At 49.9% G+C, this 57,384-nt stretch carries 56 protein-coding genes, 1 rRNA gene and 1 other RNA gene (1 of these 58 only partly in view); 21 read left to right on the forward strand and 37 right to left on the reverse strand.

Annotated elements, in window-relative coordinates; genetic code table 11:
- A 16S ribosomal RNA gene (locus AC0YNS_RS15425) occupies positions 1 to 844 on the reverse strand; the annotation flags it as partial.
- A gap of 521 nt (positions 845 to 1,365) precedes the next feature.
- On the opposite strand from AC0YNS_RS15425, the gene AC0YNS_RS15430 reads away from it, so the two are divergent.
- Together AC0YNS_RS15430 and AC0YNS_RS15435 are read left to right on the forward strand one after the other, a co-directional pair.
- A complete protein-coding gene (locus AC0YNS_RS15430) occupies positions 1,366 to 1,716 on the forward strand; it encodes a hypothetical protein (RefSeq protein WP_090981659.1) in 351 nt (116 codons plus the stop codon).
- A gap of 375 nt (positions 1,717 to 2,091) precedes the next feature.
- Complete coding sequence (locus tag AC0YNS_RS15435; RefSeq protein WP_475781896.1) at positions 2,092 to 2,649, forward strand: GNAT family N-acetyltransferase; 558 nt, start codon at positions 2,092 to 2,094, stop codon at positions 2,647 to 2,649.
- 17 nt (positions 2,650 to 2,666) lie between these two features.
- On the opposite strand, the gene AC0YNS_RS15440 is transcribed toward AC0YNS_RS15435, so the two are convergent.
- The 6 genes from AC0YNS_RS15440 to AC0YNS_RS15465 are packed head-to-tail and all read right to left on the reverse strand — an operon-like array spanning position 2,667 to position 7,476.
- On the reverse strand, positions 2,667 to 3,533 hold the full coding sequence (locus tag AC0YNS_RS15440; RefSeq protein ID WP_475781897.1) for an urease accessory protein UreD: 867 nt from the start codon (positions 3,531 to 3,533) through the stop codon (positions 2,667 to 2,669).
- The gene (ureG, locus tag AC0YNS_RS15445; RefSeq protein WP_475781898.1) at positions 3,502 to 4,245 is read right to left on the reverse strand and encodes an urease accessory protein UreG; all 744 of its coding nucleotides are present in this window, start codon (positions 4,243 to 4,245) and stop codon (positions 3,502 to 3,504) included. The genes AC0YNS_RS15440 and ureG overlap by 32 nt, the downstream gene beginning before the upstream one ends.
- A gap of 50 nt (positions 4,246 to 4,295) precedes the next feature.
- On the reverse strand, positions 4,296 to 5,015 hold the full coding sequence (locus AC0YNS_RS15450) for an urease accessory protein UreF (RefSeq protein WP_475781899.1): 720 nt from the start codon (positions 5,013 to 5,015) through the stop codon (positions 4,296 to 4,298).
- A 52-nt stretch (positions 5,016 to 5,067) separates the two neighbouring features.
- On the reverse strand, positions 5,068 to 6,786 hold the full coding sequence (gene ureC, locus AC0YNS_RS15455; protein ID WP_475781900.1) for an urease subunit alpha: 1,719 nt from the start codon (positions 6,784 to 6,786) through the stop codon (positions 5,068 to 5,070).
- Complete coding sequence (gene ureB, locus AC0YNS_RS15460) at positions 6,779 to 7,150, reverse strand: urease subunit beta (protein WP_475781901.1); 372 nt, start codon at positions 7,148 to 7,150, stop codon at positions 6,779 to 6,781. The genes ureC and ureB overlap by 8 nt, the downstream gene beginning before the upstream one ends.
- A gap of 23 nt (positions 7,151 to 7,173) precedes the next feature.
- Positions 7,174 to 7,476 carry an urease subunit gamma gene (locus tag AC0YNS_RS15465; protein WP_475781902.1) on the reverse strand — a complete coding sequence of 101 codons (303 nt, stop codon included), beginning with the start codon at positions 7,474 to 7,476 and terminating at the stop codon, positions 7,174 to 7,176.
- Between the two features lie 281 nt (positions 7,477 to 7,757).
- On the opposite strand from AC0YNS_RS15465, the gene ilvD reads away from it, so the two are divergent.
- On the forward strand, positions 7,758 to 9,446 hold the full coding sequence (ilvD, locus tag AC0YNS_RS15470) for a dihydroxy-acid dehydratase (RefSeq protein ID WP_475781903.1): 1,689 nt from the start codon (positions 7,758 to 7,760) through the stop codon (positions 9,444 to 9,446).
- Positions 9,447 to 9,548: 102 nt separating this feature from the next.
- A complete protein-coding gene (locus AC0YNS_RS15475; RefSeq protein WP_475781904.1) occupies positions 9,549 to 10,163 on the forward strand; it encodes a PH domain-containing protein in 615 nt (204 codons plus the stop codon).
- Between the two features lie 87 nt (positions 10,164 to 10,250).
- On the opposite strand, the gene AC0YNS_RS15480 is transcribed toward AC0YNS_RS15475, so the two are convergent.
- Positions 10,251 to 11,687: a polysaccharide deacetylase family protein gene (locus AC0YNS_RS15480; RefSeq protein ID WP_475781905.1), complete on the reverse strand. Its 1,437-nt coding sequence runs from the start codon at positions 11,685 to 11,687 to the stop codon at positions 10,251 to 10,253.
- A gap of 251 nt (positions 11,688 to 11,938) precedes the next feature.
- Between AC0YNS_RS15480 and AC0YNS_RS15485 the strand changes: the two genes are divergently transcribed.
- On the forward strand, positions 11,939 to 13,069 hold the full coding sequence (locus tag AC0YNS_RS15485) for an AI-2E family transporter (protein ID WP_475781906.1): 1,131 nt from the start codon (positions 11,939 to 11,941) through the stop codon (positions 13,067 to 13,069).
- A gap of 12 nt (positions 13,070 to 13,081) precedes the next feature.
- Here the strand turns inward: AC0YNS_RS15485 and AC0YNS_RS15490 are convergent, their stop codons facing one another.
- The 3 genes from AC0YNS_RS15490 to AC0YNS_RS15500 form a co-directional block, all read right to left on the reverse strand.
- On the reverse strand, positions 13,082 to 14,902 hold the full coding sequence (locus AC0YNS_RS15490; protein WP_475781907.1) for a peptidoglycan D,D-transpeptidase FtsI family protein: 1,821 nt from the start codon (positions 14,900 to 14,902) through the stop codon (positions 13,082 to 13,084).
- 112 nt (positions 14,903 to 15,014) lie between these two features.
- Positions 15,015 to 15,920, reverse strand: coding sequence for a glutamate biosynthesis transcriptional regulator GltC (gene gltC / locus AC0YNS_RS15495; RefSeq protein ID WP_475781908.1), 906 nt, complete (start codon positions 15,918 to 15,920; stop codon positions 15,015 to 15,017).
- Between the two features lie 33 nt (positions 15,921 to 15,953).
- A complete protein-coding gene (locus AC0YNS_RS15500) occupies positions 15,954 to 16,574 on the reverse strand; it encodes a rhomboid family intramembrane serine protease (RefSeq protein WP_475781909.1) in 621 nt (206 codons plus the stop codon).
- 96 nt (positions 16,575 to 16,670) lie between these two features.
- Here AC0YNS_RS15500 and tpx point away from each other — a divergent pair, with 96 nt between their 5' ends.
- Complete coding sequence (gene tpx / locus AC0YNS_RS15505; RefSeq protein WP_210664216.1) at positions 16,671 to 17,189, forward strand: thiol peroxidase; 519 nt, start codon at positions 16,671 to 16,673, stop codon at positions 17,187 to 17,189.
- A 65-nt stretch (positions 17,190 to 17,254) separates the two neighbouring features.
- Here the strand turns inward: tpx and AC0YNS_RS15510 are convergent, their stop codons facing one another.
- From AC0YNS_RS15510 to AC0YNS_RS15520, 3 genes are all read right to left on the reverse strand, one after another.
- Positions 17,255 to 17,650 carry a DUF1499 domain-containing protein gene (locus tag AC0YNS_RS15510; protein ID WP_475781910.1) on the reverse strand — a complete coding sequence of 132 codons (396 nt, stop codon included), beginning with the start codon at positions 17,648 to 17,650 and terminating at the stop codon, positions 17,255 to 17,257.
- Positions 17,651 to 17,746: 96 nt separating this feature from the next.
- A non-coding RNA gene (gene ssrS, locus AC0YNS_RS15515) (6S RNA) lies at positions 17,747 to 17,928 on the reverse strand.
- Between the two features lie 48 nt (positions 17,929 to 17,976).
- Positions 17,977 to 18,771, reverse strand: coding sequence for a YesL family protein (locus tag AC0YNS_RS15520; protein WP_475781911.1), 795 nt, complete (start codon positions 18,769 to 18,771; stop codon positions 17,977 to 17,979).
- A 179-nt stretch (positions 18,772 to 18,950) separates the two neighbouring features.
- Between AC0YNS_RS15520 and AC0YNS_RS15525 the strand changes: the two genes are divergently transcribed.
- Positions 18,951 to 19,043: a YjcZ family sporulation protein gene (locus AC0YNS_RS15525; RefSeq protein ID WP_090981693.1), complete on the forward strand. Its 93-nt coding sequence runs from the start codon at positions 18,951 to 18,953 to the stop codon at positions 19,041 to 19,043.
- A gap of 77 nt (positions 19,044 to 19,120) precedes the next feature.
- Here the strand turns inward: AC0YNS_RS15525 and cshA are convergent, their stop codons facing one another.
- The gene (gene cshA / locus AC0YNS_RS15530) at positions 19,121 to 20,740 is read right to left on the reverse strand and encodes a degradosome RNA helicase CshA (RefSeq protein WP_475781912.1); all 1,620 of its coding nucleotides are present in this window, start codon (positions 20,738 to 20,740) and stop codon (positions 19,121 to 19,123) included.
- 184 nt (positions 20,741 to 20,924) lie between these two features.
- On the opposite strand from cshA, the gene AC0YNS_RS15535 reads away from it, so the two are divergent.
- The 3 genes from AC0YNS_RS15535 (at position 20,925) to AC0YNS_RS15545 (ending at position 23,546) form a co-directional block, all read left to right on the forward strand.
- Positions 20,925 to 21,749: a YitT family protein gene (locus AC0YNS_RS15535; RefSeq protein ID WP_475781913.1), complete on the forward strand. Its 825-nt coding sequence runs from the start codon at positions 20,925 to 20,927 to the stop codon at positions 21,747 to 21,749.
- A gap of 145 nt (positions 21,750 to 21,894) precedes the next feature.
- Positions 21,895 to 22,089, forward strand: a complete 195-nt coding sequence (locus AC0YNS_RS15540; RefSeq protein ID WP_090981698.1) for a hypothetical protein — start codon at positions 21,895 to 21,897, stop codon at positions 22,087 to 22,089.
- 212 nt (positions 22,090 to 22,301) lie between these two features.
- Complete coding sequence (locus AC0YNS_RS15545) at positions 22,302 to 23,546, forward strand: putative glycoside hydrolase (RefSeq protein ID WP_475781914.1); 1,245 nt, start codon at positions 22,302 to 22,304, stop codon at positions 23,544 to 23,546.
- Positions 23,547 to 23,628: 82 nt separating this feature from the next.
- Here AC0YNS_RS15545 and AC0YNS_RS15550 read toward each other — a convergent pair whose 3' ends face one another.
- The 5 genes from AC0YNS_RS15550 to AC0YNS_RS15570 form a co-directional block, all read right to left on the reverse strand.
- The gene (locus tag AC0YNS_RS15550; protein WP_475781915.1) at positions 23,629 to 24,159 is read right to left on the reverse strand and encodes an NADPH-dependent FMN reductase; all 531 of its coding nucleotides are present in this window, start codon (positions 24,157 to 24,159) and stop codon (positions 23,629 to 23,631) included.
- Between the two features lie 71 nt (positions 24,160 to 24,230).
- Positions 24,231 to 24,434 carry a DUF3906 family protein gene (locus AC0YNS_RS15555; RefSeq protein WP_091220668.1) on the reverse strand — a complete coding sequence of 68 codons (204 nt, stop codon included), beginning with the start codon at positions 24,432 to 24,434 and terminating at the stop codon, positions 24,231 to 24,233.
- Between the two features lie 93 nt (positions 24,435 to 24,527).
- Entirely contained in the window at positions 24,528 to 25,496 is a 969-nt protein-coding gene (pfkA, locus tag AC0YNS_RS15560; RefSeq protein WP_475781916.1) for a 6-phosphofructokinase, read from the reverse strand.
- A 51-nt stretch (positions 25,497 to 25,547) separates the two neighbouring features.
- Entirely contained in the window at positions 25,548 to 26,630 is a 1,083-nt protein-coding gene (locus AC0YNS_RS15565) for a tetraprenyl-beta-curcumene synthase family protein (protein ID WP_475781917.1), read from the reverse strand.
- Between the two features lie 32 nt (positions 26,631 to 26,662).
- Positions 26,663 to 26,977: a hypothetical protein gene (locus tag AC0YNS_RS15570; RefSeq protein WP_475781918.1), complete on the reverse strand. Its 315-nt coding sequence runs from the start codon at positions 26,975 to 26,977 to the stop codon at positions 26,663 to 26,665.
- Between the two features lie 113 nt (positions 26,978 to 27,090).
- On the opposite strand from AC0YNS_RS15570, the gene AC0YNS_RS15575 reads away from it, so the two are divergent.
- On the forward strand, positions 27,091 to 28,419 hold the full coding sequence (locus tag AC0YNS_RS15575; RefSeq protein WP_475781919.1) for a multi antimicrobial extrusion protein MatE: 1,329 nt from the start codon (positions 27,091 to 27,093) through the stop codon (positions 28,417 to 28,419).
- Positions 28,420 to 28,426: 7 nt separating this feature from the next.
- Entirely contained in the window at positions 28,427 to 29,572 is a 1,146-nt protein-coding gene (locus AC0YNS_RS15580) for an MFS transporter (protein ID WP_475781920.1), read from the forward strand.
- A gap of 58 nt (positions 29,573 to 29,630) precedes the next feature.
- Here the strand turns inward: AC0YNS_RS15580 and AC0YNS_RS15585 are convergent, their stop codons facing one another.
- From AC0YNS_RS15585 to AC0YNS_RS15595, 3 genes are all read right to left on the reverse strand, one after another.
- Entirely contained in the window at positions 29,631 to 30,356 is a 726-nt protein-coding gene (locus AC0YNS_RS15585; RefSeq protein ID WP_090981716.1) for a YebC/PmpR family DNA-binding transcriptional regulator, read from the reverse strand.
- Between the two features lie 171 nt (positions 30,357 to 30,527).
- Positions 30,528 to 30,725, reverse strand: coding sequence for a cold shock domain-containing protein (locus tag AC0YNS_RS15590; RefSeq protein ID WP_090981718.1), 198 nt, complete (start codon positions 30,723 to 30,725; stop codon positions 30,528 to 30,530).
- Positions 30,726 to 30,852: 127 nt separating this feature from the next.
- A complete protein-coding gene (locus AC0YNS_RS15595; RefSeq protein WP_475781921.1) occupies positions 30,853 to 31,791 on the reverse strand; it encodes a methylenetetrahydrofolate reductase in 939 nt (312 codons plus the stop codon).
- Positions 31,792 to 31,990: 199 nt separating this feature from the next.
- Between AC0YNS_RS15595 and AC0YNS_RS15600 the strand changes: the two genes are divergently transcribed.
- From AC0YNS_RS15600 to pepF, 3 genes are all read left to right on the forward strand, one after another.
- Positions 31,991 to 32,224 carry a hypothetical protein gene (locus AC0YNS_RS15600; protein WP_475781922.1) on the forward strand — a complete coding sequence of 78 codons (234 nt, stop codon included), beginning with the start codon at positions 31,991 to 31,993 and terminating at the stop codon, positions 32,222 to 32,224.
- 96 nt (positions 32,225 to 32,320) lie between these two features.
- Positions 32,321 to 32,500 (forward strand): hypothetical protein, encoded by a 180-nt coding sequence (locus tag AC0YNS_RS15605; RefSeq protein ID WP_090981722.1) that lies wholly within the window; start codon positions 32,321 to 32,323, stop codon positions 32,498 to 32,500.
- A 187-nt stretch (positions 32,501 to 32,687) separates the two neighbouring features.
- Positions 32,688 to 34,478 carry an oligoendopeptidase F gene (pepF, locus tag AC0YNS_RS15610; RefSeq protein ID WP_475781923.1) on the forward strand — a complete coding sequence of 597 codons (1,791 nt, stop codon included), beginning with the start codon at positions 32,688 to 32,690 and terminating at the stop codon, positions 34,476 to 34,478.
- Positions 34,479 to 34,541: 63 nt separating this feature from the next.
- Here pepF and ssuE read toward each other — a convergent pair whose 3' ends face one another.
- The 6 genes from ssuE to AC0YNS_RS15640 form a co-directional block, all read right to left on the reverse strand.
- Positions 34,542 to 35,102 carry an NADPH-dependent FMN reductase gene (ssuE, locus tag AC0YNS_RS15615; protein WP_475781924.1) on the reverse strand — a complete coding sequence of 187 codons (561 nt, stop codon included), beginning with the start codon at positions 35,100 to 35,102 and terminating at the stop codon, positions 34,542 to 34,544.
- A gap of 172 nt (positions 35,103 to 35,274) precedes the next feature.
- Positions 35,275 to 36,159 (reverse strand): ABC transporter ATP-binding protein, encoded by an 885-nt coding sequence (locus AC0YNS_RS15620; protein ID WP_475781925.1) that lies wholly within the window; start codon positions 36,157 to 36,159, stop codon positions 35,275 to 35,277.
- Positions 36,160 to 36,162: 3 nt separating this feature from the next.
- Complete coding sequence (locus tag AC0YNS_RS15625) at positions 36,163 to 39,039, reverse strand: ABC transporter permease (protein ID WP_475781926.1); 2,877 nt, start codon at positions 39,037 to 39,039, stop codon at positions 36,163 to 36,165.
- Positions 39,040 to 39,071: 32 nt separating this feature from the next.
- On the reverse strand, positions 39,072 to 40,118 hold the full coding sequence (locus tag AC0YNS_RS15630) for an efflux RND transporter periplasmic adaptor subunit (RefSeq protein ID WP_475781927.1): 1,047 nt from the start codon (positions 40,116 to 40,118) through the stop codon (positions 39,072 to 39,074).
- The gene (locus tag AC0YNS_RS15635) at positions 40,096 to 40,818 is read right to left on the reverse strand and encodes an ABC transporter ATP-binding protein (RefSeq protein WP_475781928.1); all 723 of its coding nucleotides are present in this window, start codon (positions 40,816 to 40,818) and stop codon (positions 40,096 to 40,098) included. Before AC0YNS_RS15635 ends, AC0YNS_RS15630 begins: the two co-directional genes overlap by 23 nt.
- A 221-nt stretch (positions 40,819 to 41,039) precedes the next feature.
- Entirely contained in the window at positions 41,040 to 41,888 is an 849-nt protein-coding gene (locus AC0YNS_RS15640; RefSeq protein WP_475782452.1) for a DUF92 domain-containing protein, read from the reverse strand.
- 124 nt (positions 41,889 to 42,012) lie between these two features.
- Here AC0YNS_RS15640 and AC0YNS_RS15645 point away from each other — a divergent pair, with 124 nt between their 5' ends.
- Positions 42,013 to 43,170 (forward strand): HD domain-containing phosphohydrolase, encoded by a 1,158-nt coding sequence (locus tag AC0YNS_RS15645; protein ID WP_475781929.1) that lies wholly within the window; start codon positions 42,013 to 42,015, stop codon positions 43,168 to 43,170.
- Positions 43,171 to 43,559: 389 nt separating this feature from the next.
- On the opposite strand, the gene AC0YNS_RS15650 is transcribed toward AC0YNS_RS15645, so the two are convergent.
- The 4 genes from AC0YNS_RS15650 to AC0YNS_RS15665 form a co-directional block, all read right to left on the reverse strand.
- Entirely contained in the window at positions 43,560 to 44,294 is a 735-nt protein-coding gene (locus tag AC0YNS_RS15650) for a glycerophosphodiester phosphodiesterase (RefSeq protein ID WP_475781930.1), read from the reverse strand.
- A gap of 5 nt (positions 44,295 to 44,299) precedes the next feature.
- Complete coding sequence (locus AC0YNS_RS15655; protein WP_475781931.1) at positions 44,300 to 45,640, reverse strand: CapA family protein; 1,341 nt, start codon at positions 45,638 to 45,640, stop codon at positions 44,300 to 44,302.
- 181 nt (positions 45,641 to 45,821) lie between these two features.
- Positions 45,822 to 46,811 carry an MBL fold metallo-hydrolase gene (locus tag AC0YNS_RS15660; RefSeq protein WP_475781932.1) on the reverse strand — a complete coding sequence of 330 codons (990 nt, stop codon included), beginning with the start codon at positions 46,809 to 46,811 and terminating at the stop codon, positions 45,822 to 45,824.
- 17 nt (positions 46,812 to 46,828) lie between these two features.
- Entirely contained in the window at positions 46,829 to 47,581 is a 753-nt protein-coding gene (locus tag AC0YNS_RS15665; protein WP_475781933.1) for a class I SAM-dependent methyltransferase, read from the reverse strand.
- A gap of 178 nt (positions 47,582 to 47,759) precedes the next feature.
- Here AC0YNS_RS15665 and AC0YNS_RS15670 point away from each other — a divergent pair, with 178 nt between their 5' ends.
- The 3 genes from AC0YNS_RS15670 to AC0YNS_RS15680 are packed head-to-tail and all read left to right on the forward strand — an operon-like array spanning position 47,760 to position 51,291.
- Positions 47,760 to 49,088, forward strand: coding sequence for a spore germination protein (locus AC0YNS_RS15670; RefSeq protein ID WP_475781934.1), 1,329 nt, complete (start codon positions 47,760 to 47,762; stop codon positions 49,086 to 49,088).
- A complete protein-coding gene (locus AC0YNS_RS15675; protein ID WP_475781935.1) occupies positions 49,085 to 50,194 on the forward strand; it encodes a GerAB/ArcD/ProY family transporter in 1,110 nt (369 codons plus the stop codon). The genes AC0YNS_RS15670 and AC0YNS_RS15675 overlap by 4 nt, the downstream gene beginning before the upstream one ends.
- On the forward strand, positions 50,191 to 51,291 hold the full coding sequence (locus AC0YNS_RS15680) for a Ger(x)C family spore germination protein (RefSeq protein ID WP_475781936.1): 1,101 nt from the start codon (positions 50,191 to 50,193) through the stop codon (positions 51,289 to 51,291). The genes AC0YNS_RS15675 and AC0YNS_RS15680 overlap by 4 nt, the downstream gene beginning before the upstream one ends.
- 4 nt (positions 51,292 to 51,295) lie before the next feature.
- Here the strand turns inward: AC0YNS_RS15680 and fni are convergent, their stop codons facing one another.
- A complete protein-coding gene (gene fni / locus AC0YNS_RS15685) occupies positions 51,296 to 52,357 on the reverse strand; it encodes a type 2 isopentenyl-diphosphate Delta-isomerase (RefSeq protein ID WP_475781937.1) in 1,062 nt (353 codons plus the stop codon).
- Positions 52,358 to 52,552: 195 nt separating this feature from the next.
- On the opposite strand from fni, the gene nagB reads away from it, so the two are divergent.
- Positions 52,553 to 53,275, forward strand: coding sequence for a glucosamine-6-phosphate deaminase (gene nagB, locus AC0YNS_RS15690; RefSeq protein WP_475781938.1), 723 nt, complete (start codon positions 52,553 to 52,555; stop codon positions 53,273 to 53,275).
- A 3-nt stretch (positions 53,276 to 53,278) separates the two neighbouring features.
- Positions 53,279 to 54,460, forward strand: a complete 1,182-nt coding sequence (gene nagA / locus AC0YNS_RS15695; RefSeq protein ID WP_475781939.1) for an N-acetylglucosamine-6-phosphate deacetylase — start codon at positions 53,279 to 53,281, stop codon at positions 54,458 to 54,460.
- A 90-nt stretch (positions 54,461 to 54,550) separates the two neighbouring features.
- On the opposite strand, the gene AC0YNS_RS15700 is transcribed toward nagA, so the two are convergent.
- The 3 genes from AC0YNS_RS15700 to AC0YNS_RS15710 all read right to left on the reverse strand — a co-directional run.
- On the reverse strand, positions 54,551 to 55,486 hold the full coding sequence (locus tag AC0YNS_RS15700; RefSeq protein ID WP_475781940.1) for an NHL repeat-containing protein: 936 nt from the start codon (positions 55,484 to 55,486) through the stop codon (positions 54,551 to 54,553).
- 165 nt (positions 55,487 to 55,651) lie between these two features.
- Entirely contained in the window at positions 55,652 to 56,455 is an 804-nt protein-coding gene (locus AC0YNS_RS15705) for a DeoR/GlpR family DNA-binding transcription regulator (protein WP_475781941.1), read from the reverse strand.
- A protein-coding gene (locus AC0YNS_RS15710) for a sugar kinase (RefSeq protein WP_475781942.1) crosses the window boundary here: on the reverse strand, positions 56,456 to 57,384 show its 3' portion. It continues 28 nt past the right edge of the window; 929 of the gene's 957 nt are visible here — the last part of the coding sequence; its start codon lies beyond the right edge, outside the window; its stop codon occupies positions 56,456 to 56,458. It abuts the gene before it with no gap.

Genomic DNA, 57,384 nt, shown 5'->3' on the forward strand with positions numbered 1-57,384 from the left:
GAAACCCCTAACACCTAGCATTCATCGTTTACGGCGTGGACTACCAGGGTATCTAATCCTGTTTGCTCCCCACGCTTTCGCGCCTCAGCGTCAGTTACAGCCCAGAAAGTCGCCTTCGCCACTGGTGTTCCTCCACATCTCTACGCATTTCACCGCTACACGTGGAATTCCACTTTCCTCTTCTGTACTCAAGCCTTGCAGTTTCCGGTGCGAATCGGAGTTGAGCTCCGAGATTAAACACTAGACTTACAAAGCCGCCTGCGCGCGCTTTACGCCCAATAATTCCGGACAACGCTTGCCCCCTACGTATTACCGCGGCTGCTGGCACGTAGTTAGCCGGGGCTTTCTTCTCAGGTACCGTCATTCTAAGCGCAGTTACTCGCCTAGCTGTTCTTCCCTGGCAACAGAGCTTTACGATCCGAAAACCTTCATCACTCACGCGGCGTTGCTCCGTCAGACTTTCGTCCATTGCGGAAGATTCCCTACTGCTGCCTCCCGTAGGAGTCTGGGCCGTGTCTCAGTCCCAGTGTGGCCGATCACCCTCTCAGGTCGGCTATGCATCGTCGCCTTGGTGAGCCGTTACCTCACCAACTAGCTAATGCACCGCAGGCCCATCTGTAAGTGACAGCTTGCACCGTCTTTCCCAATTCAGCCATGCAGCTGAATTGCATATCCGGTATTAGCATTCGTTTCCGAATGTTATCCCGGTCTTACAGGCAGGTTGCCTACGTGTTACTCACCCGTCCGCCGCTAAGCTATCCCCGAAGGAATAACTCCGCTCGACTTGCATGTATTAGGCACGCCGCCAGCGTTCGTCCTGAGCCAGGATCAAACTCTCCATAAAAGTGGTAAGCCCGAAGGCTTGGCCATTTTTAAGAATTCGCTTGTTAGCTCATTCAAAAAACTAGCTTTGCGAAACGTTAGTTTCGCGATTTATGACCATTTGACTGGTCGCTCATTGTTCAGTTTTCAAAGAACAAATACTTCGTGTTACTCTTGTTTATTTCCTTCCGGCTCATGACCGGAATTATATCTTACCATGAATCGAAACATGATTGCAAGCTTTATTTTTCAACTTGTTTTTGTCCCGATTGCCGCTTCCAAGTTAATGTCTCGGAGGCAGAAATAGAATATATCATGGATACCGTATCTATAGCAACAGGTATTATTATACAAATGGAACCACATGGATCACCTTCCTGACTTAGTGTGATTTTTTCGTTGCCTATATAATGAAGAAATTAGTTCAGAACAACATATTCGCAAAAAAAAAATGAAAAATATGGTTCATCCTGTTCACAAGCCCAATTGTTTGTGTTAAAATGAAAGCGCTAACAAATTCATCTTATTGAGGGGGATCATTACATGATGAAGGTAGTAGCAGACGATGCTCGCAACGTATATGAAAACTTTGAGGTAGAGAAGGACATTTACTATTTCAAGGTCGGTAGGCTCGGTCTGGCCAGCTTTCACGGTAGAAACTACAACATAAAGAAGAGAATCACTACCGAGCAGTTGAACAGTTACATCACATCAGGTCGTTTCATTAAAGTAAGCGCCAATTGCTACGTTAACGCTGAGAAGGTACTTTCCCTAACAGACGGTACGATCAGCTTTGACCACAGCACTTCTGAAGCTAAACAAATCCATGTTTCGATGTGGCGCGCACAAAGCGTCAAGAATGTGCTGACATCGCGGAATCCAATGGCCATGTAACAGTTCAAAGACCATGATTGGAATGAGACCGTCATTCGAATCATGGTCTTTTTGATTATTCTTCCACCGGGCTCATAATCGGGAACATTCCTACACACAATAGGCTACATCTTCCCCGAAAGGAGTGTGCCCAATGGCAAAGCAGCAAGGACAAGGACGCAAGAATACAACAACGAAGTCCTCTGATAAGAAAAGCAACAGCAATGCAGAGGATTAACAATAAGCTTAAATAGCTATAACAGTATCGCACATTTAAGCCCTTGCTCCTCTCTCCTAACGGCGGTAGGCAAGGGCTTTTCTCTACGTTACAAAACACGGATGACCTCACCTTCGCCCACTGTTATAATAAGGAAAATGGCTGAGAGGTGAAAGGATATGAGCCTGATTTTACAAACACCCAGATTGCGACTGCGACCATTTGATCAAAAGGACGCCTCCACTGTACAACGGTTAGCCGGACAATACGAGGTAGCTCGGACAACACTGTCCCTTCCACATCCCTACCCCGATGGAGCAGCGGATACTTGGATCGCGTTTCGCAAGGACGCAGCCAAACACGGGCACGGTTATACGTTTGCTATTATAGAAGAGAAACAACAGCAGTTAATGGGCTGCATCAGCTTAAATCTAACAGCAGAGCATAGTCGGGCCGAAATCGGCTACTGGTTAGGCGAGGAATTCTGGGGTCAAGGTTATGCTACGGAGGCTGCTGAACGAATCATACGTTATGGCTTCGAAGCACTTAACCTGAACCGCATTATTGGCGCGGCTATGACACGTAACCCGGCATCATCCTCAGTTCTAACCAAAGCGGGTTTGAAACACGAAGGGACCTTTAAACAACATATTCGCAAATGGGACCAATTCGAAGATCTCGATTACTATGGGATTACCAGAACAGCATACTTCTCCAGCAAGAAGGATGGCGAGTAATTCGCCATCCTTCTCAATTAGCTTATCGCGAAAGGTGATAGTCCCAGCAGTTCCTTCCTCAATACTGCCCATACGAACGCAAACAGTTCTTGGACATGCCAGGCAGTTGTCCCTGCTGCCATAACCGCTATACCATGCTTATAGGTTAACGATACGCCCCACTGCAGCGTCCGTCCTTCACGACTCGGCATCGATTCCAAAGCAACCCGAACCGCCTCAGCATGCTTCGTTTGAATTCGATCTGCGAACGCATAGAATACGCCGGTATGCGTCATCTGCCCCAGGCAACCGGGAGACGTTAATTGTTGCGATGCCGGAATGATATTTTGCTGTTGGGCATAGATAAGCTCATCCTCATAATAAACTCGTACCCTGTTCTTCAGATGGAGATAGTCGAACAATTCACCTCGCAGCGATCTGCCAGGGCAGAGCACTTCAGCTCCCATCCACACCGCACCTTGGCCCAAGTGCACAATCGTCTCGGAATCCAGTGCAGCATCAAGGTAAAGCATGATCGGCTCTGGCATGGACTCCAATACCGCGCCTCTTGCGAGCTCGAAGCGCTGCCTGATTGAAGATCCGCCAAGCAGCGCATTCGATGGATGCACCTTCGTAAACGATTGATTCGTAACGTAGGCATGCGCGCCCGGCTCTAAACGCCAATCAAATTCAAAACGATCACCGGCCAGCAGCCCCGGAGACACATCCATCACGATGACACCGAGCGGCCCGTCAAGCGGAAAAGCTTTTGCGATCTTAATAGGTGCAGTATGATATTTCGAGGTGAGAACCGTTCCGCGCACCCGCTTCTCAAATACCGCCCGAAGCTGCGATACACGTTGCCCCTCCTGTTTAGGAGTGGTGGTGATGTGCTGCATGCTCATGTCCACTCTCATGCTTATGCTCGTGCTCATGATGATGCTCATGTCCATGAGCGTGGGCGAGCTCATGCTCCAGCCAAGCAACAATTCGATCCACATTCACGCCTCCGAAGAGGTTCGAGAATACATAGGGCCGCTCTCCGCGCATTCGTTTCGTATCAGACTCCATCACTTCAAGGCTGGCACCGACATGAGGGGCGAGATCGATTTTGTTGATAATCAACAAATCCGAGCGCATGATGCCAGGACCGCCTTTACGCGGGATTTTCTCACCTTGTGCCACGTCAATAATATAGATAAACCGATCCACCAGTTCCGGACTGAAGGCAGCCGCCAAATTATCGCCGCCGCTTTCAATAAAGATCAGATCGAGATTGTCAAACCGGCTCGTCAGCTCATCCACCGCCTCAAAGTTCATCGAAGCATCCTCGCGTATCGCGGTATGCGGGCATCCGCCAGTCTCCACTCCGATAATACGCTCTTCCGGCAGCACACCGGTAGCGGCCAAAATCCGAGCATCTTCTTTGGTATAAATGTCGTTCGTGATGACCGCCACACTATATTTGTCCTTCAGAGCACCTGCAAGCCGTTCAACCAATGCCGTCTTACCCGAACCTACCGGGCCGCCTATACCAATTCGAACCGGTCTTGAACCTGCGCGATCGATTGCCGGCTGCTCCCACTCCTGGTGATGATGACCTTGTCCTTGACACATTGTACATTCCTCCAATCGGGATATGTTGTTCCATTATCAGCCTTCTACGATTAAGACATGAAGAGACGAGAGTACAGATTCTCGTGGCGCATCATGGCAATTTCGCTCATAGGCATGTAGCTGTAGGCGTCCTCAGGCGTCATCTCAGACACTTCCTCCCAAGCGTCCATCGTCTTCGGCGTCAACCTGGCGATGATGGTTTGCCCTTCGGTTTGGCCAATAGACATGAGACGAAGAGCACTGTTGATACAGTTGACGATGCCTGCATACATATAACCCTGAGCTGCTTGTTCAAGCGAAACTCCCAGACGATAGCAGGCAAAACCGAACACCAGCGGATGAGTGGCTAAGCAGCTTTTGGACTTAAGTCCATCCTGCAGAGGTGCCCAGTCATAACTCGGATATAATGCGCCTAACAGCTGCAATAGACGGCGCCCCATCTTCTCGATCCCATTTCGTGTTTCAATTGCCGTTCGCTGAACATGTACGAGCCTTTCTACACCAAACATGGAAGCATAGTCGTGAATCGGCATGTCCCGATATACGGATTTGATCACCATCACGTCTGCTGTTGACCAGCTTTGCATCAGCATCGATACCGTATAATCTTCCAGCTGCTTGCTTGTTAGCAGCGCTTCTTCCTGGACCAGCGTCTCGAGCCCGAAGGAATGCGCGAACCCGCCAATAGGCAATGCCGAGTCAAGCAGCTGTTGAAGGGCAAGCCAAGGCAGTACTACAGGGCGAGGACTTTCTTCTGAATTGTCGGCCAAGCTCAAACCACCTCCCTTCCGAACCGGAAGCAGCAAACCTGCATTTATGTACCTAGAACAAAAAGTATCGCTGCGCCATCGGCAGAACGTCAGCCGGTTCACAAGTCGCCACAACACCATCCACTTTCACTTCATAGGTTTCGGGATTAACGGTAATGACCGGTGTCGCATCATTGTGAATCATATCTTTCTTCGTCACCGTTCTGCAGCCACGCACCGGTTCGATCCGTTTCGCTAAGCCGAGCTCTTCGGCGATGCCGCGATCATAAGCAGCCTGAGACACGAATGTAATCGAGCTGCTGTGCTTGGCTTTGCCAAATGCGGCAAACATCGGACGGCCAAATACCGGCTGCGGCGTCGGAATCGATGCATTGGGATCACCCATCTGTGCGAATGCAATACTTCCGCCTTTGAGCACCAGATCCGGCTTTACGCCAAAAAACATCGGACTCCACACGACCAAATCCGCAAATTTGCCGGGTTCAATGGAACCAACCAGATGCGAGATGCCATGTGTGATAGCGGGATTTATCGTGTACTTCGCGATATAGCGTTTGATGCGGAAATTATCAGCTTCAGCGGTAGTATCAGGCGCCAGGGGGCCACGCTGTTTCTTCATCTTGTCAGCCGTTTGCCAGGTTCGGATGATGACTTCCCCGACACGACCCATTGCCTGAGAATCGGAGCTGATCATGCTGAATACGCCCATATCATGCAAAATATCTTCGGCCGCAATCGTCTCCGGACGAATCCGCGAGTCAGCAAACGCAACATCCTCCGGAATGCTGCTGTCCAAATGATGACAGACCATAAGCATATCCAGATGTTCTTCGATGGTATTAATCGTAAACGGGCGAGTCGGGTTCGTGGATGAAGGCAGCACATTCAGTTCGCCGGCTGCCCGGATAATATCCGGCGCATGCCCGCCGCCGGCTCCTTCCGTATGATACGTATGGATCGTGCGACCTTTAAATGCCGCCAGTGTATCCTCCAGAAATCCTGCTTCATTCAGCGTATCTGTATGAATCGCGACCTGAACATCGTACAAATCCGCCGCCGTAAGGCAAACATCAATAGAAGCCGGCGTCGTTCCCCAGTCTTCATGCAGCTTCAGCCCAATAGCTCCCGCTTCAATTTGTTCGATGAGCGGTTCGGTAAAGGATGAATTGCCTTTGCCGGTAAAACCGAGGTTCATCGGAAACGCTTCAGCAGCTTCCAGCATTCTGCGCATATGCCATGCTCCAGGCGTACAGGTCGTTGCGTTCGTGCCAGTCGCCGGCCCGGTTCCGCCGCCTATCATGGTAGTTACACCTGACGAAAGAGCCGTCTCGATCTGCTGCGGGCATATAAAATGAATATGGCTGTCGATCCCGCCAGCGGTTACAATCTTCCCTTCGCCGGCAATAACCTCTGTGCTCGCTCCGACGACCATGTTCGGCATAACGCCATCCATAATATCCGGGTTGCCTGCTTTACCGATGCCAACAATTACACCGTCTCGAATCCCGATATCGGCTTTCACAATCCCCCAGTGGTCAATGACAATCGCATTGGTAATCAGCGTATCCAGTACGCCTTCACTACGCAGTGCCCCGCTCGATTGCCCCATACCATCCCGAATTACTTTTCCACCGCCGAACTTGCACTCGTCACCATAAACAGTGTAGTCCTTCTCTAATTGAGCCCATAATTCCGTATCCGCCAACCGAACGGCATCGCCTGTTGTCGGACCGAACATGGCTGCGTAACTGCTGCGACTCATCTTACTCATGACGAAGGCCCTCCCATGCTTTAAGCCTGCTCCGCACTTCATCAGACATACTGCCGCGAATCGCTGAGCCGCTAGTCAGTGCATTTAGTCCAAAGGAGCGTTTGCTTCCACCGAGCTCAACAAGCTGAACCGGTTTCTCCTCACCGGGCTCAAACCTCACTGCCGTGCCGGCAGGAATGTGAAGTCGCATGCCGAATGCCGCTTCACGTTCAAATGCGAGTGCACGATTTACTTCAAAGAAATGAAAATGCGATCCCACCTGCACAGGACGATCTCCCGTATTGACAACAACAATCTCCACCGTTTCTCGTCCGGCATTCAGCTCGATATTTCCTGCCATCGTACGGTATTCTCCTGGTATCAAGGCAATCCCCCTCTCTTAGCGCATTAAAGTATGGGATGATGAATGGTCACGAGCTTCGTTCCATCCGGAAAAGTCGCTTCCACTTGCACTTCATGGATCATATCCGCCACGCCGGACATCACTTGATCTCGGCTTAGAATCGTTGTACCGTGCTCCATCAATTTCGCCACTGTCAAACCATCGCGGGCACCTTCCAAGATCTCTGATGTAATAAGCGCTATACTCTCGGGGTAATTCAATTTCACGCCCCGGTTAAGTCGTCTACGTGCCAAATCGGCAGCAATCGTAATTAGAAGCTTTTCTTTTTCCCTTTCCGTTAACTGCATACAGGCACCTCTTCCAACGTTTTCTATTATTATAACGGTTGAATAGGGCCAAGTAAATCTCTTGTGTTATGTTTAATGACATAAGGCGATAGATTACAGATTAGTATTGCTATAATTTGGGTAACGATGTCAGGTTTTGTCGAAATGAGGGATAAATCCCTTCATCTATTACGTGATTTTCTTAGCTTCCTTGCCACTCCGCCACTAGGTGAACGTGCTAGCCATTCGATGCCTGATGTGATAGACTAAAATTTATTGAGCTTACTTTGGGAGGGACAGAAATGGCGGCAAAAAAGATGCGTTCAGACACAATTAAAAAAGGATTTGACCGCGCTCCGCACCGCAGCTTGCTGCGTGCTGCCGGGGTAAAAGAGGAAGACTTCGGTAAACCGTTTATCGCGGTTTGCAACTCGTATATTGACATCATTCCAGGCCACGTTCACTTGCAGGAATTCGGAAAGCTCGTTAAAGAAGCGATCTGGGAAGCAGGCGGCGTGCCTTTCGAATTCAATACGATAGGCGTCGACGACGGCATTGCAATGGGACATATCGGTATGCGTTATTCCCTGGCGAGCCGTGAAATTATTGCGGATTCGGTAGAAACCGTTGTTAATGCTCACTGGTTTGACGGCATGGTTTGTATTCCGAACTGTGACAAAATTACACCGGGCATGATCATGGGCGCGCTTCGCGTAAACATCCCGACCATGCTTGTCAGCGGCGGACCAATGAAAGCAGGCAAAACCTCCGATGGCCGCTCGATTTCGCTATCCAGCGTATTTGAAGGTGTCGGTGCATTCCAAGCAGGTAAAATCGACGAAGCCAGTCTTACAGAGCTTGAGCAATTCGGTTGTCCGACTTGCGGATCTTGCTCCGGTATGTTCACAGCTAACTCCATGAACTGTTTGGCAGAAGGTCTTGGCCTTGCACTTCCGGGTAACGGCACAATCCTGGCTGTATCGCCTGAACGTAAAGAATTCGTTAAACAAGCTGCTCGTCAGCTGATGAACTTGATCGAGATGGATCTGAAACCACGCGATATCGTGACCAAAGATTCCATCGACAATGCATTTGCACTTGATATGGCAATGGGCGGTTCCACAAACACTGTTCTCCATACGCTTGCAATCGCACATGAAGCTGGTATCGAATACCCAATCGAGCGCATTAATGAAATCGCAGCACGCGTTCCGCATCTAGCGAAGATTGCTCCGGCTTCTGATTACCACATCGAAGATGTGCACAATGCCGGCGGCGTAAGCGCAATTATCAATGAGCTGTTCAAGAAAGAAGGCGCCCTTCACGGTGACGTGCTTACTGTAACAGGTAAGACACTTCGCGAGAATGTAGCCGGACATGATATCCAGGATACGGATGTTCTTCATACGCTGGACAACCCGCATAGCGAGCGCGGCGGACTGGCTGTCCTATTCGGAAACCTCGCACCGCGCGGTGCGATCATTAAAGTCGGCGCTGTTGATAAATCGGTTGGCGGCTACCATAAAGGTCCTGCAATCTGCTTCGATTCACAAGATGAGGCATTGCATGGAATTGCGAATGGTAAAGTTAAAGAAGGACATGTTGTCGTCATTCGTTACGAAGGCCCTAAAGGCGGACCTGGTATGCCAGAGATGCTTGCGCCAACGTCCCAAATCGTCGGCATGGGTCTTGGAGCTAAGGTCGGTCTCGTAACAGACGGCCGTTTCTCAGGCGCATCCCGCGGCATCAGTATCGGACACGTTTCTCCGGAAGCTGCCGAAGGCGGTCCTATCGCTTTCGTAAATGACGGCGACCTTATCGAGCTTGATTTGATCAACAACGAAATGAACCTTCTGATCAGTGATGAAGAGTTCGAAGCTCGTCGTGCGAATTGGAAAGGCTTTGAACCGAAAATCAAAAAAGGTTATCTAGCTCGTTACTCCCACCTTGTTACGAATGCAAGCACAGGCGGCGTACTAAGATTTAATTAATTCCCGCCAAAACTGAAACATAATAGAATCGCCCTGCGTATGACTAGTTGTTAGTCAACTTATACGCAGGGCGATTTTATTTTAGATTATGGAGGGATTCTCATGTTCGGGAAAGTAGCTGCCGATTTGCTTGGTTTAAGTGATTTAGGATCTGTCATCAAACCGGAGAACTATGATAAGGTCGATTCCGACGACTACGTCCTGCACGAGGATAACGAGAAAATTTATTTTCTTATCAAGTCCAAATCCGATGAATACTGCTTCACGAATCAAGCGCTCATCCATCTCGACGGCACGAGTGCAGTCAGTAAGAAAAGAACGCTCCACCGCTACTCCTACAGTGCACATAAGATTTCCGGCGTATACTTAGAAACGGCAGGAACCGTCGATTTGGATGTTGAAATTAAATTCAATCTTGGCGGTACGCCATTCACCATAGACATTCATAAGAAACATATAGAAGAAGTCAAGGATCTCTACAAAGCACTGATCAAAATCGCCGAGCTCACGCACGAGAATGAAATCTCGCTTGGCTTTGCAAGGCAGAGTTTGGACCTGGCCTCCTCGACTGTAAGCCAGATCTATAAAGCCGAAATTGATCTCGCCGAGCAGTTCAAATCGATTAACCAGCTTGCTTTCAATTGGCTTGCCGAAACGCAAAAGCAATACAAATCCAAAGACTTCGCTGCTGTATTCGAGTGTTATATTAACCAATAGGTTTTATGATCGCAATCGCGACATGACAACACAAGAAAGGCGCCCCGAGTTCCGAGGCGCCTTCCCTTATCAATTATTGGGTTTCGTTTATGGCGTGTACTCCCCGGCTCCCGCTGCATTCGCATTATCATAAGCTGCAGGCGTAAGCCCCGGACGCGCTCCTTGATGAAGCTTAGGCTCATACACTTGCGTCTTCTTCCAGTTGGGTTTCACGTTTGCTTCAGCACCGTAACGACCCCAGAATTGATCCATCGACATCGCAATAATTCGCGGATCAAGCCGAGAGCCCTGCTCTGTCAGACGTTTCTTCCCCGAAGGATGAAGCACACGAAGCAGCAGCTTCAAATATAGCCGTGTAGAATAATCAAAAAGTCCTTTCGGAATCGGCAGCACGCTGAATCCGAATTGCTCTGCGCCGCGATTAATCATGCTGACGCCGTATAACCCTTTTGCATGTTCGTACTCTTTGTTTCCCACAAGCTGCTGGGCAAGCTTAGGCATCCCCTTCTGCACTTCTCGAATGAGCATAATCGCAACATGCATCATCGAACGTGATTCAGTCATCATTTTCAGCAGCTTATGATTATCAAAGTGAAGTTCGATTACAGGATCCTTGTGCTCGATTCGTCTGCCGTCCGACAGCTCCAACGTTTGTCCCGGATACGGGACAAGCCGAATGTGAAATATAGAGCCCTCTCCGCCTGACTTCACGCGGAATAGGACGTGAAATACCCGCTCCCATCCCATCCAACATGCGATCAACGCTCGTTTGAAGAGACCATGTGTCGCAGGCTTGGATTCTCTCGACTTACTGCGATCCCTGTCCGTAAGTGCGATCATGTCCGTAATATGGATAAACTGATATCCGCGTTCACGACCTGCCTTTAAGAACGACTCTAATGCAATGAGCATGTTAGCCGGCGCATCTTGATCCGCACCGAAAGTAGCGCCGCAGTCATGAAGAAGCAGCACTTCTCCCGGCCGAAGCTTCTTCATCATGCGGGTCTTAAGACGTTCAGCCCCTACATGTTTGCGCCAATCGCCGAACAGCGCAGACCATAGAATAATTTGAAGATACCCTAAATTGGAAAAATCAAACAGATTGACGATCCCCCACGGAGGTCTGTAGTACGCCGAACGAACGCCGGTTGCCCGGCGAATAATCTCTGATGTGCGATGAATTTGTTTCTTAACCGTTCTTGGACGCATAAGCCAATTGGACTTGTGTACGTAATTATGAATGCCGATCACATGCCCTTCAGCATGCATTCGCTGCAATAACTCCGGGTGCCGTTCTGCGTGGATGCCGACAACAAAGAATGTCGCTTTAGCATCATATTTCTTTAGTAGATCAAGCAGCAGCGGTGTATAAACAGGATCCGGCCCATCGTCGAAAGTAAGAGCAATTTCCCGTTCTGCACGACCCCGTTTAAATACGCGAAAACCAAATGTACGACTTATAATTCCGGGTAAAAAAGCATAAAACGTTAAAAAATAAAATCCCCACAGCAGGAAGTTTTCCATATTACGTGTTCCCACCACCCTAGTTTCGATCCTTAATCCTTGTCCATTGGAAGAGGGAGTGCCCTAGATGCCTGATACCTTCATTCATTGTAACATAGCACGTACAATAACGGCTACGGAAGTTACAACGAAGAAATACAGCATAAATCGGAAAATTAGGCTAACATAAAGTTAAGTTGGGAAACTCTGTTATTTTATAGTACAATCGTGATACATAACCGCATTTCAGCTATTTAAAAAGGAGTCAATCGATGCTTTCCTTCTACCGTAAATATTGGCGTACCGCATTCGATATTGCTTTAATTGTTCTGACCGTGTATCTCATCATGCTTGTATTCAGTTATGTATACCGGATTGCCACTCCAATATTCCTTTCTTTCTTAATTTTCATGTTTATTGAGCCTCCTGCACGATGGATGCAGCGACTCGGGATGAAGAAATCCATCGCTTCAGGCATATCCGTTCTTATTTTCACACTCGTCATTGTCGGCGCATTTGTCGGTGCCGGTTTCGTCGTCACGACGCAGGTTACCGGACTCGCTTCAAACCTTGGCAAGTACCAGGATTTACTTGTCGACCAGTTTCAGAAGAATGCCGCTTTGCTCGAAGATAAAGTCGATTCACTTCCGCTGCCGGATAACGTCGTGGAGAAGGCCAATGAGATCTTCGGTTATATCACAAGATGGGGATCTAATTTGGCGGTTTCGTTCCTGCTCTCGCTAGGCGGGTACCTGAAATCCTTCTCCACCTTTATGATTAACTTCACCATCGGAATCATACTCGCTTATTTCCTTAGTTTGGAAATTAAAGAGTGGAAGAAGCTGGCTCAAGAGAAGACGCCTAATACGTTCAAGAAAGCTTTCCTGTTCTTACGCGAGAATGTATTCTCCGGCATTGCCGGTTATTTGAAAGCCCAAGGCAAGCTAATAAGCATTACGTTTATCGTTATATTCGTTGCCTTGCTGCTGCTCGGAGTGCCCAATGCCTTCTCCATCGCGCTGCTATCCGCATTCTTCGACATCCTGCCCTTGCTCGGTGTCGGAACCGTCTTCATCCCGTGGATCATTTACTTGTTCATTGTCGGTAACTCGACACTCGCGATTTGGCTCAGCTGCCTATTCCTTGCGGTCGTCTTGACACGTCAATTTCTCGAGCCTAAGATCACCGGCGACACGCTCGGCGTTTCTGCCTTTACGATGCTCGCATTCATGATTATCTCACTTTCAATATTCGGGATTGCAGGCGTGATCCTGTCTCCGATTCTGATGATTCTATTGAAGGCATTATATGATCAACGATACTTCCACCGCTGGATTCATTCACCTAAAGGTGAGTTCGAGCATCAAACGAATCCAGCGGATGATACGGAAATTGTGGACTAGCTGTAACATGGTTTAGTGCTTCTGCTGCTTAGCAAGAATATCCATTACTCCGCGGAAGATAACTGTCGCTTGATTGGATGTTCCCGGTGTACGGTTCTCGGCTAGCACGGCAACAGCATAGCGAGGCTGCTCAGCTGGCCCGTAGCCGACAAACCATTGATTCAATCTTTCCTGATTTCCTCTTCTAATTTGGGCGGTGCCGGATTTACCGGCAACCGCCCAAATTCCATTTCGGATCCCTTTACCCGTTCCGTTAAGGACTACCGCTTCCATGCTTCTTAGTAAAGTCCGAGCTGTACGTGCATGAATTTGACCGTATTGAGACATCGAAGACTGTTTGGCAAGCTTAGCCAGTAGCTGTCCATTCCCATACCGAATTTCACTAACTAATCTAGGCTCTTGTACACGACCTTCATGCAGCAGCGTGACCATAAGGTTAGCCGCTTGGAGCGGTGAGAGCTTAACATCTCTTTGGCCAATGCCCGTTTGTGCCAGCTGACCGCCATCTCTGGCCCCCTGCGGCTGAGCGAATACATTTCCCGCTTCTTCCTCTTGGAATTGCCTCAGCGGTCTACCAAGCGGCGCAAACGCTCCTATGCTGCTCCATCCGATCTGCCTGGCAATACCAAGCTGATCTGCCGTCACCAGAAACTGCCGCGCACTCAGTCTCTCCGCAAGTTCCGCGAATACGACATTGCACGAGCCCGCGAAAGCATCTTGCAGCGTGACATGCCCATGTCCCCCGTCCTTCCAGCAATGGAGGCCATAGCGGCCATAATTCCCATTGCAATAGAACTGCTCCCCTTCGGCGGTAACGCGGGACTCAAGCGCAGCCGCTTCCGTCACGATTTTGAATATCGACCCCGGTGTTGCCGCTCTGATCGCATGATTGGCTGCATTCATGCCCGTCGCATCAATCGAGCTTATTGTGAGCTGAGGCCTTGAAATCATCGTTATAATATCACCGTTCGCCGTATCAAGGACAACGACCGCTCCTTCTTTGAGCCCTTTATGATCCACATAGTTCTCCAATTGATTCTGCAAGGACAGATCCATCGTCGTCATCACTTTGATCGGGTAGTATGGATTATTCGGGCTAATGAGACGTAAGTTTAATCCGTGCATAGGCTTGTCCGTTCCATCGGTAAAATAAGACACTGCGGTCGGTCCCGTACCTTGCAGCAGCGGATCCAGGGACCGCTCCAAGCCAGCGCCTCCGGTCTTATCGCTCAAGCGCATTGTATGTGCCTTCAGCCGCTTGCTGTAATCGGCTCGAAGCAGTTCCGGATGTTGGCTGATGTAGCCAACTGCGTGCTTGACGCTGAAGGCAGACGGATAGCGGTTATGATAGGGCAGCACGCGTACGCCGTTAATGTGCAAGGCATCTATCGCTGCGAGCTGCTTTGCAGATAAGCGATGCGGCAATCCCTCTCCCTCCCGCTGCCAGAAGACGGGTTCGGTTAATTTATCCATCCATTGTCTCAGCGTAGAAGACTGCATGCCAAGCGCCTTGGCCAATGCACCGATTTCCTTTGGATTATCGGTACGAGATTTCATTTGCAGCGGAAATACAGCCAGTGCCTCGTAAGTCTCCCCCGTAAGCGGTCTACCGGAACGATCATAGAAATCCCCCCTGCCTGTATCCAGCACCAATGTTCGTTCTCGCTGCGCGACAGACTCTTCCTTCCAATCTGAGCTTCTGGCTGTTACGGGTGCAGACGGCAGCAGCTGCAGCCATCCGATACGCAAAACAAATAACAGTACCATCGCGCTCAGCATAATGAGGAGGATAAAAATTCGCTGTTGTCTGCTTCTTCGCCGTTCTCTGCTCATGACGTCTATTCCTCCGACTGCCGAAAGGGATTTTATTACAAGTATCCCCTTATTAAAAAGAGGCCAATCAGAATGACTCTGATTGACCTCAACTGAGATTCAGGCGTAACGTTTATTGCTTCTGAAACCGGCTGCAAGCAAAGAAATCGAGCAGGAAGCTCTGAAAAGATTTGGCTACAAGCGGGAGCTTCTCATTGGATCGATAAATAAGTCCGATTGTCCTTGTCACTTGCGGCGAACTCACGCGCACCTTAGCCGGCTTAAGGGGGCCGGATGCGTAGAGCGCCATTTCGGGGAGCAAGCTGACTCCCATGCCCGCCGCAACCAAACCGCGAATGGTATCCGTCTCTTCCCCTTCAAATCCGATCTGCGGTGTAAATCCTGCCGCCAGACATGCTTCCCATACGATTGGACGAAGCGAGTACCCATCACTGAACAGCACGAACATTTCGTCCTTTAATTGAGCCAGTTCAATGGACTCTTCACTCGCAAGCGGATGATTCGGCGGCAGAATAGCAAACAACTCTTCCGTTAAGACGATCTGACCGGTGACATGAGGATGCTTCTCCGGACATGGCGATACGAAAGCCAAATCCACTTCACCTTTCATCACATCTTGAATCAGAGACGGGAACATCCCTTGTTTAAATCGAAACTTCACATTAGGGTTCAGCTTCCGAAACGCCGCCACAACCTCGGGTATGAGTGAAATGCCCAAGCTGTGCGGAAATCCAAGCCGAATCTCCCCTTTCTCCGGATCGAGAAATTCTTGAATTTCCACAACGGAGCGTTCCAAATCGGCCAGTATCACTTCTGCCCGCTTCAGAAACAATGCCCCAACAGGTGTAAGCTGCAGGTTGCGTCCCTTCTGCAGGAAGAGCTTGGCGCCAAGCTCCTCTTCCAGTTGATGAATTTGTCGGCTGACAGCAGATTGTGCCACATGCAGCTCCTCTGCTGCTTTCGTAACATGCTCCTTCTTAGCCACTTTTACGAAATAATACAATTGACGAAGCTCCATTAGGTCCCCTCTTCTTCTCTATAACAGCTGCCATTACCGATTATATCGGCGATTCTTCTTCGCGATTAAATACCAGTCGTATGCATAAGCAAGCGCGAACCCTGCAAACAATCCGCCAAAATGAGCCCACAGCCCAATACCCGGTGCAAATATCGAATACAGAATACCGAATATCAGTATCGTATACACTGTTTTGCGCGAATCCGGGTCGAGCGAGCGTTTCATTAGTGCCAAATAGAGGTACGCACCATATACACCATAGATAGCTCCCGACGCACCCGCTCCCGCAGTAGACGAATCAGCGATGGCACTAAATAGATTACCGACGATGCCGCACAGCAGATAAAACAACAGATATTTCACATGACCGAGCATCCGTTCGAGCGGAGGTGCAAACACTAACACAGCAAACATATTGAAGAAAATATGCGAAATACTCAAATGCAAGAATTGAGCCGTCACATAACGCCAAGGTTCTGCAAGCGAGAAATAATTGTTGTTTGGGTCACTGTAAAAGAAACCGCGGTCCAGCAGCATACCATCCAGTATGTAACGATCGCTAATGTAGATGAGCAGATTCAGCGCGATAATAGCCGCCGTAACCGGATATTGCCGCAAATAGCTGCGAAAACTTTCATAACGCAGGAATATCATCGTAGTCTCCTTCGCCCTCCTATTGGACAATGGTATTTCATTATAGTTATAATAATTTGGTATGAACCCATTCCATCCTAAGGAGGCTGTTTATTAATGGCACAAGAACGCACAGGCGTTGCTACTCTTAAAGGCAACCCGCTTACACTGATCGGCCCAGAACTGAAAATCGGTGACCAAGCTCCTGATTTTCAATTGAACAAATCGCTGGTAGAGGTTGTTTCCTTGAAAGACTTCGCAGGCAAAGTGAAACTTGTCAGCGTAGTGCCTTCCATTGATACAGGCGTTTGCGATGCGCAAACTCGTCGTTTCAATGAAGAAGCAGCAACACTAGGTGATAACGTAGCTGTACTGACAGTGAGCGTTGACCTTCCATTCGCACAAGCTCGTTGGTGCGGTGCTGCAGGTGTCGATAAAGTTGTTCTGCTGTCGGACTACAAAAACAACAACTTCGGCGAAGCTTACGGCGTGTTGATCAAAGATCTTCACCTCGATATGCGTGCAATCTTCGTAATCGACGGCAATGACACGATTCAATATGTGGAAGTGCTTAGTGAAATGACAGAGCACCCGAACTACGAGAATGCAATCAACGCAGTTAAAGCACTCGTATAAGCTACATAAAGATCAGCATATGACAAAAGCGAGGCAGGGATTCCCTTCCTCGCTTTTTCTCGTTATTATATGCCGGATGTTTTATATTGAGCCAGCTTCTTATCGAGAGTCCGATAAAGATCAATAATGATACGGTAATTGGATCCAAGATCACCGAACGAACCGCGCGACGCGGAATAAATGTCCACCGCTGCTGTAACAGGATTCACGTTGATAACGGATACGGTAATATCCATTGTACGGCCGGTTACCGTACGTTTCTCGAGTACGATCTCACCTACGGACTGCACTTCATGAAGCACCTTGTAGCCTTGCATCTTCTTTAGTGTAGAGACAACCTCTTCCCAAGCTCTCTCCCGTGACAACTTGTAATAATGGGATTTAAGTAACGGATCTTTCGCTTTATCGCCTGTCAATTCATGACTGCGCAGCAACCCGATAAGGGACCGCTTCAAAGACAAAGGTAATCTCCCCCTCCAACTTCTATGTACGCTAAGAGATATCATAACATAGTTTCTAACATAAAAAAAAGGGGTTGCCCCCTTTTCGCTTGAAGTAAGTAACCCGCCATGCCGTCCGACTTGCTTGTTTCTGAACCCGCTCTCGCAGGTGGGTGGCCGCAGAAACGTTTTTGAGATCCCTTTTCGAGGGCCTGTCAGCTGCGTTTCAATTGAGTCTCCCGTAATACAGCCATTGGTTCAAAACAAGTGATAAGCCGTAACGCACATCGCAGGATGTATTGTTATTATAGACGTAACAGGGGTAAAAGTAAACGTGACACGAACCGCTATTTAATGGTGTTGTGACCTTCTTCTGTATGCGGCAGGAACGCTTCATCTTCAAGACGTTTGCGCTCTTCCTCCGCTGCTGCTTCCGCTGCTTTCTCCGCTTGCAGCTGAAGCTTCGTATAAATCGCGTAGAAGTTCCAGAAGGCGATAATGGCCACTACACTTCCCGTAAAGAACGGAACGAGAAACATCAGTTTCGGTGAGCTAAAGCTAATATAAATAACGAAGCCGCACATGATGACTGTCGAGAGCGACCGGAATGGTCGTCCGATTGTAAGCAGCAATGCGTTCTTAAGCAGCTGCATTGTCTTCATGTGATAGTGAACAACCATGGAGAAGAAATTGAACAGCGATACAGCCAGCAAAGCTACAAGGGCAACGAATAGATAAGAAACCAGCTGGAACGATTCCAATTTCACCAAGTATACACGGAAATCCACAATGAGAATCGTAAACAGAACCATATACAAGATTCCGCCTATCATGCTTTGCACATAGCTGTCTTTATAGTTTCTAAAGTACGTGCGAAGGAGCGGCGCATCTACCTCACCCATTACCCATTTACGCGCAACCGCAAACATAGCTGCGGTAGCCGGAAACAAAGTGAACGGAGCAACGATGCCGGAGACGATGAAGTAACTCATCATTTGATCGCTGTTCTGAGCAAATAACACAGGGAGCAGTAAAATAATAAACGGCAAGGAACAAATGATCCATAGCACGTTTGTTACCGATAAGCGCATAATCCATTCCGAGATTTTATAAAACCCGCCCATCATGCCTCTCATTTCCATTGTAGCCAAGTCCTCCTAGCAAGCGATTTCATTTTATACTACGTTAACTATAATATAGACAGCCCAAGAAGCCAACGCCCATTTTCGGGAATGTGGGCAGGCGTCTAAACGACATTCACCCAGATGCATACCATATAGTGTTATCGTACCCAAGACAAAAGCTGAGGAGGACGTCGCTAATGGGTAATATGGGTCATGGTTCTCATACTAGTGCTGCGTTGATTCTTGTTCTGTTCATTCTTCTTATCATTATCTCGAAAGGCTTCTTCTGACAGTAGATAACAAGATAAAAAAGGGGCTCTATTTATCCGATTGCTCGGCTAAACAGAAGCCCCGGTGTTATCCTTACTTATTCGTCAGAGGATGGACGGGAACGGCGAGCTTCGCCGCGGCCGTCTCCACGGCCTTTGTTGTCACGATCGCGATCACGATTGTAGCCGCTGCTGCTGCTAGTGCTGCTTGAGCTGCTGCTGCTGCTGCTGCGATTGCCGCCGTAGCCGCCACCGCTGCTGCTGCCGCCATAACCGCCACGGTTGCCGCTGCCTTCGCCGCGTCCGCGAGGACCGCTGCCGGAACGATTGCCGCCGCCAAATGGTCCGCCGGAGAAACGACGTCCGCTTGTACGAACATCCGGTCTGCGTTTCTTAGCGCGAATCGGATCTTCTGGCGTAAGTTCGATATTAATATCTTTCTTCTCGCCAGTGATCAATTTAATTGCTGCTGCCAGCAAGTTAACGGAGTCGTATTGCTCAAGCAATTGAATGGCAATGGCTTTGAATTCATTAACTGCCTCACCGTCAAGAGCTTCAAGAATGCGCTCAGCCGTTACGCGTTGTTTGCCTTCGATTGCTTCAGCGATGCTTGGCAATGGCTTCTTCGCGATTTTGTGGCGAGTCACTTTCTCGATGAAATGCATGTGATCCAGCTCACGCGGCGTTACGAACGACCACGCTGTACCTTCTTTACCAGCACGGCCGGTACGGCCGATACGGTGTACATAGCTCTCCGGATCTTGCGGCAAGTCGAAGTTGATAACATGCGTTACGCCGGAAACGTCAAGACCACGTGCTGCAACGTCTGTTGCTACAAGCACATCGATGCTGCCGTCACGGAATTTACGCATAACGTTGTCACGTTGATTCTGAGACAAGTCGCCATGCAAGCCGTCTGCAGAATAACCACGCTTCTGAAGGGCTTCGCTCAGCTCATCTACACGGCGCTTTGTACGTCCAAAGATGATTGCAAGGTCTGGTGATTCCATATCAAGCAAGCGGCTCAGCGCGTCAAATTTCTGACGCTCGTGAACTTCGATATAAGCTTGTTCAATCGTTGGTGCGCTGACTTGTGTTGGGATTACCGACACATGCTCAGGCGATTGTAGGAATTGATCTGCCAGTTTACGAATGTTCGGAGGCATTGTAGCCGAGAACAGCATCGTGTGGCGATTAGTCGGAACCAAGGAAAGTATGGAAGTGATATCTTCCATAAAGCCCATATCCAGCATTTCATCCGCTTCATCCAAGATAACGGTTTGGACGTCATCAAGTTTGATTGTTTTACGGTTAATATGATCGAGCAAACGACCAGGTGTACCGATGATGATTTGCGGACGTTTCTTCAAAGCGCGGATTTGACGACCGATCTCTTGACCGCCGTAAATCGGCAATGAACGCAAACCTTTGTAACGTGTAAGCTTTCCGATTTCTTCCGAAACTTGAATCGCAAGCTCACGGGTCGGGGTCATGATTAATGCGACGATACGCTCTTCAGTAACCGGAATCTTGTTGACAAGCGGGATCCCGAAGGCGGCCGTTTTGCCCGTTCCTGTCTGAGCTTGCCCGATCAAGTCGGTGCCGGCAAGCGCAATTGGAATGGCTTTCGATTGGATTGGGGTAGATTCCTCAAATCCAAGCTCAGTAATAGCTTGAAGAACCTTAGGTTCCAAGCCGAATTCAGCAAATGTTTTCAAACTGTTTCAATCTCCTTCTATCTGCATCCTACAGAAAATATACAGTTTATTATAGCACAACTGTATTTCTGAATACCAGCAAGCACTAAATACATATACTAGCATCATTTATTACATTAGACAACTTCCAACTTTTTTTGATAAACTGCTACCTGTTAATTATACTCCACCGAGGTGAATCGTTTTGAGATCTTCACGAACTGCAGCAACGACTTTGATTAGCGCTTTACTGATCGCTTTTGGCTTTAACCAGCTTCTGATTCCGCACAAAATGATCAGCGGCGGCGTATCCGGCATTACGATGATTGCTGGGTATGCGACCGGCCTAAACATTGGCTGGCTTTATTTTATTCTAAATGTGCCTATTTTAATCTGGGGATGGCGTGTTCTCGGCTTGCGATTTGTTGGCTGGAGTGCGTTCTCAGTTGCCGCAACGACGCTCTTCATGCAGCTTGTTCCCGTTAACCCCATGGTTGAGGATTTGACGCTTGGCGCAGTATTCGGCGGGGTTGTGGTCGGTTTCGGAAGTGGACTTGCCCTTCGTGAAGGCTCCTCCTCCGGCGGCTTCGATATCATAGCGGCCATCATAACTCGCAAAAGGGACTTGTCGATCGGCATGCTGATCTTCGTCCTGAATGGGACGGTTATCGCCGCACTCGGAATGCTTACGAATGATTGGGATATTGCGCTGTTCTCCTTGCTGTCGATCTTTACAACCGGCAAAATCATTGACCTCATACACATTAAACATGTGAAGATTACCGTCTTTATCGTCACAACGAAAACCGAAGAAATGCGTACAGCCATGATTCCGCTGATTCGGGGCGTAACGGTCATCAAAACACGCGGCGCCTACACGAATGCGGAGAATGACATGTTGATGACGGTGACAACTCGCTTCGAATTGAACCAGCTGCGCAAAATTATCCAAGATACAGACCCGCGTGCATTCGTCAACGTTGTAGAAACAGTCGGCGTAATGGGTGAATTCCGGAAGCCTTCCCTCTAATTTGCAAATCGGGCATCGGCTAATATGGAAATTCTTTGTTCAACACTAGGTTTTTGAATTCGCTGCTGTTATAATATAGCTATCCCGTTGAATTTGTTTCGTGCCATACGTTTTACCCTCCATTACGATGAAAGGGTGATGCTTCATGGATATGGAAACGGTCAGACTATTACAGATTGTGGAAAAGCTAGCACCGGAATTAGTGCCTTTCCTCACGGAGCGGGAATTGAATTTGAATATCGTGCTGCGGGATGGACTGGCATTGCTGGAACCTGAGGACGCGATGGAGATTGTGCAGCAAAGCATTTGTGAGTATCAAAGAGAAGTGCTTTTGCAATAGAGAACGACCCGGACGAGAAACGAGAAATCGGTTCTCGTCCTTTTTTTCTCAATAACAAAACGAGAAATCGGTTCTCGTCCTTTTTTTGCTCAATAACGTATTCAAGTCCCCCTCCTCTTCAATTTCTAGCAAATTCCTACAAAATACCTCTGTGCCTTCATTCGAAACTGAATTATAATTTTACTGACTTGGCAGATGGGGAGAGAATTGAAATGGATGTTATTGTTTCTACATTGTTATTGTTGTTTCATGTCTTAACCGGATCTGATGCGCAAGCAGGCGCGCAATCCGCATCTACCCACCAACTGCTCGCTACAATGCTAACTGCTCCTAATTCGCAGCAGCCGAATGGTTCCGGAGGTTCGACACAGCCTGGAACGAATTCGGGTACAGGTGCAACAACACCCGGTGATGCAGGCTCGGGGTCAAGCGCAGGATCCGAGTTCGTCAAGCACGATCCGCAGCCGGATGCTCCTGAGGTAAAGGGCATTTATGTAACGGCACACAGTGCCGGAGGCGCTCGCATGGAATCGCTGCTGAAGCTGCTAGATGATACCCCGTTGAACAGCATGGTCATTGATTTGAAGGATGATAACGGCTACATCACCTATCCCACCACCAACCCGGAGCTGCTCAAGCTCGGCAAACCAAAGAAGTTTATCAGCAATATCAGTCAAACGATGGAACGTCTGAAGAAACATGATGTGTACCCAATCGGACGTATCGTAGTTTTTAAAGATACGGTGCTCGCCAGAAGCCATCCTGAGTATTCCTACGTACGAAAGGACGGGTCACTTTGGGAGAATGGCAAAGGTGACAGCTTCGTAAACCCTTATATGAAGGAAGTTTGGGATTATAACGTTGCGATTGCAAAGGAAGCTGTGAAGCTCGGCTTCAAAGAAATCCAGTTCGACTATGTCCGCTTCCCGGAAGGTTTCGAGAAGAAAGCCGATTCCCTGAAGTTCTATAAAAACAAGGATACACGAGTAGATACAGTCGCTGCTTTCGTGAAATATGCGAAATCCCAGCTTGAGCCGCTCGGCGTGAGAGTCTCGGTTGATATATTCGGATATGCCGCTTCCGTACCGGCTGCTGAAGGTATCGGACAAGATTTTGTGAAAATCTCGAAATATGTGGATGTTATCGCACCGATGATTTATCCAAGCCATTACAGCACAGGCTGGTTCAAAGTGAAGGATCCGGACAAAGATCCTTATGCAACCATCAAAGGTGCCATGGTAGACACACATAAGAAGTTAGATCCGATCGGCTCTTACAAACCGATAATTCGACCATGGATTCAAGACTTCACCGCAAGCTGGCTTGGCAAAGGGCATTATATTAAATACGGAAAAGCCGAAGTGGACGCACAAATTAAAGCATTGCAGGATACCGGCATTCATGAATATTTATTATGGAACGCGAACAACCGTTATACGGCGGACGCCAAATTCTAAATTAAAAAAAACGCTCTGCAAGCCTCGCACGGACAATACCGGGCCTGGCTGCAGAGCGTTTTGCATTTAAAGTTGACTAAACTTACTTACGCAGCTTCGCAGCCAGCTGTAAGAAATACGGTACGGTGCGATGAACGCGAGTTACTACATCTACGGATGACGGGGTCCCGTCTGCTTCGAATTGACGTGCCGGGCCGCCGATGGATATCCACTCCGGACAGTTGATTCCATGCATGTTACGAACCATGGCCTGCAATTGAGTAAGCGAGCTTACCCCGACTGCGCCGCCTGCAGAACAAATAGAGAGAACGGCTTTGCTGTCAAAATGATCGCCGCCAAGGAAATCAAGCGCATTCTTCAGCACGCCGGAGATGCTTCCATGATATTCAGGCGTGCTGAGTACAACAGCGTCGCTGTGGAACACCGATTCACGCAATGCTGCGAGGTTAGGATTCGTATCCTCGTGCGTGCCGTAGAACGGCAACGGCTGCTTATACAGGTCGTATACGGTAACCTCATGGCCTTCCGATTCCATAAACTTCCCGATATATCGGGACAATTTGGTACTGGTCGATTCCGGACGATTGCTTCCCGCGATAATCGTAATGCGCATAAATATTCCCCTTCCAATTTCCACTTTACATACATAATAGTATGTTTTGTATTTTTGGTCAATAAAGGAATTTACGATTGAGGAATAAGGTAACCCGAACCGACCTCGGTCCGTTTCTTCTCCACGATGGCAACCGATTTCAGGACAGGCATTTTGATATAATGACGCGCAACATGGCTCTCTACGAACGAGAATGCTTTCTCATCCGTCTCCGCCAGAAGAATCAGATGCGCTGAGGTATCTTCCATTTCGATTTCAATTTTGTACAAGAACATCCTAATAGCCTCCTAATTAATAGAAAAGCCTTATACGGCAGTCATTCGGGTCCATTCTCCCCGTCAGACGCGCATATAAGGCTTTAAGTTCATTTATTGAGATAAACGAAGAGCCAGGTTGTAGAGATCCATGTTGAATGGTTTCTTCGTGTTTACTACTTTATCAATATCGGTCACGACCAGCTCACCGCGGATGATACCGCAGCCTTTGCCTGAGTCGCCTTCCATCAGCTTGCGAACAGCGAAGTCGCCCAGCTGGCTGGCAAGAATCCGGTCATTGTGCGTTGGCGTTCCGCCACGCTGAATGTGACCAAGAACGGTAACACGAGGCTCCATTCCACAACGCTCCGTGATGCCTTTACCGATTTCTTCACCGCTTGCCGCGCCTTCAGCAACAACGATGATACTGTGACGTTTGCCTGAACTGAAGTTTTCTTTCATGCGGTTTGCAACTTGATCCAGATCAAACGGCACTTCCGGTACGATAATGGTTTCCGCACCGCTTGCCAAACCGGCATACAGAGCAATGTCGCCGCAATGACGGCCCATAACCTCTACGATCGAAGAACGCTCGTGCGAAGTCATCGTATCGCGAAGCTTGTTGATTGCATCAACAACGATGCTGACCGAAGTATCAAATCCGATGGTGTAGTCGGTAAACGGAATATCGTTGTCGATCGTGCCCGGCAATCCCATTGTTTTGATGCCCAGCTTGCATAGCTTGTTGGCACCTTGGTAGGAACCGTCTCCGCCAATGACGACTAGCCCGTCAATTCCGCGCTCGCGCAGTACTTCTGCACCTTTCTGTTGACCTTCCGGCGTCAGAAACTCTTTACAGCGGGCTGTTTGGAGAATAGTACCCCCGCGCTGAATGATATCTCCTACGCTGCGAAGATCCATTTGACGAAGATCATTATTAAGCAGGCCTTGATAGCCGCGTTGCACACCATAAACTTCAAGTCCATGATATAAAGCACTACGAACGACAGCGCGTACCGCTGCGTTCATCCCTTGCGAATCTCCACCACTAGTAAGAACGGCAATTGATTTTACTGCTGACATTGCAAATCCACTCCTCTTTCATCTTTATCTGTGCTTTCCATGTTCATAGCATTATTTGAATTGACGCAATCGAATAACAACGCTGTTGCCCCAGAAGAACAATCGCGTGAGCGGGCTCTTCTTCATGAGCCGCTTCGAAACGAGCTGCACATCCTTCTGACCCCGAACTTTGGGATCGGACAGGTATAAGGCGAGCAAGCCTTCGATTACCATGCGGTGAAACTTCGGAGCAGGCAGCCCGCTCACATCTCGGCGCGCACCTTCAACGATGTCTCCGATTCGCGTCACTAGTTCGCTTTGATTGGAATAGTAATTGCAGAAATTCAAGTCTCCGCCTATCCGATCCTCTTCTTGGTCGATCAAATAATCTAGCATAATATGAAGACCGCAAACATGGGGGAAATAGCCGTTACGAACTTGCAGCGCTTCTTCACTGCCGCAGCCTTCATCAGAAGCGGCAAGAAACAGCATAAACATGCCCAGTGTTGAGCCTGTCGCCGCACCAAACTCGTTCCACTTAAAATTCGGCGCAAGGTGACGATGCTGCTCCCACCATGCAAGCAAAGCCGGCTCGCGTCTCTCTTTGACGATATGTTTGTGAACTTGCAGGTCACCATATAGTCGGACAAGTTCTGTTACATAAGACTGCACAGCCGAATAGGAAGGCAGTTTCCTTATACAGGCTTGACATGTACGAACCAGCTCATGCAAATAACCCCCGTCGTCACGCTCTGTCCGCAGTGCATAATAATCACGCAGCGGCGCGTTCGGGTCTACGGCATCCAGCATCGATTGATGGAGCAGTCGAAAATCATCCGCATCCAGCGATGTGCTTCGGTCACACAGGTTGTCCAAATAATCACTTATCGTCTGCAAAGCAACGATGAGCGGTACTAGTATATCCCTGCGCTGCAGGTTGGCGGCGGCGTAAATGCCTCCTCCTTCGCAATGAAACTGCTTGCTCGTCATACTGGCGATCGCTTGTGTTCTCAGTTCGTCGTCGGGAATTTGCTCGGCAATAACACGCAATCTTGCGAGTTCGGCTCTAACTTCCGGCAATACATATTTGTAAACCCGGTACATTAATCGAATTGGCGTTTGCGGCATTTGGCGGGCCAAAGTTGATAGTTGCATCGATATGCGCCCTCCTTCTTCCACTCCGCTTGTTAGGAATGGCGCTTATTTTCAATTTCTTGATTCATGCGGTACCAGATATGTAAATCATTAATCCGGCTTGCCAGCTCGGCAATATCGGAGTTAATGGTACATGAACGCTCAAAGTTCTCTTCCTCAAACAGTTGAATTTGCTTTACGTTAATTACCGCTTCAAATGCGATAACGCGCTCAGGTATCGTCCCGCGAATGATCTCCCATTCTGTCACAATGAACGTACGATCCTTTTCACTGTACTTGTCCCACTCCTGATGGAGGGCCGGAAGCGGGATTCCAAGCCGGTCATTCCAACTAAAAAATTGGTTCACGTCTCAAAACCTCCATCAAATAATGTACCATTTCATAGAGTACAAATCCAGCGCGAAAACTTGTTCGCCATATGCTATACTGAGGTACATATCGCTTGCAAGGAGAACGAACTATGGGGAAACAGCCAGGCTCTGTGTCGATGAGACAGCTATGGCGTTTTTTTTTGCCGCTCGGACTTTCAGCTTCTCTCGTAACTATTTCACACGTCATTATCAATAGTACACTGGCACATGCTGCCAATCAGAAAGTCGTCATCGCAAGTTATGCCATCGCGATGAGTCTGCTTATCATTACGGAACGGCCGGCCGTCTTGCTGCGCCAGACATGCTCGGCACTGGTACGCGACAAGCAATCCTTCCGCGCGATGCTGCGGGTTGGCCAGCTCGTGTTTGCTGCTATACTGATTCTCGGCATGATCATCTGCTATTCGCCGCTCGGCACTTGGATATTCGGAGGATTATTCGGAGCAGATGATGAGCTCGTACCGCATATCCTGGATGTCTATCAAATTCTCATGTTCGTCAGTATTTTCTCAGGCATCCGCTGTTTATATCACGGCGTCATCATTTATAATTTACGCACCAAATGGTTGACGATCGGCATGGCGCTGCGTCTTGTCGGGATGTACGGCATTTCCCTCTATTATATGAATAAAGGGGTCACAAGCGGTACGGTTGGCGCTGTCATTTTCCTAGCCGGCATGATGATTGAAGCATTGGTTAGTTATTTGGAAGGTTCTTCGCTGGTGAAGCAAATGCCCGAGAAAGTAGAACAGCATGCCGTACAGAACTTCAGGCAAGTATTCTCCTTCTATCGTCCACTGCTGCTATCCACATTAATTGCGGTATGGATCGGGCCATCCATCAATATAATGCTCGGCAAAACGAGCGACGCTGCGCTGTCCATTGCATCCTTTGCGCTTGCAGCAAGTCTGGTACAGCTCACCTTAAGCTTCTTTACTTATTTCCATCAAATTGTACTTAATTTCTATAAAATCGATCCTAAAGCCGTCCGAAAATTCACATTGCTGCTTGGCTTCATTCCAACGCTGCTTGTCGCTCTTCTCGCATTCACACCGGCAGGCGACTTCATAGTCGGCCATATCATGGGCATAGAAGGAAAGCTGAAATCGGAAACGCTTCGTGCCATGCAGCCTTTCGTCCTGCTCGCTCTGGCATTGCCGTGGCTGGATGTCGGCAACGGACTCATCATGGTGCGCGGACAGACACGCATCATATTAGGCTCGCAATCCGTGAATCTATTGTTCACGGTGTTAACCTCTATTCTATGTATTATGCTCACGCCGGGCTGGAATGGTGCAATCGGTGCATGGGCACAATCGATTGGAGTAGCAGCAGAATGTCTGTTCATCGCTGTTGCGATCAGGCGAGTCGGACAAGCGGACAAAACGATGTCCAGGAAAGCAACAGATATGGAGTGAAATCATCTTGGGTTCCAGAGAAGTGTTCATGCTTCGATTCTTTATGTACGTTATCTATACCACACAAGCACTTGTCGTTTCTTATTTTCCGTTGTACTTCATGGACCGTGGCTATACAGCCGGTCAAATTGGCATTATCTATTCAACCGGGCCGATCATATCGATATTCGCGAACATCATCTTCGGAACTGCAAGTGATCGCTATCGTACGATCAAGAAAATAATGACCCTTCTCATGTTCGGACAGCTGGTCATGGTTTCACTGCTCTTCACGACAGATGCGTTCGTTATGGTCTGCTTCATTATGCTGGCTTTCTATTTCTTTCAGACGCCCGTCAATCCGCTGAGCGACAGCCTGATTCTGTTATCCAGTCAATTTACATCGAAGCCTTATGCGCTCATTCGAGTGTTCGGTTCGCTTGGCTTTGCATTGTCGGCTTTTCTGGTCGGTCAGCTGCTTAAGGTGACTGGCACGCAGATTACGATTCCGCTTGCTGTGGGCTCAATCAGTCTCGCCCTGCTGCTTTCCTTTGCTCTTAAGGATTATCAGGGAACGAAGCGAAAAATCGAATTTGGCGGGTTCCTGAAGCTCATTCGTAAGCCAAGCATCCTAAGCTACTTCGCCATCGTGCTGGTCGTTTCCGTAGCGCACCGAATGTATGAAGGCTTCCTGGCTGTGACATTGAGGGAAATGGGAGCAGACAATTCGCTCGTCGGCATTGCTTGGATGGTGTCCGCCATAAGCGAAATTCCTGTCCTCTTCCTGCTCGGCAAGTACGGGCATAAATTCAAAGAGCTTCCTCTACTGGCCATCGCCAGCCTGATGTATGCGCTGCGCTTCTGGCTCATCAGCGAAATTACAGATCCGCTCTGGATCATCCCGATTCAGGCGATGCACAGCATCACATTCGGGATCTACATGGTTACGGCGCTGCGGTACCTATCTTCCATCATTCCCGATGAGTTCCGCTCCTCCGGACAAGCCGTTTATGCGATTGTCTGGAGTGGTTTTGCCGGTGCAATCAGCGGAACTGCCGGCGGCGCGATCTTCGAGCAGTTCGGCAGAACAGCCTTCTTCCAACTGGCGATGACGCTGGCACTGGTCGCATCCATCGCTTTCCTTGCGAAACATTTCATCAATCGCGATGCTTAACCGACACAACAAACAAGCCCCATCGCAGTTTCATCTGCGATGGGGCTTTGCTTCATATCTATTCTTCGTCCGACAGCTCGAAGTTGACGTAAACGTCTTGAACATCCTCGTTATCCTCGAAGGCATCCATCATCTTCTGCAGCTTCTCTGCATTCTCGCCTTCTGCTGCGACCGTGTTTTGCGGCAGCCACTGAACACTTGCCGATTCAAACTTATGTCCAAGCTTCTCAAGTTCCGTCTTTACGGCCTCGAACTCGTGCGGATGCGTAATCACTTCAAAGCTTTCCTCATTGACGATAACATCCTCTGCTCCGCCTTCCAGCGCCTGCATCATCATCGTATCCTCATCGGTGTCCAGCTCTTCGCGGTCAATGACGAGCAGTCCCTTCTGATCGAACATATAGGCAACACAGCCGCTCTCGCCCATATTACCTCCGCGTTTATTGAAGATCGAACGAACATCGGCAGCCGTACGGTTCCGGTTGTCCGTCAAACAGCGGACCATGATTGCCGTGCCGCCTGGGCCGTATCCTTCGTACATGATTTCTTCATATTCCACACTATCGTTGGCGCCTGCAGCCTTCTTGATGGCACGTTCAATGCTGTCCGTCGGCATTTGCTCGGCGCGAGCTGCCGCAATCGTATTCTTGAGCGCAAAGTTCGACTCCGGGTTCGGTCCGCCTTTGCGCGCATGAACGTATAGCTCTCTTGCCAGCTTAACGAATTTATTATTTTTAGCCTGATCGGCCTTCCCTTTACGGTCTTTAAACAATTTGAATTTCATAAGCTCTAATTCGCTCCTTAGCAGAGGTAAAATAATTTCCATTCATCAGTTTATCATCTTGTCCATGTTGAGGTCAAAGGCCGCAAACAAATAAAAAAAACCCGACATCATCATGTCGGGTTCATCTATAGCGTTTACGTATGAGAAGCTTCCCGGCGGAAGCTGCATAGCTTACAGTTTGGTAACGTTTGCCGCCTGCGGCCCGCGATTGCCTTGTGTAATATCGAACTCTACGGACTGACCCTCATCCAGGGACTTGAAGCCTTCACCTTGAATTGCGGAATAATGAACGAACACGTCCTCGCCATTCTCAACTTGAATGAAGCCATAGCCTTTTTCTGCGTTAAACCATTTAACTGTTCCTTTCAAATGAACAACCTCCTAAAAATGAGCGCGACCGTGAAACCGGGCGACTTGCTTTATTATACACTCGATGCCCAATATTGTGCAATTAAATATTGACAAAAAGGACGAGTTGTGGTAATGGAATCTTGGGCTACTTGACCAGTTTCTTCGCAATGGTCGCTCTGATTTCATTCAGAAGGGCTACTGAAGCATCAATTTCAACTTTTCTTGTCGATACGCTCTCTACGCTGCACCCGAGCGGAATCCCCTTCTCCAATCCGAAATCGAAAATCTCTTCAAACATGCGATGAGACAGCATGACGGATTTATCCAGAATGTCTTTGGAATGCTTCAAATCATTTTCCAGCCATTTCGGGATGCTAATGCCAAGCCATTTCATAAATTCCAGCGTCTTCGGCGAACCGCAAGGCGCAAGATTGATCAAGATCGGGACCATGTCGATTTCCTGATCTCTGCAGTAATAATAATAATCCGACAGGAAATTCTTCGTCGCTTCAATATTGTAGGTTGCCTGAGAGATAAAGAATTGGCAGCCGCTGTTCATTTTCTGGACCACACGAAGATGCTCATCGTTCTTCATCGTATGTCTTTCGGGTATCACGACACCACCGAAGCTCAGGTTCGGGTCCATGCGTTTACTCAAATCATAAGCCTCCGGAAGACGCATGCTCGTTGCCTGCTTGCTTGAAGAGGCTCCCACATATACGGAGAATCGGTCTTGATCCGTCTCAGCCTGCAGCCATTCCGAGAACTGATTCGAGGAATAGTTGCCTACGCAGCGATAAATGATTTTGGGAACCGATAACTCATTCAGGTACTCATTGCTGTATCTCGTGGGATCGACTGTCCGCAGAAAAGGAAACGGCCGATCTTGATCGATGCGATCGCTCTCCTCCTGTACGTCGTACAAGATTAAGCCATCTATTTGTAAACCATCCAGGCGCTCAACTTGCTTCTGAGCGATTTCAGCGATTTTATCCGGCGTATGCGACTCCTTAGGCGGTGTCATGCCATATGTAATGATGCCCGGTTCTTTTCTGACAATTCTCTCTCTGAGCAAGCTATCCACTTCTCCACTTCCTTCGACTATAATTCGCAAGCTGTTCTATCGACCTCATAGTAATTCGCGAACCAAATCCATTTATCCTTTTCTCCCCTTAAAGCCGCTTCAGCTGACAGCATGAGACCATGAAATATTTGATTTCTACCCTATTTTATGGCTATCATTGTATGAAGCATCAAGCTATTTACAGAGAGGGATGGTCCTTATGTTTAAGAAGGTTCAAATTTATAAAACAGATAAATACAATATGCTGAACGTTGAAGTACAAGGCAAGACACTCATTGTGCGCGAAATCAACGATCAATGGGGCGAAGAATGCCATACGTTCGTGAGCCGCCCGGAAATGCTGCACTGGGCAGAGAACCGCTTCCGTCCATCCGATTTCTCCGGCCGCGAAGAAGAGCTGAGCGCCATTATGGAAGCCTTCAGATCGGTCTAAATTCGAAGCTTACATGCAGGAGGAAAATTCATCCTGTGTATCGAACATAACCATGTATCAACCTGCATAGGTTGTGCGGAGGGGAGCTACATTTAGGTGGATAAGACATCTACGATTATATTCATCATTGCCGCTTTTTCACTCGGAATCGTCATCATCATGCAGCGGAATAATATTCCGCCCAGCTTGCGCAGAGGGCTTGCCATTGCAGCGATCGTATTTATTGCTTTTGCCTTTTTCCTGATCGTGTACAGTTTGACAACGATGGGGACATAAGGAACCGCCTGCCGGGTCAAACTAGAGTCACAACCTTTCAGGGAGCGTGACTTCTAGCGTGAAATGGCTGCCGATTCTATTATCGCTCTCACTGCTGCACTCCAGTCAAGCTAACGTCCTGCAGCGTGAAGCACCCCATTCTGCTGATTCCGCCACATCTACCAACCATCATGCGAGGAGGGTTCCCATGAACCAAGTACCAAAACGCTCCGAAACCGCAGCTGAGCACCGCTGGCAGCTGGAGGACATTTTCGCGGATCAATCCGCATGGGACAAGGAATATGCACAAGCGAAAGAGCAGATGAAGAAAGTAGAAGCTTATCAAGGTAAATTAGCGGACCCGGCGCAGCTCAAAGCTTGCTTCGAGCTTGAGGACGAGCTATCGCTCAAAGTAGAACGACTCTACGTGTACGCGAACATGAAGCATCACGAGGATACGGCAGAGCCGGGCTTCCAAGCTCTCTCCGACAAGTCGAAGAAGCTGAGTGTCGAAACCGGCGAAGCGCTCTCTTTTATTACGCCTGAAGTGCTTAGTCTCTCGGATGAAGCGCTCCAAAGCATGATCAATAACCCAGATCTCGCGAAGTACCGCCACACGTTAGAAGAGATGAGCCGTCAGAAGGCGCATGTGCTCTCCAAATCCGAAGAAGCGCTGCTCGCGCAGGTCGGTAACATCAGCCAAGCTCCGGGCACGATCTTCAGCATGCTGAACAACGCCGACTTGAAATTCCCGAAAGTGAAGGACGAGAACGGCGAAGAAGTTGAATTGTCCCATGGCCGTTACATACAGTTTCTTGAGAGCAAGAACCGTGAAGTGCGCGAAGGTGCTTTTAAGGCGATGTACGATACGTACGGCAAGCTGAAGAACACACTCGCTTCCACGCTTAGCGCCAATGTAACGAAGAACCTGTTCTATTCACGCGCTCGCAAGTATCCTTCTACGCTCGAAATGTCGCTCTACGGAGACAACATTCCGAAGGAAGTGTATACGAATCTCATCGGCACCATTCACAAGTATCTTCCGCTCATGCATCGCTACATGGAGCTGCGCAAGAAGCTGCTAAAGGTTGATGAGCTCCATATGTATGACCTGTTCGCTCCTCTGGTAGATGAGTTCAAAATGGACATCACCTTCGAGGATGCGAAGAAAACCGTCAGCGAAAGCTTGAAGCCACTCGGCAGCGATTATTTGGCGGTGCTGCAGGATGGTTTCGATAAAGGCTGGATCGATGTCTACGAGAATGAAGGCAAACGCAGCGGCGCATATAGCTGGGGCGCTTTCGGCACCCATCCTTACGTGCTGCTCAACCACAAGGATAACCTAAACAGCATGTTCACGTTGACGCACGAGATGGGCCACGCGCTTCATTCCTACTATTCCGACAACAATCAGGATTACCGTGACGCGCAATATACGATCTTCTTGGCCGAAGTGGCCTCGACGCTCAATGAGGCGCTGCTCATGGATTACATGCTGAAGAAGTCGACCGATCCGAAAGAAAAAATGTACCTGCTGACCTACTATGCTGACCAGTTCCGCACAACGGTCTTCCGCCAAACGATGTTCGCTGAATTCGAGAAAATCATTCACGAACGCGCTGAGGAAGGCGATTCCTTGACGCCGCAGGAGTTCAGTAAAATCTATTACGACCTGAACAAGCTGTACTATGGCGACGGTATGGTCATCGATAAAGACATTGAGATGGAATGGGGACGTATCCCGCATTTCTACACCAGCTTCTACGTGTACAAATACGCGACGGGCTTCTCCGCAGCTACCAGCTTCTCCAAGCAGATTCTGGAGGAAGGCGCCCCTGCAGTTGAGCGTTACCTTGGCTTCTTGAAGAGCGGCGGCAGCGACTACTCCATCAATATCTTGAAGAAAGCCGGCGTCGATATGTCGACCCCGGAACCGATCGAGCAAGCGATGAGCGTGTTCGAACAATTGATCGAGCAAATGGAGCAGCTGACTTCTTAAGCTGCCTGAGCCGAGAACGAGAAAGAGCAGCCGAGCCGGCTGCTCTTTCTCGTTGCGCGGTTATTACGGCTGGGACGGCGTCCGCAGCGAAGCAAACAATTCGGTCGCTTCGGCGAACGAAGCCACAGCGCCATCCAAGCGCTGAATGAGCTCTTCATCCAGCTGCAGTCCGCCGGCTTCCGTTTTCTTAATTTGTGAATCTACGGCATAAACGCCTGCAGAGACATGTCGCGCATATAACGCCGAAAGCACCGGTTTAAGCGCATAATCAATCGTCAGCAAATGTGCAATCGTTCCGCCAATGAACAGCGGCAGCACAACCTTCCCTTCCAGGCCGGTCTGCGGCAGCAAATCCAGATAGGTCTTAAGCACGCCGGTAAAGGAAGCTTTGTACACCGGACTTGCTACAATGACAGCATCTGCATCCGTGATCTGCTTATTGGCATCTTTAATCGCTTGGCTGTCCCAGCGAGCTAATATGAGATCTTCTGCCGGGAGCGAGGCTACATGAAGTGAGCTCACTTCCCAGCCGAGCCCTTGAAGCTTGGCTTCCGCGTAATCGGTCAACCCGTTCAAACGAGAAATCGGATTCGGACTTCCTGAAATAATGACTACTTTCGGCATTGCTCTTCACACTCCCGATTTATATGCTAAATTAATTAAGCTTGCACTGGCAATCCATCTTATGGGATTAGTATACTAACACAATTCCGATATGTAAACTATGAATAGTATAAAAATAATCCGGGAGACTTGCCCTTGATGTTACAGGCCCGTCTTCCCGGATCTCAACTCTTTATTTCGCTTCAGGCGGATACAGAATGATGCGGCCTTCTTCCATCTCTACCCGCACTTTATTCTTCTCTTTGAATTCATCCGCTTGCAGATACGAAGCCGGGATTTGCAGCCGCCCAGCTTTGTCGATAACGGCATACTCCACATGGCTTTCTTCAGCTTCGAAAATGCTGCCGTTCGCAAGCGCCGCAAGTTCCTCCGCATACGATTGTCGTCTGATGATCTCAGAAGATGTTTTACCGTCGCGGATCGCTACAACCCGGTCAACTTTACGGGCGAGCATGGGGTCATGCGTAACGATAACAATCGTTATGCCCATTCTGCTGTTCAGTTCCCGGAACAGGTCCAGAATTTGATTGGACATGCGTGTGTCGAGCGAGCCAGTCGGTTCATCGGCAAGCAGCAGCTTCGGTTCGTTCGCAAGCGCAATGGCAATGGCAACCCGCTGTTGCTCTCCACCGGAGAGCTCGCTCAGCCGGTTCTTTATGCGGTGGCTTAGACCAACCGCCTCCAGCAATTCCAGCGCGCGCAGCCGTTTACCTCGGCCTTTCAGCAGAATCGGCAGCTCCACGTTCTCCAGCGCAGTCAAATACGGAATCAGGTTGCGCGCGTTGCTCTGCCATACGAACCCTACCGTCTCCCGTTTGTATTTGACCAGATCGCGTTCCGTAAATTTAAGCAAATCCTTACCGTCAACTAGCAGTTTACCGGCGGAAGGGCGATCAAGCCCTCCCAGCATGTTCAGCAGCGTAGATTTGCCGCTGCCGCTGTTGCCGATAATCGCCATCAGCTCACCGGCTTCAACATGAAGGTCAAGCCCTTGCAGAGCAACGACCTCCAAGTCATCCGTCTTATAAATTTTGACAAGCCCGTCGCAATGAATCATGTTTTATTCCTCCCCAAGCTTCAGCGCTTGCGTAATTTTCATACGCGAAACCCGAATGCCGAGCACGGCTAGTCCAATTGTCAGCATAATGCCTACGACGCTGTATAACTGAACATAATCGCTTAGCTGACGGACAATTTCGAATGGCGGCACTTGATCCGAAGCGTTGAAGGACAGCTGGAACAGCGGAACGAACTGACTGCTCACCGCATTTCCGATCAGTACTCCAAACAGGATTGCGGCTGCTGAAGTTAACAGCTGTTCACTTAGCAGCATGCCGATAATCTGCATAAACGAAATCCCCATCGCTCGTAAAATACCGAATTGCAGCGTCCTGCCCGATAACGTAAGCACCCAGAACAATAGAAAACCGAAGAAGCTGATCATCATCGAAATGACGAAGCCAAGCGTCATCACGCCGTTTATCGCCAGTCGGAACGGATCGTTCTTCGAGCGGATCAGCAGTTGATTAGCATCCACCAGCTTCTCAACCGGTATTTCTTTCTTCTCTAAGTCTGCGTAAATAATCGAGCTCGTAGCGCCTTCCTTCAGCTTAATCCATACCTCATAGGGTTCAAGTGCGAGATGATTCTGAATATACGATAGATGACCGACAATTAAATTCGGCAGTCGCACATTCGGATCGTCCTGATTACCTGACTGGGGCAGCGGATTCCATCCCGGCCAATAATCGATAATCCCGTACACGATGAAATTCGCACTGTCGAGCCCTGCCCACTTAGCCGAGACCGGGTCGCCCGGCTTCACCTTGAATTTGTCGGCGATGGATCTGGAGATGAGCACCGCCTTTGGGTTACTGGCAATCAGGTTCAAGTAGCTGTTGATCGGATACTCCAGCAGTCCCCCGCGCATCCATGCTACTTTACCGAATTCATACGTATCGATTCCGTAAAGGGATGTCCCGCCATTCTGCCCATTAGCTGAGAAATTGGCATCGTCCTTCCGGAACACGCGCGCTGCTGTATCCACGCCGGCAAGCTCTGTCATCGTAATGAACGAAGGCTCTGTATACGTGACAACCTTCGGAGCTTGAACCGCTGATGCATCATCCGCATTAACCATAGCGGGCATACCTGCCGGCGCCGGAGGCGGCTTGTCGTTATCCCAGTGAACGGACAATTGAATATCCGAGCCTGTCGTGTATTGAATTTTATCTTCCATATTCCCATTGATCGTACGTGCCGCATTGGCGCTGAAGAGCCCCATTGCCACGGTCATGATTAGGAACACTTTGATCGTTAAATACTGCGATGATGATCGGCTGATCTGCAGCAGGGTGGAATATAGTGCAGGTGTCCACCATCTTCGACCGATCCAGAAAACCAACTTAATCAGCCACGGATAGATCCGAAGAATGAATAGACCTGTTCCCAAGCTGAAGATTGCAGGCATAAAGAACAGCAACGGCTCGACTTGGATCGCGTTCGGGTCCAGTGCGAGTGCCTTCAAATCGGCCATCCGTTTGTTAAAGCCGTACAGCATGTAGATCGCAATCCCCAGCAAAACAATGTCTATGCCTGTTTTGTGCCAGAAAGACATTTTGTTGGAGCGAGCCATCTGCTGTTTGTGTCCGACAATTGAAATGCGCGTTGCCAAGAATGCCGGAACCAGAATGAGAAGAATGGAGCCTATAACGGCAGCACCGGCAATTTTATAAGAGGTGCTGTTCAGTACAACATCCAGCGAGGAGCGCTGCACGAACTCCAAGAATCCGCTTGAAGCCCCTAAAATTTTGGTGAAATAGACGCCTATGAATGGGCCAACCGCAAGCGCCAGTATACCAAGCAAGAGGCTTTCGACCAGAAAGACGAGCATAATTTGCAGACGGCTTGCACCGCGGCTGCGCAATACGGATATCTCCGTCTTCTGTCTATCAATGATCAGATTAGCTGCCATGTACAAGTAGAACGCAAGCATGAACATGACCGGTGAATATAAGGACCAGAGCATGATGTCGAGCTTGTCTTTCTTTACCGTATAGGTAGCAATCGAATTCTTAGCCGGCATGTCCACTGACGAAATGCCAAGGCGCATGTTGAAATAATTGTTCATGGCTGTATATTGACCCAGATACGTATCGATACGGTCGATATTCATCTGTTCATAATTAAGCGAATACTGCCAGGAAAGCACAGAAATTTTCAACAATCCTTGGTTCTCAATGAAATCACGGTTGAACTGCTTGAACGGAATATAGAAGGACGTATTATACGATTCCACATTGAACTGATCATACGCATTGTCCTGTTTCGACTCCACGATTCCTACCGGAATAATGTGCAGCTGCTGACCTGTATCCTTATTCGTATAAACGAACTCATGATCAAGATCACGCTTAAGATCAATGATGAACTTCTGCGTAACCAGCGCTTCGTAAACACCGTCGCTGCGATTCGCATCAGGCATCCGTCCGTCAATGAGATGCACCCGCTTCTCAATATCCGAGACGGTACGAAGGCTTCCCGTCACGCTCATTTCTTTCTTCTCACGTTCGGAGGCATCGACAGGCAGTATTTTGAAAGACTGTGTTGCCCTCGACATGATATACGATTGCGACTCCAAGCCAAGGCGCTGCGGCGCATTGTACATATACCGATCCGCTTTGCCGATCAAACTTCTGATTTCGTCAAAATTTCTCGTTCCGGAAACCGAAGTAGAGGCTCTTAAGGAGCCCGGGTAGACGTTCTGATCCTTCTGAAGCTGTTGAAGCTCTTTAAATAACGTGCGCTGCAAAATCGCATGCGAGTATAGCGGCATGGAGCTGAACAGTGCTACGCAGATCGTAAGCCCAAACCATAAATTAAGCTGCAGCCAACGATTCTTCGCCATTTTACGAAAAATCATCGTCCAGATTGCCATCGGTTCACCTCTTCTCTTCTCATGAGCTGAAATTAGTTATTCAGGATCACTTTCATGCCCGGATCTAATCCCTTGACGATTTCGACTTCAGTTGATGTCATAATCCCCGGCTGAACGTCGATTTCTTTGCGGCGATCGCCATCCAGCGCTTGTACGTAGGTGCGTCCCAAATAAGTGCGCAGGCCGCTCCGCGGTATGACTACGACATCATCACGCTTCTCAAGCACGATATGAATGTCGACTGTTTTGCCGAGCTCGAATGTCTTGTCCGGTTTGTTGATGGCAATATAGAGCAGCCTCGTATTGCGATCGTCGATTTCCTTGTTTAACGTAATCGGCGCATCCGAAGGGGATTGCAGCACTTTACCTTCTAATATCTTATCGCCCGCTTTAATCTGGACGGCCATGTCGCGTTGCACGCCGGCAATTTGCTTCGGATCCTCAGCCGTGTAAATCAAGTAAAGCTGCGTCGGGTCTGCAACAGACACAAGCGGCGTATATCCGTTCAATCCATCACCAGGCGACTTCGTATCCAAATAAGCGACGATCCCGCTGATTGGTGTCGTTAATTTCGCGGACTCAAACTGATCATTCATCGAATCAAGCATCAGCTGTTCCCGCTCCAAATCGATCTCCTTCATGCGCAGATCATTACCGGTAACACCGCTCTGCTTCACACGGAAATACTCGATCTGAGCACGTTCCAAACTTAGCTTCTGCAGCTTCACGCGAAGGTCCAAATCCCCCATATCCAGCTCGGCCACCAGTTGTCCGGCCTTCACTTCATCGCCAAGCTTCACGTGAAGCTCCTTCAATCTTCCGCTTTCCTTATAGAAGAGGGGCACATTCTTGCTCGATGCGACTACAGCCGCACCGGAGAAGCTCCGCTCAATTGTCGCCTTCTTCACTTCGATGGCATCTACCTTCTCCGCAGCTGGCTGCACAAGCGGCGGCTGCAGGACAACTTGCTTCTGCGGCAGAAGCGAGCAGCCGGATAGCAGCGAAGCCACGACCATTACGGCGGCGGCCTCCTTGACGAACAATCTGCGGCGATGTTTACGCGTTAGGTTCTGAGACAATCTCTCCATCCTCCAATGCAATAACATGATCGACGATTTCCATAATCCCGGGATCGTGTGTCGTCATGACAACGGTCATTCCCAGGTTCTCCACAAGGTCACGGAATACTTTAATGACCTGCAGCCCCATCCGGCTGTCCAGCTCGGCTGTAGGCTCATCCGCCAGCAGCAGGACCGGTCTATGCGCAATTGCTCTGGCAATCGCTACACGCTGCTGTTCTCCCCCCGAGAGCTCGGGCGGGCGATGCTTCATGCGGGATTTCATGCCAACCCACTCCAGCGCTTGTTCGGCGCGTTCCTTATGCAGCTTCGAATCGCTGCCTGCGATGCGCAGCCCAAACTCCACATTCTCGTACGCGGACATTAGAGGAATAAGGCCGAAGGCTTGGAAAACAAGGCCAAGGTTCGTTCTGCGCCATGTGCTGCGCTGCTTCTCGGGCAATCTGGAAATAATTTGGCCGTTAAAATAAACGTCGCCTTCCGTCGGCTGATCCAGCGCTGCCAGTAAATTCAGCAGCGTCGTCTTGCCGGAGCCGGAACGACCTTTAAGCGCGATCATCGAGCCTTTCTTAATCCTCAGGTTAATATTCTTGACAGCGGTTACAGAATTGTCACCGCGGCCGAATACGCGTTTCACATTATCCGCTTGGAGCAGCGGAAGATTGCTGGCAATCGGCGATTCCGCCGTATGAATCTTCACGTGCGGCCATTCTCCTTCCCGAATCTATGAATTCGTTTACATTTCAATCTGTAAAAATTTTCTATTAGAGTTAGGATACTAGGCGATACCTAGGCTGTCAACCCGAGAAACCACTCGAATTATACACAATTGCATCCAAAAACGTGAACATTAGGTTGATTATAACTCGTTGGACATCCATTGGGATAGTCTTAATTCAGTGAGCGCGCAGCAGTGAGTTTCTAGAAAAAGGCGCAGCCTATGGTTAGCGCCAGCAAGCCGGCCAGCGCCGAGGACGCGAAATTCACCGCGTCGTTGGTCATCCGGGCGAAGCCGCGGATCCGCTGCACGGCGTCGCTGCTGCCGCAGTGCTCGGCGCGCTCTGTTTCGCTGCCGCATATCCGGCAGCGGTACATCACTTGCACGGTCGCGCCGAGCAGCGAATCGGCGAAAGCGCCGGCCGTGCCGGCGCAAGCCGCGGCTGCGAGCAGCGCGCCCGGCGTGACGCCCGCGGGCGCCGGCGGCGCGGCGTGCAGCAGCGCCGCGGCTGCGCCGATGAAAGCGGCGCCGGCCAGCGCGGCGAAGCTGCCAAGCGGCGTGACCCCGCCGCTCGTGCCGGGCGCAACGCGCCGCCCGCTAAGCAGGGCACGCGGAGCGCGGCGGCTGAGCGCGCCGATCTCCGTGGCCCACGTATCCGCGTTCACGGCGGCCATGACGCCGACGAATGCGTACACCCATGCTGCCGCAGGCCAGATGGCATGCCCCGCGCACAGCAGCAGCCCCAGACCGCCATTGGCCCACACCTGAGCGGCATCACGGCGGCCGCTCTTGGCATATTTCGCCTCGGCGGCCTGCTTAGCGGAATGTCTTCGCTTCCATTTGGACCACAGCGAAGAGGATAAGAAGAACGCCAACAGCGCACCGAACCACAGCGGTCCGCCTAATGCCACATAGCCCGTCCCCATAACGGCAGCCGAAACAGCCCCGCTCCCCGATAAGGAGCGGAGCCGATAGGCTGCCAGCGCGATAACGGTGCTTCCTACTATCCCCGCTGCCAGCCGCGCTATATCGGAACTCCAAATATCGGTCATCGTTTCTTTCACGCTCCATACTCCCATTTTTTACATAAGCTTAAGCAGGATTCAATAAAGTTTTGTTGAATTGATACTGTCGAAGAATATACTTTTTTGTCATTTAAGGAGCGTTCGATTGCATATGTATGATCGTCATCAACGTCATGATGAAATTCCCCCACTGTCTGACGCCGCAAATGAACGGACGCCGGAAGAGCTGCTTCGTATTATATTTGATTATACCGCCAAAATCGGTGGAGAGCGAAACTTAAAGAGCGTACTCCTGCTTATGGCCAATATGGGCCGCGAGATGATTATGGCAGATCGATGTACCGTGTGGCTCATCGACCATGCCCGTAAAGAACTGTTTACAACCATTGCCCATGGCGTTAATGAAATCCGAATTCCGCTCGGTACCGGCTTTGTCGGCCATTCGATCGAGACCGGCAATTATTTATTAATCGACGACGCTTACAGCGATCATCGTCATAATGACGAGAATGATCGCCGTACCGGCTATCGAACGAAATCGGTTATCACCGTGCCATTCGTCGGTAATGACGGAACCATAATCGGTGCATATCAAGCCATTAACAAGCTGACGCCGCAAGCTGCCTTTACGCAGCGCGACCTCGAGCATTTGAAGCTGGCAGCCTCCTATGCCGGCAAATCGCTTGAATCAGTTATTCTCCATGAGGAAATCGTCGCTACGCAGCGCGAAATCATTACCGTAATGGGGGAGATCGGCGAAAGCCGCTCCAAAGAAACCGGCAACCACGTCAAACGGGTAGCGGAATATTCCTACTTACTCGCAATCGGGTACGGACTATCTGTAGAAGAAGCTGAATTGCTCAAGATGGTTTCGCCCATGCATGATATCGGCAAGGTGGCCATTCCCGACTCGGTCCTGCTCAAGCCAGGTAAGCTAACCGAGGAAGAGTTCGACCAGATGAAGCTGCATACAGATATCGGCTATAACTTGCTCAAATCCTCCAACCGCGAGCTGCTCAAAACCGCAGCAATCGTCGCCTATCAGCATCACGAGAAGTGGAACGGCAAAGGATACCCGCGAGGTATAAGCGGAGAGGACATCCATCTCTACGGTCGGATTACAGCCATTGCGGACGTATTCGACGCGCTCGGCAGCGAACGCGTGTACAAGAAGGCTTGGGAGCTTGAACGAATTCTGCAATTATTCCAAGAGGAGCGCGGCCATCATTTCGACCCGAAACTGGTTGATGTCTTGATGGAGCAGCTCCCTGCGATTCTGGATATTCGAGATCGATTCCGTGATGTATAGGCATATTGGTATAAATTAAACGGCGGTGCAGAGACATAGCTCTGCACCACCGCAAGGCTGCCCGAGAAAGTCGCGGCAGCTTTTTTTTGCCCCTTGGAGATAATCCGGAAAGAATAAATTTCTAACGGTTGCCAGCGTGTCTATTTCATGAAAATTAGTCTTTTTGAAACGCTAACGGTTATGACAGACGTTATTTGCAGCAAATGGGGCGATTCATAGAGGAAAACGTTCAAATAGGCTCGCTGGCAACCGTTAGCAAATAAAAAGGGTAAATTTAAGCTAAATAGCCACTGTCACAACCGTTAGCGTTGGAAGCGACATAGCACATAGCTCTACAAGCAAGCGGTGGTGCAGAGACATAGCTCTGCACCACCGCTTTGAAATTAGCTCTATAAACGCTCATTCTTCGCCTGTGCGAAGCGATCCGGATAATTCGTACAAATCATAAGCGCGCTGTCAAGCGCGGCGAGCCGCTTCATCATAGGCGCGTCATTCACGGTCCATGCCATTACGTCCACTCGTGCAGCGCGCATAGAAGCAAGCAGCTGATCCGTTACACGCGTATAGCCGACAGATAAGAAATTAGCGCCTAAGCGCTCCAAATCCGTTGTCAGCGTCCAAGGTGACGCATCCAGGATAAGTCCGGTCCGGACCTCCTTGGTCAGCTCACGCACGGTCCGCAGCGCCTCACGGTCAAAGGAGGTGATGACGGCATCATGCTGCAGACCGTTCTTGTACAGCAGCTCGACGACTTTCTTCTCCATGCCGGGGTAGCGGTTGCCGTAGGTTTTGAGCTCCACATTAAGCCGGCAGCGGCCGATTGTTGCGTCAACCACTTGCTGAAGCGACGGAATGCCTTCGCCTGCGAAAGACTTATCGAACCAGCTGCCTGCGTCCATCCTGCCAAGCTGCTCCGCCGTGAATTCATGTACGCGACCTGCTACTCTTGCCGTTCGCCGAAGCGAGTCATCGTGGATGACAACGGGTATGCCGTCCTTCGACAGCTGTACATCAAGCTCGATCCACTGCACGAACGGAAAACTAAGCGCCTCCCGAAAAGCGGCCATCGTATTCTCCGGCGCAAGTCCTGAAGCTCCGCGGTGGGCAACACACGGATTCAACATCAGCTTCACTCCTTAGGTTGAATGTTCCCTGCTTCATCCACGGTTGCATGGAAGGAAATACTCGACATGCGCTTCAATAGCGCGACTCCCTCTTCACCTGCCAGAGGGGCCGGCTGCGACTGCACCGCACGCATCGGTTTAAATTTCAGCGAGCAATCGCCTTTCACATTACAAGCTGCATCAAGGACGCCGGTGTCCTTCGTTTTGTCCGGCGTCATGCCGCTGAATATGAAATTCCCTAGACTGTAGGCAATCCACTTTCCTTTATACGACTCAAATCCTTGAAGAACATGAGGATGACTGCCGATTACCAAATCTGCCCCTGCATCAATATATTCATGAGCTAACCGTTTCTGATCGTTATTCGGTAAATCCTCGCGTTCAATTCCCCAGTGCACCATGACTACGACAATATCGGCTTGCTTCTTCGCCTGCTTGATCGCGGCAACCGCACGAGTAGAATCATAGGTTTCCGCTAAGCCTGCATGATCCTTCGTAGCCTTCCAGGAACCGACAGGGATAACTCTTGTCAATCCGAGGTACGCAACGCTGATCCCTTTAGCCTCCAGCAGAACGGGCTTGAACGCTTCCAGCTCATCGCGTCCGGCACCCATATTGGGAATGCCCGCTTCATCGAGATGGCCGATCGTATCCAGCAGCCCCTCTTCGCCTTGGTCCAGCGTATGATTATTGGCTAAATTGACAACATCGATGCCGGCTGCCTTCAAGGCAGGTAGTGCATCCGGCGATGATTTATAGACATATTGTTTATTCTCTGCCGGCGTACCGCGCAGGGTAACAGGCGTCTCCAAATTGACTGCCATCAGGTCCGGCGTCTTCAGCTCATTCAATACTTTCGCGTACGGGTACTCATAACCGTTCTTAAGCATCAGCTTCTCTACGGAAGCCGCCAGCAAAACATCACCTGTAAAAGATAAATTCACTTGCTCTCCGGCATCCGGCGTAATTGTGCCGCCAGCCGCAGCATCATTATCGGATGCAGATGCAGGATCATCTGCGATTGGCTCAAAGATTGTATGACCTGATTCCGATGATGGATCATCTGTCTCAGGCGTATCTGAAGATGTATTGGAGCTGGCAGCATTATCGTTCCCGGCATCCGCGGCATCCGCGGCTTGCCCGGCATTATCGCTTCCGGCAGGTGCATTATGTTCATTAGCCGCTGTATTCAGCTTCTCGTTGCCATCCTGTCGCTGCACGACATAAACGACCGCAAGTGCACCGATGATTAACAGCAGGACTAGGTTGATCGCAAACAAACGTTTCATTCTGCGTGCACGTTGTTGTTTCTGATGTTGACGAGATTCAGAGCGGGAAACAGGCATAGTAGGTGAGCTCCTTTTCTTCAAACGATGACCCATTCATTATACACCATATTCCGGGCGCTTTTGGAAGCTTTTTCATCAAGGTGATACGGCCGTCGCCGTCCTATCGGCGGAGAAGCGCGTTTCAACTCCGGTTAAATATAAGCATGGTATCAGGTGAAACTTATACCTTCTTATATTTTTAAGAATCCGAGTTCACCGAATAAACCATGTAGTCATTTTGCCTTGCTCCGGCAACAAGTCCTTGGCGCTCCAGATGGAATAAATGGGCAAGCGTCTCTGACATCGCAAACCTCAAATTATGCGTATTGCCGGCAATCCGTTCGCCGAAGAGCCGCATGCATAACGTATAACCCGTCATCGGTTCCGCTTGAATCAGCTCGCGTATTTGAAGCAATCTCCGTTCATGGTGAGCCGCAAGCTGAACAATCCGTTCGTTGAAATTCGCGAAGGGATCCCGATGCCCCGGAAAAGCAAGCTCAACCTCGTAGCCCTTCAGCTCCTCCAAGCTATCCAGAAACTGCCGGAGCTGATCATGGTTTTCACCCGGCACTACGCTGATGTTCGGCGTAATATCCGGCAGCACTTGATCGCCGCATAACATCCATTTCTTAAGCGGCTCGTAGAAACATAACTGCCCCTTTGCATGCCCCGGGCTGTCGATCATATGCCACTTGGAATCGCCAATCGCCATCGTCTCGCCTGCTACCAGAAACGTGACGGTCGGCTGCGGCGATACTTTCTCCACGAAGCTAACCAGATGTGGGGCGATTTCCTCGACGACCGACTGCGGCATTCCTTGCTCGGCATACAGCTCCGTCAGCGAAGCAGCAAATTCCGCCCCAAGGTCAGCTCCCCACAAGCGCTGTGTATAGGCATAAGATTGCTCGGAAATATAGACGGGAGCTCCGGACCTCTCTTGAAACCATCCCGCCATTCCGTAGTGGTCAGGATGCTGATGCGTCAGAATAATGGTGTGAATCGAAGCGATTGCGATCGATTGCTCAAGCAGCGCCGCGGACCAAGCCTGCACAGCCTCATCCGTATGTAGTCCCGGATCGATCAGCGTGTATCCAGCGGAGTCTGGGATCAAATAACTGTTCACCCATCTCAGCGAGAACGGCAGCGGGACTTTCACCTGCAGGATTCCGCCATGCCACTGTGTCACCATCGATTTTGCCCCCTCACTCACGATAAAGCCCTGCCTTTCAGAATCATCCGCGGCGAATGTTTCTCCTCATAGGGTCGCCCTTCATAGTCACCAAAGCGGTGCTCCAGCTCAAGCCCCGCTTCCCGGAGTGCTTGTTCAAACCAAGACAATGGAAACAACCGAACCCGCTCCTCGTAACAGCGATATGCCTCATGTCCCTCTTGAGCAGTAATATGGATTTGCTTCACCACCCAGCCTTCTTCGGTGCCTCTTTGCTCTCTAATATGCAGCCCTGTCTCTGAATCCGTACGCTCCGAATGCGGCACCAGATTAGCAGCTACGTAAGACGGGTTCATGAAATCAATTAGGAATGCCCCCTGCGGCTTGAGCACTCTGCGAATCTCTCGGATGACGCGGTGATTGTCTGATTCAAGCTCGAAATAGCCGAAGGAAGTGAACAAATTGACGGTCGCATCGAAGCTGCCGTCGGCGAAAGGAAGCTCTCTCATATCCCCTTGAATGAGTGCATGAATATGTCCTTCCTGATTATGCTCGCGCGCTTTCTGCAGCAATGATTCCGACAAGTCGATGCCGGTAACGTTGTAGCCGAGCTGAGCCAAGGCTAGCGCGTGCCGGCCCATTCCGCATCCGATATCGAGTACAGAGGCTCCGGGCGCAAGCTCCAGCCATCCCGCCATGGTTTCAACCTCACGCGCCGCCTGCTCCCAATTGCGGTGCCGATACACAATCATATAATCGGAGCCGAAACTGCGCTCATACCATTTCGTCATACCCGCTTCCCCTCTCAGTGCCATCTCTATTTTATTGACTCTTATTGTACTTCACCCTTCGCTATTCTGGCAAAACACACATGCAGCGGCATAATTTTCATCATAAACATCCATACTATGCCAAAGTTATTGAAAATCTGGCGATAACGCCATTCGTTCCGGAAAGGAGAAAGCCATCATGCTGAATCGAGTCAACACCTTGTTTGCAGAGTCGCGGGACTTGACGATGAATCGCTTGCAGAATGATACGCTTAAGATCGAAATCGCTTATATTGCTACGCTTTGCGACGAAAGCAAAGTCAGCGATTTCATCCTTGTCCCATTTACGAAGCAAGAACATCCTTTTGAAGAATTGGTCATGACCAATCCTGTCTTTAAGCGTCTGGACGACCCTGCCAAATGGGCGGATACGATTCTCCACGGCTTTGTGCTGATGCAATTAAACGGAAACATCTATCAGCTTGATGCCGCACGTATTATCCGGAACGAGAATCCGCAAACGATGGTCGAAACCGTCATCGCAGGTCCGCAAATCGCGTTAAGCGAAGACTTGATAGATTCGGTTAATATCATTCGCAACCGTTATCCAAACCCGGAGCTCTCCGTGGAGGAGCGTACCGTCGGCACGATGTCGAAGACAAGAGTTCTGCTGATCTTTGATAAACGACGTGTTGATCCGACCGTTCTTACCGGAGTTAGGGAGAAGCTGGATCGGGTTTCTATCCCGATGATTTCGGCGACCGGTGAATTAGCACGGGCTCTCGGCGATCGCTATCGGCTGTTTCCGTCCATGATGCTGACAGAACGCCCGGACCGAGTATGTACAGGCATTCAGAACGGCAAAATCATCCTGCTCATTCAAGGGTCCATGTTTGCGCTTATTTTGCCTGCAACGTTCTTCGACTTTATGAATGCCGTGGATGATCACTACGACTCATTCTGGATGACACGCTTACTGTTGATTCTCCGGTATTTGGCGGTCATTCTTACTGTCGCCTTGCCAGCGCTCTATGTGGCTATCGTCTCCTATAATCCGGAGCTCTTTCGCGTCCAATTAACCTTCTCCATTGCAGGCAGCCGATCTGCCGTGCCTTATCCTTCTTTTATCGAAGTGTTCATTATGTTGTTTATGATCGAAGCGCTCATTGAAGCCAGCGTCAGGCTGCCCAAGTATATCGGTTCGACTGCGACTACAGTTGGCGGTCTCATTCTGGGACAAGCCGCGCAACAGGCCGGACTCGTCAGCAGCATCATGATTATCGTGACCTCTGTTGTGGCTATTTCCAATTTTGTCATTCCCGTCAATAATATGTCGGGGTCGATCCGTTTTCTGAAATATCCTCTTATTATCCCTGCGATTTTCTTTGGTATCTCCGGGGTAACCATTGGCTTGTTCTGTTATTTGGTGTATTTGGCTGACATGCGGAGCTTTGGAAAACCGTACTTCCGCATTAATAACAAATCAGCATCGCAAAGCGGCGACATTGGGCAGGTGAATCAAGAATGATTCGTTACTATTTTTACAATATCATTCTCGTCAGCAATCTGAATCTCATGATGTTTGTTCCGTATATGCTCCTTAATGACCGTTATACAGGGTCTGTTTCCTCTATGATTTGCGCTGCTTTCTTCGGCAGCTTCTTGGCACTGATCTATACCCATGTCATGAAAACCTTCCCGGGCAAGGGCCTTCCGGAAATATTGGCGCTCTATTTCCCCAAGTATATCAATATCCCGATATTGATACTGTTATCTGTCATGTGGTATGCAGCGGCTGGAATCGCCATTACCGCCTATGCGGTGCTCATTAATCGTTTTTTCAACCCGGATACAAGCTCCATGCTCGTACTGTTCATTCTTGTCGGGGCCTGCATATATACAGCAACACGCTCTACTTTAACCATCGCTCTGATTATGGAAATGACCTTGCTCATCAATCTCCCGATTGTTTTCTTTATTCTGTTTAAAGCGTCAACCAATCCTTATCTGGACTGGGATGCCATTCGAACCGTCGCCCAATATTGGCGTGTCCCGCCCAAAATAGAACCTTTTGCCGCTGCGACCTTTGTATTTACGGGGTATTCCAACTATGCCATTTTCAATCGACTTAACCCGCCGAATTTCAGATTACGCTTCCGCTGGGCAATGCCGATCCTCTGTACGCTGATTCTATTGCTCTCTTTCTTCGTCCCCATCGGCTTTCATGGAACTGAAGCCGTTGGCTCGTATTTATACGTTTGGTCGGTAACTTCAGATTCCATGGTGCTTGGATACGGGTTCATTGAGCGCGTTATCTTCTTGTTTCTGTTATTGTATCTAAACCTTACGCTCCTTTATACGACAACGGGCTGGCATATCGCCATGCAGATGATAAAGAGCTGTTTGCCCAAAGCAAAGCCGGAGATCGACCCCGTTCGCACAGCTGCCTCGAATTATGTGATCGTTTCGATTTTTGCTGTCTTAACGATGATCTCGTTCTACATCTTTAATGAAAAGCAAAGCTTGATCATTACCAGAGGCTGGCTGCTGATTCGTTTATTTGCCGAAACGGCGACGGTATTGTTCTTCTTCATTCTGAGTTTGATTGCACGCCGAAAGAAGTTGACATCATGATCATTAAACGGATCGCTACAAAACTAACTCTGATCGTCTCCCTCGCTGTGCTGCTCGGGGGCTGTGGTTTCAAAGATATCGATAAACGTTTCTTCGTCCTGGCCATGGGAATCGACGCCCCAGATGAAGGCAAGACCGGCTACAAAATCACACTTCGGCTGGCCATACCATCACCGAAAATAGAGCCCGGAGCAGCTCAAACACAGGTGGAAACGATTCACGCCTCCACCATAGCCGAAGCTCTCCGCTTATTGAAATCTCATGTAGATAAGGAACTGGATTTTGGCCATTGCAAGCTCTACCTGCTGGGGGAAGGGCTGGTGAAATCGGATTATACCGATTCCCTTCGGTGGATTTCCCGCCGCCGCGATGTGTCGAACATTGCTTATCTGGCCATCGGCAAGCCTGACGCGAAGACGATTCTGGACATTAACCCGCCTGCTGAGCGTTTCCCGGGCAATACGATCTTCCTGCTGTTCGGTAAAGACGGGACCCAGTCCTCTTACATCGTCAGTGTCTATATGTTTGATTTCATGCGACGCGTGGATGAACGCGGTATGGATCCCATCATGCCGATCATGCGGCAGGAGAAGAATGGTTACGTCGTTGCGAAGCTGGGGCTGCTTGATAAGAAGAAGCTTGTCTTGACGCTTAACCCCCGCGAAACCGAAATGTACAATCAAATCCGCAATCACTACAAGAAATCGACGATTACGGCAAAGATCAAAGGAGACACGCTTGTCATCTCCGTAGACCAAATCGATTCCCACTACAAAATAGTCAAAGAGCAAGACGGTTTCGTACTGAAGATGAAGCTGAAATTTGGCGGAATATTCGAGGAAGCACCGGGCGGCATTTACGATCAGAATTGGAAGGAGCTTGAGAAAGCCTTCAATACGCAGGTCGCCGCCGAAGCCAAGAGCCTGCTTGTGAAAGTACAGAAAGCAGGCGTAGATCCGTTTGGTTTTGGACTTCGTTATCGTGCGACTCATGCGGGAACTCCTCGGACTTGGAAAGAATGGGAGTCTATTTATCCCCATTTGAAATTCGAGGTTCAAGCGGATGTTGCCATCGAGGGCTCTGGTTTAACTCGCTAATCACTCACAATTGTAGTAAGCGATTCGTATGACGCAGCTCTGGCAAGCTAGCGGCGCCAATGCCGAACATTGCCGTACGCAGCTCGAACTCAATGCGCTCCATTTGGCGTTGCAGCGACTCACTGCCGATCGTTTGCGGATTTGCCGCACCGGCTAGGAGTGAACGGCCATAACCTGCCAAATCAGCGCCTAGCGCGATCGCTTTCGCGGCATCCACGCCTGTGTTCAAGCCGCCGCTTGCAATTAGGGCAGTGCACGGCAGCGCAGCACGGACGTCGCGCACGCATGCTGCCGTCGGCGTCCCCCAGCCTGCAAAGGCAGCTGCGGCCTCGGCGCGCAGCGGATCGCGAGAGCGGTATTTCTCCACCTGGCTCCAGGAGGTTCCGCCCGCTCCGGCGACATCTATGAAGGCGACTCCTATATCGTGCAGCCTTAATGCGGTCTCGGCATCGATACCCCAGCCAACTTCCTTTACGCCAACCGGTACTTGCAGCTGGCGGCATACCTCGGCAATGCGCTGCAGCAGTCCGCGGAAATTCGTGTTCCCTTCCGGCTGGAATACCTCTTGCAAGCTGTTCAGGTGCAAGACGAGCGCATCTGCTTCGGCAAGCTCGACGGCGAGCCTGCATTCGTCGACTCCATACCCGTAGTTGAGCTGAACAGCGCCAAGGTTGGCTATGATCGGTATGTTTGGCGCTTGCTTGCGCACATGGAATGTCGAGGCGAGAGATTCCTTCTCGATGGCAGCACGCATAGAGCCAAGCGCCATCACCCAGCCTCTTGCCTGCGCTGCATCAGCAAGCCTTTCATTAATAGCACCAGTCTCCGCTGTTCCCCCGGTCATCGAACTAATGAGCAGCGGTGCTGCAATCGGCTTGCCCAGAAACGTTGAAGCGATGTCGATTTCCTCGAAGTCGAACTCCGGAAGCGCTTGATGGCGAAACCGATATTGTTCGAAGCCGGGCTCCGTGCCGACGCTCTGTACTTGTTCCTCCAGGACAATCCGGATATGCTCGCCCTTCCTCTTCGTCGTTTGGACATGCTCCTCAGCTTGCCTGTCCATCATAGTCGTAGATCCCCCTGTCATCTGCTTTGCTGCAATCATCATGGCATATGCGTGACCTCAAGAGCAAGTTTGCTGGGAACCCCTGTGTTTATGATTATTAATTTCTTAATAATGATTTTTTTAATCATTTTCATTGTCGGTTTTGACAATTTCCTTTATAATAAAATCATAACGAACCTTAGGGGGCACCTCATTATGGAATTGAAACGCTTCGACAACATTAGTGAACTTGACCGTTATGCTGCTCAAATTTTCGCAGATACGATTAAACATAATCCACACGCAACGCTTGGGCTGGCAACCGGCTCGACACCCATCGGAATTTATGGAAAAATGATAGAGATGTACAATAACGGCGAAGTTTCCTTCAAGTACGCAACTACGTTCAACCTGGACGAATATGTAGGACTTTCGCCAAACCATGAGCAAAGCTATGCCCAATTTATGAAACACCACTTGTTTGACCACATCGATTTGCCGAAGGAGCAAGCACATTTGCCTAGCGGCATGGTCAGTGATTTGAAAGCGGAATGCCTGTCTTATGATCGCATGCTGTCCGAGCAGCCCATCGACGTACAGCTTCTTGGCCTGGGCCATAACGGCCACATCGGCTTCAATGAGCCGGATCAAGAGCTGCATGGCGGTACGCATGTCGTGGAGCTTGAGGAAGCAACTCGAGCAGCAAATGCAAGATTTTTCGATACGCCGGATGAAGTGCCGACGAAAGCCATTACGATGGGCGTTGGCTCCATTCTGAAAGCAGACTCGATCGTCCTTGTCGTGAAAGGTGCCGACAAGGCGAATATCGTCAAGCAAGCGCTGCACGGCCCGATTACAACAGAAGTTCCGGCATCGCTGCTGCAAACGCATAAGAAAGTGATCGTGTTGGTCGATCGAGAGGCAGGGAGGTTATTGTAGAGGATGAAAGCGGAGGATAACAATTGGTTCATTACGAATGTGAAAGCAATCGTGCAAGACACGGTTATTGAAGGCGGCATAATCGTAGAGAACGGGATTATTACAGCTATTATTGAGGGTCAATTCCTTCCATCTGAGAACGAGCAGCACCGCACCATCGACGGAAAAGGAAGCTGGCTTGTTCCCGGTTTTATCGACATGCATGTACATGGCGGCTTCGGCGCAGACTTCATGGATGCCAGCCGAGATGCTTATGATACCATTACTAGCTACCATGCTTCCAAAGGTACAACTTGCATGCTGGCAACTACCGTTACGGCATCCAAGCAAGCGATCGAAGCCGTGCTGGCAGCCTCCAATGACTATGTTAGCGGTGAAATGGCATTCGCCAAGCTTGGCGGCGTTCATCTGGAAGGACCGTTTATCAGCGAGCTGTGGCCCGGTGCTCAGAACCCGGCTTTTATTTCACCGCCGCGTGTCGACTGGGTGAAGTCGTGGAACGAGCAGTATCCGGGACTTATTAAACAGCTCACCTTGGCGCCGGAGAAGGAACGGGCTTGCGAGCTGGTCTCCTATCTCGCAGAGCACGGTATCGTTGCAGCTTGCGGGCACACGGACGCTACTTACGCGCAGGTTACGGCTGCAGCTGACGCTGGTTTAACGCAAGCCGTGCATACGTTCAATGCGATGCGCGGCCTCCACCATCGCGAGCCGGGAACCGTTGGCGCTGTCTTGACCGATGAGCGCATCTATGGTGAAATAATCGCCGATGGACATCATGTCCACCCAGCGGCAATCCGACTTCTCGTAGGCTCTAAGCCGTTAGATAAAGTCGTGCTGATCACGGACGCGATGTCGGCTGCCGGTCTCGGCGATGGCGACTATGATCTCGGCGGACTCATCGTAGATGTTAAGCAAGGTGTAGCTCGTCTCCGCGAAGGCGGCAGCTTGGCCGGAAGCACGCTGACTATGATCGATGCCTTCCGCTACATGCTTACCCATACGGAGCTGAGTCCCGTTCAGGTAAGCCGGATGGCAAGCGGTAATCCGGCCCGTCAATTGGGTCTTGCTGAAGTTACGGGCTCCATTACGGTCGGGAAACAGGCTGATCTCGTACTGGCGGATGCATCGTTTACCGAAGTAAGCCATACATGGGTGAATGGCCGCCTCGTGCACAGCAGCTAAGGTGAAAACAAATAAAGGGTTATGCAGCGTTGGCCGCCGCGATTGCGGCGGCTTGCTGCATAACCCTTTTGATTTAGTAGGAGTGCGTGTTTATTTCTGTCTGATGAGCTTCGTAATGCGGCCGTCGAAGATCCATTCCGCAACATAGACGTTACCTTGCGAGTCTACACACACGCCATGCGGGGAACTGAATTTATCAGGACGGTAATAATCTTTCGGCAAATTCGGCCAGCCCTGCTGCTTGTATGCCTGCTGGTCTTCTCCGAGATGCGTAATCAGGCGATCATTCTTATCCAGCACGGTTATGCGGCTGTCCAGATCCGGCATATAAACCTCGTCTCCGAAGAAATAGAAGCTGCATGGCAGATCCAGATTATGATCGACGAAACGCTTATGCTCGCCCTCTAGCGTGAACACTTGAATACGGCTGTTTCTGCGGTCTGCGACGTAAATTTCCGGCTCTTCGCCGCGCAGGTTAATGGAGATGCCATGCGGTTCTTTGACTTTGCCGGGCTCGGAACCACGGCCGCCCCATGAGCGGATGTAATTGCCTTTGGCATCATAGTGATGAATATAGAATTGACCGTAGCCGTCAGAAACGTAAATGTCGCCGTTTGGCGCCACGCACACATCCGTCGGCACATAGCGGCGCTCGGCATCATATAGATCCGGACGTTCCGGTCCGCCGATTTCTAGCAATACGTCTCCGGAGAGGGTTGTTTTGACTACCAGCGCACGGTTTGTATCTGCGAAGTACAAATACTCGATGCCGTCTGCGTCGTCACGGTGCAGGTAGAAGCCGTGAGCGCCTCCCTCAAATTCTGCGCCCCACGACGTTAGGAAGTTTCCCTCTTTGTCAAAAACAACGACGGAGTCTTTGCTCGTGTTATGTACGTAAACGTTATCATTTGCATCGACGACAATACCGTGAGTATAGCCGTAAGTGATTCCTTCCGGAAGCTTACCCCAGCCTTCTGCAACTTCATAGGAGTGAGATTCGTTACCAATAATCAATTTTTCAGACACGTTCACATTTCTCCTTTCAAGTTTTCGTACAATCCCAAGTATACCAAAATCGCGGAATCGCGGAAGTAATATTTTCACAAAAAAAGCAATATCTACATGGAATCTCTCCATTTCGATATTGCTTCCTCCTTGCGATATATGTATCTGTGATAATAGGCCCAGCTTTTACAACGAAGCTTCCTGCTCCTCACTTGCTATGACCGTTTGAATGCCATGTGCATGGGCGATTGATGCCAGCTGCTGTGGAAGCGGCCTGTCCGTTATAAAGGCTTGCAGCTCGGTGAGCGGCGCAATGGAGAACAATGAAGTGCGACCAATCTTCGTATGATCGAACATCGCATAGGTGGATTGGGATCTGCGTATCATCGCTTTGGCGATCTGCGCCTCTTGCTCGGAATAGGTCGTAATGCCTCCGGTAGAGGAAACACCGTCAACGCCGAGGAACATTTTGCCGATGTGCAGCTGACTGATCATGCCTTCGCCAAGCGGCCCGCAACATTCAAAGCTGTTATGCCGCATCATCCCGCCTGTTACAACGACATTGATATCGCTGCCGGCCAGCTCCATCGCAACGTTGACCGTATTCGTCACAACGGTAATGCCTCTTCGCGTTTTGAGCAGCTTGGCCAAGTAATAGTTGGTCGTGCCGCCGGACAGACCGACAACATCGCCTTCGAAGATCAACCCCGCCGCTGCTGCCGCAATCCGTTCCTTCTCGAGAAATGATAAGCCTTCCTTCTCTGCGAAGGGAAGCTCTCTCACCGCATTCATGCCGTCATACATCGCACCGCCAATCGTCCGAATGACCGGCTCTGATTTCTCCATCAGCTCCAAATCGCGGCGCGCCGTGGCTTCAGAAATGCCAAATCGTTCTACGACCTCTTGGATCGTAACTCGTCCTTGCCGCTTCAGCACATTCATAATCTGCTCCCGCCGCCGCTGTCCTTTCGACGATTGCACATCAGCCATTTAGCGTTCCACCCAGCCTTTGTCCGACAATCTGCGCTCGACAGACGCCCAGTCAGGAAGCGCTTCCCAGTCACCGCGCATTTGGACCACCAATGCGCCGCTGATGCTGCCAAGGCGTACAGCCTCAACTACACTCATGCCTTTGAGCAAGCCCGCCAGGAAACCGGAGCAGAACGCATCGCCGGCCCCTACTGTATCGATTACGCGATCAACCGGATAGAACGGTACTTCTACCGCTTGGCCATTCTCCAGAACGACTGTCGTATCACCGACACCCTTGATGATGCTAATTGCCGATAGCTTCGACAGCTCCGCCTTCACACCTTCAAAATCATCGTTGTTATAGAGCAACCGCAGCTCATCCCAGCCCGGTAGGAAATAATCCGCTTGCTCCGCAAGCGGCATTACCGCTTCACGCGCTTCCTCGATCGTCCACAGCTTCAGACGCAAATTCGGATCGAAGGAAATAAGAACGCCGGCTTCCTTTGCAGCAGCCACAACAGCGAAGATCGTATCGCGGCAGCTTTGGCTGAGCGCCGGCGTAATGCCGGAGATATGCAATATTTTGCAGCCGCGGATGTAATCCAGATCAAGCTGATTCGGCTGCATCCGGCTGGCGGCGGAGTGCTTACGGAAATAGTGGACGGCTAATTTCCCTGCCACCATTTCGCGGAACATCATCCCTGTCGGCGCTCCTTCGACCGAGCTCGCGCGCGACACGTCTACTCCCTCACCGCGAATGCGCTTCATGATCACGCGGCCGAACGGATCATCGCCGAGCGCGCCGAACCAGCCGACTGATTCGCCTAAACGAGCAACGCCAATAGCCACATTGCTCTCCGCTCCTCCGAAGCTTACTTCAAGCGTAGGGGCATTCTCGATCATTTTATCTCCCTGCGGCATAAACAAAGCCATCGTTTCCCCGAAGG

The organism is Paenibacillus sp. J22FR21 (assembly GCF_056269135.1).

Coding starts and splice junctions, on each gene's coding strand:
- AC0YNS_RS15430 (WP_090981659.1), top strand. CDS start 1,366: ATGATGAAGGTAGTAGCAGACGATGCTCGCAACGTATATGAAAACTTT.
- AC0YNS_RS15435 (WP_475781896.1), top strand. CDS start 2,092: ATGAGCCTGATTTTACAAACACCCAGATTGCGACTGCGACCATTTGAT.
- AC0YNS_RS15440 (WP_475781897.1), bottom strand. CDS start 3,533: ATGAGCATGCAGCACATCACCACCACTCCTAAACAGGAGGGGCAACGT.
- ureG (WP_475781898.1), bottom strand. CDS start 4,245: ATGTGTCAAGGACAAGGTCATCATCACCAGGAGTGGGAGCAGCCGGCA.
- ureC (WP_475781900.1), bottom strand. CDS start 6,786: ATGAGTAAGATGAGTCGCAGCAGTTACGCAGCCATGTTCGGTCCGACA.
- AC0YNS_RS15465 (WP_475781902.1), bottom strand. CDS start 7,476: ATGCAGTTAACGGAAAGGGAAAAAGAAAAGCTTCTAATTACGATTGCT.
- ilvD (WP_475781903.1), top strand. CDS start 7,758: ATGGCGGCAAAAAAGATGCGTTCAGACACAATTAAAAAAGGATTTGAC.
- AC0YNS_RS15475 (WP_475781904.1), top strand. CDS start 9,549: ATGTTCGGGAAAGTAGCTGCCGATTTGCTTGGTTTAAGTGATTTAGGA.
- AC0YNS_RS15480 (WP_475781905.1), bottom strand. CDS start 11,687: ATGGAAAACTTCCTGCTGTGGGGATTTTATTTTTTAACGTTTTATGCT.
- AC0YNS_RS15485 (WP_475781906.1), top strand. CDS start 11,939: ATGCTTTCCTTCTACCGTAAATATTGGCGTACCGCATTCGATATTGCT.
- AC0YNS_RS15490 (WP_475781907.1), bottom strand. CDS start 14,902: ATGAGCAGAGAACGGCGAAGAAGCAGACAACAGCGAATTTTTATCCTC.
- gltC (WP_475781908.1), bottom strand. CDS start 15,920: ATGGAGCTTCGTCAATTGTATTATTTCGTAAAAGTGGCTAAGAAGGAG.
- AC0YNS_RS15500 (WP_475781909.1), bottom strand. CDS start 16,574: ATGATATTCCTGCGTTATGAAAGTTTTCGCAGCTATTTGCGGCAATAT.
- tpx (WP_210664216.1), top strand. CDS start 16,671: ATGGCACAAGAACGCACAGGCGTTGCTACTCTTAAAGGCAACCCGCTT.
- AC0YNS_RS15520 (WP_475781911.1), bottom strand. CDS start 18,771: ATGGAAATGAGAGGCATGATGGGCGGGTTTTATAAAATCTCGGAATGG.
- AC0YNS_RS15525 (WP_090981693.1), top strand. CDS start 18,951: ATGGGTAATATGGGTCATGGTTCTCATACTAGTGCTGCGTTGATTCTT.
- AC0YNS_RS15540 (WP_090981698.1), top strand. CDS start 21,895: ATGGATATGGAAACGGTCAGACTATTACAGATTGTGGAAAAGCTAGCA.
- AC0YNS_RS15545 (WP_475781914.1), top strand. CDS start 22,302: ATGGATGTTATTGTTTCTACATTGTTATTGTTGTTTCATGTCTTAACC.
- AC0YNS_RS15550 (WP_475781915.1), bottom strand. CDS start 24,159: ATGCGCATTACGATTATCGCGGGAAGCAATCGTCCGGAATCGACCAGT.
- AC0YNS_RS15555 (WP_091220668.1), bottom strand. CDS start 24,434: ATGTTCTTGTACAAAATTGAAATCGAAATGGAAGATACCTCAGCGCAT.
- pfkA (WP_475781916.1), bottom strand. CDS start 25,496: ATGTCAGCAGTAAAATCAATTGCCGTTCTTACTAGTGGTGGAGATTCG.
- AC0YNS_RS15565 (WP_475781917.1), bottom strand. CDS start 26,630: ATGCAACTATCAACTTTGGCCCGCCAAATGCCGCAAACGCCAATTCGA.
- AC0YNS_RS15575 (WP_475781919.1), top strand. CDS start 27,091: ATGGGGAAACAGCCAGGCTCTGTGTCGATGAGACAGCTATGGCGTTTT.
- AC0YNS_RS15585 (WP_090981716.1), bottom strand. CDS start 30,356: ATGAAATTCAAATTGTTTAAAGACCGTAAAGGGAAGGCCGATCAGGCT.
- AC0YNS_RS15600 (WP_475781922.1), top strand. CDS start 31,991: ATGTTTAAGAAGGTTCAAATTTATAAAACAGATAAATACAATATGCTG.
- pepF (WP_475781923.1), top strand. CDS start 32,688: ATGAACCAAGTACCAAAACGCTCCGAAACCGCAGCTGAGCACCGCTGG.
- ssuE (WP_475781924.1), bottom strand. CDS start 35,102: ATGCCGAAAGTAGTCATTATTTCAGGAAGTCCGAATCCGATTTCTCGT.
- AC0YNS_RS15620 (WP_475781925.1), bottom strand. CDS start 36,159: ATGATTCATTGCGACGGGCTTGTCAAAATTTATAAGACGGATGACTTG.
- AC0YNS_RS15625 (WP_475781926.1), bottom strand. CDS start 39,039: ATGGCAATCTGGACGATGATTTTTCGTAAAATGGCGAAGAATCGTTGG.
- AC0YNS_RS15640 (WP_475782452.1), bottom strand. CDS start 41,888: ATGACCGATATTTGGAGTTCCGATATAGCGCGGCTGGCAGCGGGGATA.
- AC0YNS_RS15645 (WP_475781929.1), top strand. CDS start 42,013: ATGTATGATCGTCATCAACGTCATGATGAAATTCCCCCACTGTCTGAC.
- AC0YNS_RS15650 (WP_475781930.1), bottom strand. CDS start 44,294: ATGTTGAATCCGTGTGTTGCCCACCGCGGAGCTTCAGGACTTGCGCCG.
- AC0YNS_RS15655 (WP_475781931.1), bottom strand. CDS start 45,640: ATGCCTGTTTCCCGCTCTGAATCTCGTCAACATCAGAAACAACAACGT.
- AC0YNS_RS15660 (WP_475781932.1), bottom strand. CDS start 46,811: ATGGTGACACAGTGGCATGGCGGAATCCTGCAGGTGAAAGTCCCGCTG.
- AC0YNS_RS15665 (WP_475781933.1), bottom strand. CDS start 47,581: ATGACGAAATGGTATGAGCGCAGTTTCGGCTCCGATTATATGATTGTG.
- AC0YNS_RS15670 (WP_475781934.1), top strand. CDS start 47,760: ATGCTGAATCGAGTCAACACCTTGTTTGCAGAGTCGCGGGACTTGACG.
- AC0YNS_RS15675 (WP_475781935.1), top strand. CDS start 49,085: ATGATTCGTTACTATTTTTACAATATCATTCTCGTCAGCAATCTGAAT.
- AC0YNS_RS15680 (WP_475781936.1), top strand. CDS start 50,191: ATGATCATTAAACGGATCGCTACAAAACTAACTCTGATCGTCTCCCTC.
- fni (WP_475781937.1), bottom strand. CDS start 52,357: ATGATGGACAGGCAAGCTGAGGAGCATGTCCAAACGACGAAGAGGAAG.
- nagB (WP_475781938.1), top strand. CDS start 52,553: ATGGAATTGAAACGCTTCGACAACATTAGTGAACTTGACCGTTATGCT.
- nagA (WP_475781939.1), top strand. CDS start 53,279: ATGAAAGCGGAGGATAACAATTGGTTCATTACGAATGTGAAAGCAATC.
- AC0YNS_RS15705 (WP_475781941.1), bottom strand. CDS start 56,455: ATGGCTGATGTGCAATCGTCGAAAGGACAGCGGCGGCGGGAGCAGATT.